54 protein-coding genes (2 of these 54 only partly in view) are annotated in these 55,822 nt (G+C 58.3%); 32 read left to right on the top strand and 22 right to left on the bottom strand.

All coding sequences use genetic code 11. The features are described from left to right. The 7 genes from aceK to PMI36_RS15520 all read left to right on the top strand — a co-directional run. Window positions 1–1,446, top strand: the 3' portion of a protein-coding gene (aceK, locus tag PMI36_RS15490; protein WP_008071935.1) for a bifunctional isocitrate dehydrogenase kinase/phosphatase. The gene continues 276 nt to the left of window position 1, outside the view; only the last 1,446 of its 1,722 coding nucleotides appear in the window; the start codon falls outside the window, past its left edge; its stop codon occupies window positions 1,444–1,446. Between the two features lie 203 nt (window positions 1,447–1,649). Next, complete coding sequence (hrpA, locus tag PMI36_RS15495) at window positions 1,650–5,561, top strand: ATP-dependent RNA helicase HrpA (protein ID WP_008071933.1); 3,912 nt, start codon at window positions 1,650–1,652, stop codon at window positions 5,559–5,561. A 306-nt stretch (window positions 5,562–5,867) separates the two neighbouring features. Next, on the top strand, window positions 5,868–6,989 hold the full coding sequence (locus PMI36_RS15500; protein ID WP_008071931.1) for a beta-ketoacyl-ACP synthase III: 1,122 nt from the start codon (window positions 5,868–5,870) through the stop codon (window positions 6,987–6,989). Window positions 6,990–7,179: 190 nt separating this feature from the next. After that, the gene (locus PMI36_RS15505; RefSeq protein ID WP_007898730.1) at window positions 7,180–7,794 is read left to right on the top strand and encodes an RNA polymerase sigma factor; all 615 of its coding nucleotides are present in this window, start codon (window positions 7,180–7,182) and stop codon (window positions 7,792–7,794) included. Beyond that, the gene (locus PMI36_RS15510; RefSeq protein ID WP_008071928.1) at window positions 7,788–8,024 is read left to right on the top strand and encodes an anti-sigma factor family protein; all 237 of its coding nucleotides are present in this window, start codon (window positions 7,788–7,790) and stop codon (window positions 8,022–8,024) included. The genes PMI36_RS15505 and PMI36_RS15510 overlap by 7 nt, the downstream gene beginning before the upstream one ends. 231 nt (window positions 8,025–8,255) lie before the next feature. Beyond that, on the top strand, window positions 8,256–9,599 hold the full coding sequence (locus PMI36_RS15515; protein WP_008071926.1) for an OprO/OprP family phosphate-selective porin: 1,344 nt from the start codon (window positions 8,256–8,258) through the stop codon (window positions 9,597–9,599). A 149-nt stretch (window positions 9,600–9,748) separates the two neighbouring features. Continuing rightward, window positions 9,749–10,873 (top strand): GNAT family N-acetyltransferase, encoded by a 1,125-nt coding sequence (locus PMI36_RS15520; protein WP_008071924.1) that lies wholly within the window; start codon window positions 9,749–9,751, stop codon window positions 10,871–10,873. A 20-nt stretch (window positions 10,874–10,893) separates the two neighbouring features. Here PMI36_RS15520 and aqpZ read toward each other — a convergent pair whose 3' ends face one another. From aqpZ to PMI36_RS15535, 3 genes are all read right to left on the bottom strand, one after another. Further along, on the bottom strand, window positions 10,894–11,592 hold the full coding sequence (aqpZ, locus tag PMI36_RS15525; protein ID WP_008071923.1) for an aquaporin Z: 699 nt from the start codon (window positions 11,590–11,592) through the stop codon (window positions 10,894–10,896). A gap of 270 nt (window positions 11,593–11,862) precedes the next feature. After that, window positions 11,863–12,468, bottom strand: a complete 606-nt coding sequence (locus tag PMI36_RS15530; protein ID WP_008071921.1) for a pyridoxamine 5'-phosphate oxidase family protein — start codon at window positions 12,466–12,468, stop codon at window positions 11,863–11,865. Window positions 12,469–12,486: 18 nt separating this feature from the next. Further along, a complete protein-coding gene (locus PMI36_RS15535; RefSeq protein WP_008071919.1) occupies window positions 12,487–12,972 on the bottom strand; it encodes a GNAT family N-acetyltransferase in 486 nt (161 codons plus the stop codon). 140 nt (window positions 12,973–13,112) lie between these two features. On the opposite strand from PMI36_RS15535, the gene PMI36_RS15540 reads away from it, so the two are divergent. From PMI36_RS15540 to PMI36_RS15550, 3 genes are all read left to right on the top strand, one after another. Next, window positions 13,113–13,538 carry a YybH family protein gene (locus tag PMI36_RS15540; protein ID WP_008071917.1) on the top strand — a complete coding sequence of 142 codons (426 nt, stop codon included), beginning with the start codon at window positions 13,113–13,115 and terminating at the stop codon, window positions 13,536–13,538. Between the two features lie 100 nt (window positions 13,539–13,638). After that, the gene (locus PMI36_RS15545) at window positions 13,639–13,983 is read left to right on the top strand and encodes a YciI family protein (RefSeq protein ID WP_008071916.1); all 345 of its coding nucleotides are present in this window, start codon (window positions 13,639–13,641) and stop codon (window positions 13,981–13,983) included. Between the two features lie 76 nt (window positions 13,984–14,059). Continuing rightward, window positions 14,060–15,295 carry an RNA polymerase sigma factor gene (locus PMI36_RS15550; RefSeq protein ID WP_008071913.1) on the top strand — a complete coding sequence of 412 codons (1,236 nt, stop codon included), beginning with the start codon at window positions 14,060–14,062 and terminating at the stop codon, window positions 15,293–15,295. A 133-nt stretch (window positions 15,296–15,428) separates the two neighbouring features. On the opposite strand, the gene PMI36_RS15555 is transcribed toward PMI36_RS15550, so the two are convergent. Continuing rightward, window positions 15,429–16,283 carry a LysR family transcriptional regulator gene (locus PMI36_RS15555; RefSeq protein WP_008071910.1) on the bottom strand — a complete coding sequence of 285 codons (855 nt, stop codon included), beginning with the start codon at window positions 16,281–16,283 and terminating at the stop codon, window positions 15,429–15,431. 89 nt (window positions 16,284–16,372) lie between these two features. Here PMI36_RS15555 and PMI36_RS15560 point away from each other — a divergent pair, with 89 nt between their 5' ends. Beyond that, entirely contained in the window at window positions 16,373–16,810 is a 438-nt protein-coding gene (locus tag PMI36_RS15560) for a multidrug/biocide efflux PACE transporter (protein WP_008071909.1), read from the top strand. An 11-nt stretch (window positions 16,811–16,821) separates the two neighbouring features. Here the strand turns inward: PMI36_RS15560 and PMI36_RS15565 are convergent, their stop codons facing one another. Continuing rightward, the gene (locus PMI36_RS15565) at window positions 16,822–17,844 is read right to left on the bottom strand and encodes a transporter (protein WP_008071907.1); all 1,023 of its coding nucleotides are present in this window, start codon (window positions 17,842–17,844) and stop codon (window positions 16,822–16,824) included. Window positions 17,845–17,891: 47 nt separating this feature from the next. Here PMI36_RS15565 and PMI36_RS31980 point away from each other — a divergent pair, with 47 nt between their 5' ends. The 3 genes from PMI36_RS31980 to PMI36_RS15575 all read left to right on the top strand — a co-directional run bounded on the left by PMI36_RS31980 (window position 17,892) and on the right by PMI36_RS15575 (window position 20,291). Next, entirely contained in the window at window positions 17,892–18,053 is a 162-nt protein-coding gene (locus PMI36_RS31980) for a hypothetical protein (RefSeq protein WP_157214947.1), read from the top strand. A gap of 66 nt (window positions 18,054–18,119) precedes the next feature. Beyond that, on the top strand, window positions 18,120–19,745 hold the full coding sequence (locus PMI36_RS15570) for a methyl-accepting chemotaxis protein (RefSeq protein WP_008071904.1): 1,626 nt from the start codon (window positions 18,120–18,122) through the stop codon (window positions 19,743–19,745). 111 nt (window positions 19,746–19,856) lie between these two features. Next, window positions 19,857–20,291 carry a hypothetical protein gene (locus PMI36_RS15575; protein ID WP_008071902.1) on the top strand — a complete coding sequence of 145 codons (435 nt, stop codon included), beginning with the start codon at window positions 19,857–19,859 and terminating at the stop codon, window positions 20,289–20,291. Here the strand turns inward: PMI36_RS15575 and PMI36_RS15580 are convergent. Further along, on the bottom strand, window positions 20,288–21,466 hold the full coding sequence (locus tag PMI36_RS15580) for a GAF domain-containing sensor histidine kinase (RefSeq protein ID WP_008071900.1): 1,179 nt from the start codon (window positions 21,464–21,466) through the stop codon (window positions 20,288–20,290). The genes PMI36_RS15575 and PMI36_RS15580 overlap by 4 nt on opposite strands. Window positions 21,467–21,624: 158 nt before the next feature. Beyond that, the gene (locus PMI36_RS15585) at window positions 21,625–21,930 is read right to left on the bottom strand and encodes a PepSY domain-containing protein (RefSeq protein WP_008071898.1); all 306 of its coding nucleotides are present in this window, start codon (window positions 21,928–21,930) and stop codon (window positions 21,625–21,627) included. 157 nt (window positions 21,931–22,087) lie between these two features. On the opposite strand from PMI36_RS15585, the gene PMI36_RS15590 reads away from it, so the two are divergent. After that, window positions 22,088–22,975 carry a sterol desaturase family protein gene (locus PMI36_RS15590; RefSeq protein WP_008071897.1) on the top strand — a complete coding sequence of 296 codons (888 nt, stop codon included), beginning with the start codon at window positions 22,088–22,090 and terminating at the stop codon, window positions 22,973–22,975. A 1-nt stretch (window position 22,976) separates the two neighbouring features. On the opposite strand, the gene PMI36_RS15595 is transcribed toward PMI36_RS15590, so the two are convergent. Continuing rightward, window positions 22,977–23,660 carry a helix-turn-helix transcriptional regulator gene (locus tag PMI36_RS15595; RefSeq protein ID WP_008071895.1) on the bottom strand — a complete coding sequence of 228 codons (684 nt, stop codon included), beginning with the start codon at window positions 23,658–23,660 and terminating at the stop codon, window positions 22,977–22,979. Next, window positions 23,661–24,788, bottom strand: coding sequence for a glycerophosphodiester phosphodiesterase (locus tag PMI36_RS15600; RefSeq protein ID WP_008071893.1), 1,128 nt, complete (start codon window positions 24,786–24,788; stop codon window positions 23,661–23,663). It abuts the gene before it with no gap. A gap of 235 nt (window positions 24,789–25,023) precedes the next feature. On the opposite strand from PMI36_RS15600, the gene PMI36_RS15605 reads away from it, so the two are divergent. Continuing rightward, window positions 25,024–25,350, top strand: coding sequence for a DUF2025 family protein (locus tag PMI36_RS15605; protein WP_008071892.1), 327 nt, complete (start codon window positions 25,024–25,026; stop codon window positions 25,348–25,350). Between the two features lie 145 nt (window positions 25,351–25,495). Here PMI36_RS15605 and PMI36_RS15610 read toward each other — a convergent pair whose 3' ends face one another. Further along, window positions 25,496–26,212 (bottom strand): CTP synthase C-terminal region-related (seleno)protein, encoded by a 717-nt coding sequence (locus tag PMI36_RS15610; RefSeq protein WP_008071890.1) that lies wholly within the window; start codon window positions 26,210–26,212, stop codon window positions 25,496–25,498. 15 nt (window positions 26,213–26,227) lie between these two features. On the opposite strand from PMI36_RS15610, the gene PMI36_RS15615 reads away from it, so the two are divergent. Further along, the gene (locus tag PMI36_RS15615) at window positions 26,228–27,169 is read left to right on the top strand and encodes a LysR family transcriptional regulator (RefSeq protein ID WP_008071888.1); all 942 of its coding nucleotides are present in this window, start codon (window positions 26,228–26,230) and stop codon (window positions 27,167–27,169) included. A 6-nt stretch (window positions 27,170–27,175) separates the two neighbouring features. On the opposite strand, the gene PMI36_RS15620 is transcribed toward PMI36_RS15615, so the two are convergent. Next, window positions 27,176–27,721 carry a DUF1003 domain-containing protein gene (locus PMI36_RS15620; RefSeq protein ID WP_008071886.1) on the bottom strand — a complete coding sequence of 182 codons (546 nt, stop codon included), beginning with the start codon at window positions 27,719–27,721 and terminating at the stop codon, window positions 27,176–27,178. A gap of 141 nt (window positions 27,722–27,862) precedes the next feature. Beyond that, entirely contained in the window at window positions 27,863–28,471 is a 609-nt protein-coding gene (locus PMI36_RS15625; RefSeq protein ID WP_008071884.1) for a TetR/AcrR family transcriptional regulator, read from the bottom strand. Window positions 28,472–28,686: 215 nt separating this feature from the next. On the opposite strand from PMI36_RS15625, the gene PMI36_RS15630 reads away from it, so the two are divergent. Then, window positions 28,687–29,745 carry an MBL fold metallo-hydrolase gene (locus PMI36_RS15630; protein WP_008071881.1) on the top strand — a complete coding sequence of 353 codons (1,059 nt, stop codon included), beginning with the start codon at window positions 28,687–28,689 and terminating at the stop codon, window positions 29,743–29,745. A 48-nt stretch (window positions 29,746–29,793) separates the two neighbouring features. On the opposite strand, the gene PMI36_RS0129560 is transcribed toward PMI36_RS15630, so the two are convergent. Both PMI36_RS0129560 and PMI36_RS15635 read right to left on the bottom strand, forming a co-directional pair. Continuing rightward, window positions 29,794–30,054 (bottom strand): XRE family transcriptional regulator, encoded by a 261-nt coding sequence (locus tag PMI36_RS0129560; protein WP_008071879.1) that lies wholly within the window; start codon window positions 30,052–30,054, stop codon window positions 29,794–29,796. An 11-nt stretch (window positions 30,055–30,065) separates the two neighbouring features. Continuing rightward, window positions 30,066–30,383, bottom strand: a complete 318-nt coding sequence (locus PMI36_RS15635; RefSeq protein ID WP_008071877.1) for a helix-turn-helix domain-containing protein — start codon at window positions 30,381–30,383, stop codon at window positions 30,066–30,068. Between the two features lie 338 nt (window positions 30,384–30,721). Between PMI36_RS15635 and bglX the strand changes: the two genes are divergently transcribed. Next, on the top strand, window positions 30,722–32,950 hold the full coding sequence (gene bglX, locus PMI36_RS15640) for a beta-glucosidase BglX (protein WP_443216702.1): 2,229 nt from the start codon (window positions 30,722–30,724) through the stop codon (window positions 32,948–32,950). Window positions 32,951–33,104: 154 nt separating this feature from the next. Here bglX and PMI36_RS15645 read toward each other — a convergent pair whose 3' ends face one another. Next, the gene (locus PMI36_RS15645) at window positions 33,105–33,872 is read right to left on the bottom strand and encodes an AraC family transcriptional regulator (RefSeq protein ID WP_008071874.1); all 768 of its coding nucleotides are present in this window, start codon (window positions 33,870–33,872) and stop codon (window positions 33,105–33,107) included. A 270-nt stretch (window positions 33,873–34,142) separates the two neighbouring features. On the opposite strand from PMI36_RS15645, the gene PMI36_RS15650 reads away from it, so the two are divergent. The 4 genes from PMI36_RS15650 to PMI36_RS15660 all read left to right on the top strand — a co-directional run bounded on the left by PMI36_RS15650 (window position 34,143) and on the right by PMI36_RS15660 (window position 36,760). Next, window positions 34,143–34,961 (top strand): sulfite exporter TauE/SafE family protein, encoded by an 819-nt coding sequence (locus PMI36_RS15650; protein WP_008071872.1) that lies wholly within the window; start codon window positions 34,143–34,145, stop codon window positions 34,959–34,961. Window positions 34,962–35,075: 114 nt separating this feature from the next. Then, a complete protein-coding gene (locus tag PMI36_RS15655; RefSeq protein WP_008071870.1) occupies window positions 35,076–36,266 on the top strand; it encodes a hypothetical protein in 1,191 nt (396 codons plus the stop codon). 21 nt (window positions 36,267–36,287) lie between these two features. Then, a complete protein-coding gene (locus PMI36_RS30580) occupies window positions 36,288–36,530 on the top strand; it encodes a T6SS effector amidase Tae4 family protein (protein ID WP_081235361.1) in 243 nt (80 codons plus the stop codon). Then, window positions 36,527–36,760 (top strand): hypothetical protein, encoded by a 234-nt coding sequence (locus PMI36_RS15660; RefSeq protein WP_032830393.1) that lies wholly within the window; start codon window positions 36,527–36,529, stop codon window positions 36,758–36,760. Before PMI36_RS30580 ends, PMI36_RS15660 begins: the two co-directional genes overlap by 4 nt. A 48-nt stretch (window positions 36,761–36,808) precedes the next feature. Here PMI36_RS15660 and PMI36_RS15665 read toward each other — a convergent pair whose 3' ends face one another. The 3 genes from PMI36_RS15665 to PMI36_RS15675 all read right to left on the bottom strand — a co-directional run bounded on the left by PMI36_RS15665 (window position 36,809) and on the right by PMI36_RS15675 (window position 39,531). Beyond that, on the bottom strand, window positions 36,809–37,795 hold the full coding sequence (locus tag PMI36_RS15665) for a hypothetical protein (protein WP_008071864.1): 987 nt from the start codon (window positions 37,793–37,795) through the stop codon (window positions 36,809–36,811). A 317-nt stretch (window positions 37,796–38,112) separates the two neighbouring features. Further along, complete coding sequence (locus PMI36_RS15670) at window positions 38,113–38,829, bottom strand: HNH endonuclease (RefSeq protein ID WP_008071863.1); 717 nt, start codon at window positions 38,827–38,829, stop codon at window positions 38,113–38,115. Window positions 38,830–38,949: 120 nt separating this feature from the next. Next, the gene (locus PMI36_RS15675; RefSeq protein WP_008071861.1) at window positions 38,950–39,531 is read right to left on the bottom strand and encodes a BRO-N domain-containing protein; all 582 of its coding nucleotides are present in this window, start codon (window positions 39,529–39,531) and stop codon (window positions 38,950–38,952) included. A gap of 434 nt (window positions 39,532–39,965) precedes the next feature. On the opposite strand from PMI36_RS15675, the gene PMI36_RS0129555 reads away from it, so the two are divergent. Together PMI36_RS0129555 and PMI36_RS0129550 are read left to right on the top strand one after the other, a co-directional pair. Then, window positions 39,966–40,454: a hypothetical protein gene (locus PMI36_RS0129555; protein WP_032830388.1), complete on the top strand. Its 489-nt coding sequence runs from the start codon at window positions 39,966–39,968 to the stop codon at window positions 40,452–40,454. Window positions 40,455–40,462: 8 nt separating this feature from the next. After that, window positions 40,463–40,702, top strand: coding sequence for a hypothetical protein (locus PMI36_RS0129550; RefSeq protein WP_032830387.1), 240 nt, complete (start codon window positions 40,463–40,465; stop codon window positions 40,700–40,702). Between the two features lie 72 nt (window positions 40,703–40,774). Here PMI36_RS0129550 and PMI36_RS15680 read toward each other — a convergent pair whose 3' ends face one another. The 3 genes from PMI36_RS15680 to PMI36_RS15690 form a co-directional block, all read right to left on the bottom strand. Then, window positions 40,775–42,025: a ribonucleotide-diphosphate reductase subunit beta gene (locus tag PMI36_RS15680; RefSeq protein ID WP_007905373.1), complete on the bottom strand. Its 1,251-nt coding sequence runs from the start codon at window positions 42,023–42,025 to the stop codon at window positions 40,775–40,777. Window positions 42,026–42,671: 646 nt separating this feature from the next. Next, window positions 42,672–42,944 (bottom strand): hypothetical protein, encoded by a 273-nt coding sequence (locus tag PMI36_RS15685; protein ID WP_008071858.1) that lies wholly within the window; start codon window positions 42,942–42,944, stop codon window positions 42,672–42,674. Window positions 42,945–43,129: 185 nt separating this feature from the next. Continuing rightward, window positions 43,130–43,393, bottom strand: a complete 264-nt coding sequence (locus PMI36_RS15690) for a DUF2790 domain-containing protein (protein ID WP_008071855.1) — start codon at window positions 43,391–43,393, stop codon at window positions 43,130–43,132. A 471-nt stretch (window positions 43,394–43,864) separates the two neighbouring features. On the opposite strand from PMI36_RS15690, the gene acs reads away from it, so the two are divergent. The 7 genes from acs (at window position 43,865) to argR (ending at window position 51,969) form a co-directional block, all read left to right on the top strand. Further along, on the top strand, window positions 43,865–45,820 hold the full coding sequence (gene acs, locus PMI36_RS15695; protein WP_008071854.1) for an acetate--CoA ligase: 1,956 nt from the start codon (window positions 43,865–43,867) through the stop codon (window positions 45,818–45,820). Window positions 45,821–46,526: 706 nt separating this feature from the next. Then, window positions 46,527–47,300, top strand: a complete 774-nt coding sequence (locus PMI36_RS15700; protein WP_008009943.1) for an ABC transporter substrate-binding protein — start codon at window positions 46,527–46,529, stop codon at window positions 47,298–47,300. Window positions 47,301–47,390: 90 nt separating this feature from the next. Then, window positions 47,391–48,080 carry an ABC transporter permease gene (locus PMI36_RS15705; RefSeq protein ID WP_008071852.1) on the top strand — a complete coding sequence of 230 codons (690 nt, stop codon included), beginning with the start codon at window positions 47,391–47,393 and terminating at the stop codon, window positions 48,078–48,080. Further along, window positions 48,077–48,775: an ABC transporter permease gene (locus tag PMI36_RS15710; protein WP_008071850.1), complete on the top strand. Its 699-nt coding sequence runs from the start codon at window positions 48,077–48,079 to the stop codon at window positions 48,773–48,775. Before PMI36_RS15705 ends, PMI36_RS15710 begins: the two co-directional genes overlap by 4 nt. Window position 48,776: 1 nt before the next feature. Continuing rightward, window positions 48,777–49,889, top strand: a complete 1,113-nt coding sequence (locus PMI36_RS15715) for a M14 family metallopeptidase (protein ID WP_008071848.1) — start codon at window positions 48,777–48,779, stop codon at window positions 49,887–49,889. A 27-nt stretch (window positions 49,890–49,916) separates the two neighbouring features. After that, window positions 49,917–50,681, top strand: a complete 765-nt coding sequence (locus PMI36_RS15720) for an ABC transporter ATP-binding protein (protein WP_007904680.1) — start codon at window positions 49,917–49,919, stop codon at window positions 50,679–50,681. A 307-nt stretch (window positions 50,682–50,988) separates the two neighbouring features. Continuing rightward, complete coding sequence (gene argR, locus PMI36_RS15725; protein WP_008071845.1) at window positions 50,989–51,969, top strand: transcriptional regulator ArgR; 981 nt, start codon at window positions 50,989–50,991, stop codon at window positions 51,967–51,969. A 34-nt stretch (window positions 51,970–52,003) separates the two neighbouring features. Here the strand turns inward: argR and PMI36_RS15730 are convergent, their stop codons facing one another. Continuing rightward, window positions 52,004–55,822, bottom strand: partial view of a dermonecrotic toxin domain-containing protein gene (locus PMI36_RS15730; RefSeq protein WP_008071842.1) — the 3' portion only. It continues 1,215 nt past the right edge of the window; 3,819 of the gene's 5,034 nt are visible here — the last part of the coding sequence; its start codon lies off the right edge, out of view; its stop codon occupies window positions 52,004–52,006.

Below are 55,822 nucleotides of genomic sequence, written 5' to 3'. Positions count from 1 at the left end.
GACCTGCGTTTCGACGATGAACTGTCCGAGACCTGGTACAACTCGATTTTCTGCGGCCTGTTCAGCCATGACCTGATCAGCGATGGCTGTATGTTCATTCACACCACGCGGCCGAGCCTGCGCCGCGCCCGGGCCGCGCAAACCCGCACCTACAAGCCGCAGGGGCAGTTGTCCGGCATGCTCACGAGCATCTTTGCCGACTACCGCTTCAGCGAAGATTACGCCGATCTGGCCGGCGACCTGCGTCGCCTCGAAGCGCAATTGCGCGAGAACCTGCCGGACTGGGTCTGCAAGGACCCGGAGCTGAGCGTCGAACTGTTTTCCTCGGTGCTTTACCGCAACAAGGGCGCCTATCTGGTGGGGCGCATTTACACCCCCGACGAGCAATGGCCACTGGTGATTCCGCTGCTGCACCGCGAAGGCCGGGGCATCCAGATCGATGCGCTGATCACTGACGAGGCGGAGGTGTCGATCATCTTCTCCTTCACCCGTTCGTACTTCATGGTCGATGTGCCGGTGCCGGCGGAATTCATCGGCTTTCTCAAACGCATCCTGCCGGGCAAGCACATTGCCGAGCTGTACACCTCGATCGGCTTCTACAAGCATGGCAAGTCCGAGTTTTATCGGGCGCTGATCAATCACCTGGCCAACACTGACGACCAGTTCATCATGGCCCCCGGCGTGCGCGGCATGGTCATGAGCGTGTTTACCCTGCCGGGCTTCAATACCGTCTTCAAGATCATCAAGGACCGCTTCTCGCCGTCGAAAAACGTCGATCGCGCCACGGTGATCGAAAAGTATCGCCTGGTGAAAAGCGTCGACCGGGTCGGGCGCATGGCCGACACCCAGGAGTTCGCCGACTTCCGTTTCCCGTTGAGCAAGTTCGAGCCGGCATGCCTGGAAGAGTTGCTCGAAGTGGCCGCGTCCACGGTCTCGGTGGAGGACGATACGGTGCTGATTCGTCACTGCTGGACCGAACGCCGGATGACGCCGTTGAACCTTTATCTGGAACACGCCAACGAGGCGCAGGTTCGCGAGGCGCTCGAGGATTACGGTCTGGCGATCAAGCAACTGGCGGCGGCGAACATTTTTCCCGGCGACATGTTGCTGAAGAATTTTGGCGTCACCCGTCACGGTCGTGTGGTGTTTTATGACTACGACGAGATCTGTTTCCTGACCGAAGCCAACTTCCGCCACATCCCGCAACCGCGTACACCGGAAGACGAAATGGCTTCCGAGCCGTGGTATTCGATCGGGCCACTGGATGTGTTTCCTGAAGAGTTTCCACCGTTTCTGTTTGCCGATTCGGGGCAACGGCGGTTGTTTGATCAGTTGCATGGCGAGTTGTACAACGCCGATTACTGGAAGAGTTTGCAGGAGGCTATTCGGGCGGGGAAGGTGATTGATGTGTTCCCCTACCGCCGCAAAGGCCTCGATAACGAATAACACCCCCCTGTAGGAGCTGTCTCGTGAAACGAGGCTGCGATCTTTTGATCTTGTCTTTAAAAATCAAAATCAAAATCAAAAGATCGCAGCCTCGTTGCACTCGACAGCTCCTACACAGCTCCTACAGTAGAACCACACCCGCAATCGCTGCCAAATCTGCGACAATCCGCCCCCTGCGCCACTAGACGACTTTTGCGTACCTGATGACTGACGAATCGCCTTCAATCGACAAACTGCTGAAAAACCTCGATCACGCCATGCTCGCCGACCGCCACCGGCTGCGGCGGCAGTTGCTTGAGCTGCGCAAGAAACCTGACGAGGCCAAACTGGCCCAGTGGGTGACGCGCACGCAGGCGTCTTGCGATCAGGTGTTGGCGCGGCGCGCCAGCCTGCCGGTGATTCGTTACGACGACAGTCTGCCAATCGCCGCCAAGCGCGACGAAATCAAAGAGGCGTTGCTCAAGCACCAGGTGCTGATCATTGCCGGCGAAACCGGGTCGGGTAAAACCACCCAGTTGCCGAAAATCTGCCTGGAAATCGGTCGCGGCCAGCACGGCCTGATCGGCCACACCCAGCCCCGTCGAATCGCCGCGCGCAGTGTGGCGAGCCGGGTCGCTGAAGAATTGGCGACGCCGTTGGGCGCGTTGGTCGGCTATCAGGTGCGGTTCGAGGATCAGAGCGATTCCAACACCCTGATCAAACTGATGACCGACGGCATCCTGCTGGCGGAAACCCAGAACGACCGCTACCTCGAACGCTACGACACGATCATCGTCGACGAAGCCCACGAACGCAGCCTGAACATCGACTTCCTGCTCGGTTACCTGAAAACCCTGTTGCCGCGCCGGCCGGACCTGAAAGTCATCATCACCTCGGCCACCATCGACCTGGAGCGTTTCTCCAAGCATTTCGATGATGCGCCGATCGTCGAGGTCTCCGGTCGTACCTTCCCGGTAGAAACCTGGTACCGCCCGCTGACCCTGGAGCAGGACGAGGAGGGCAACCGCGTCGAGGATGACCTGACCGTGGATCAGGCGATTCTCGCCACCCTCGACGAGATTGCCGCGTTCGAACGTAGCGAGCGCAAGAGCCCCGGCGACGTGCTGGTGTTCCTGCCCGGCGAGCGCGAGATTCGCGATGCGGCCGACATGCTGCGCAAGGCCCAGCTCAAACACACCGAGATTCTGCCGTTGTACGCGCGGCTGTCGCCGGCCGAGCAGCAGCGGATTTTCCAGTCCCACCCTGGACGTCGCGTGGTACTGGCGACCAACGTCGCCGAAACCTCGCTGACGGTGCCGGGCATCCGTTACGTGATCGACAGCGGTACCGCGCGCATCAGTCGTTACAGCTACCGCGCCAAGGTGCAGCGCCTGCCCATCGAAGCGATTTCCCAGGCCAGTGCCAACCAGCGTAAAGGCCGTTGCGGGCGGGTCGAACCGGGCATTTGCATCCGCCTCTATAGCGAAGAAGATTTCATCGGCCGCCCGGAATTTACCGACCCGGAAATCCTGCGGACCAACCTCGCGGCGGTGATTTTGCAGATGCTCCATCTGCGCCTCGGCGAGATCACCGATTTCCCGTTTATCGAACCGCCGGATGGCAAGGCCATCAGCGATGGTTTCAACCTGCTGCAAGAACTCTCGGCGGTGGACCGCAACAGTCAGTTGACGCCGCTTGGTCGCCAGCTGGCACGGCTGCCTGTGGACCCGCGCATGGGTCGCATGCTGCTGGAAGCAGCGAAACTGGGCAGCTTGCAGGAAGTGCTGATCGTCGCCAGTGCCATGTCGATTCAGGACCCGCGCGAACGTCCGCCGGAGCGTCAGCAGGCCGCCGATCAAGCCCACGCGCAGTGGAAAGACGTGGACTCGGACTTCGCCGGGCTGGTTAATCTGTGGCGTGGTTTTGAAGAACAACGCCAGGCCTTGACCGCCAGCCCGCTGCGTAATTGGTGCCGCAAGAATTTTCTGAATTACCTGCGCCTGCGCGAGTGGCGCGACTCCCATCGTCAGTTGAGCCTGATCTGCCGCGACATGCAGCTGAGCCTCAACAAAGAACCGGCGGATTACCCGAAACTGCACAAAGCCGTGCTGTCCGGATTGCTCAGCCAGATCGGCCAGAAAACCGATGAAGGCGATTACCTCGGTGCCCGTCAGCGGCGCTTCTGGATTCACCCGTCGTCGGGCCTTGGCAAGAAGCGTCCGCAATGGCTGATGACCGCCGAACTGGTGGAAACCACCAAACTCTACGCGCGGATGGTCGCCAAGATCGACGCCGACTGGATCGAGCCGCTGGCCGGGCACCTGATCAAGAAAAACCACTTCGAACCCCATTGGGAGAAGAAGCGCGGTCAGGTCGTGGCCTTCGAGCAAATCACCCTGTTCGGGCTGATCGTAGTGGGTCGCCGGCCGGTGCATTACGGGCCGATCGACCCGGTGGTGTCTCGTGAGTTTTTTATTCGCGAAGGTCTGGTGCGCGGCGAGATTCAATCCAAGGCCAAGTGTTTGTCTGCCAATGCACAGTTGTTGGAACAGCTCGACGAACTGGAAGCCAAGGCGCGCCGCCGCGACATCCTCGCCGACGAAGAAACCTTGTTCGCTTTCTACGATGCGCGACTGCCAGCAGAGATTCACCAGACCGCGACCTTCGACAGTTGGTACCGGGTCAACAGTCAGAAAGACCCGCAGCTGCTGATCATGCGCGAAGAAGACGTGCTGGCTCGCGAAGCCAGCGAAGTCACCGCCGCGCATTACCCGGACACCCTGCACATCGGTGATCTGGAACTGGCGCTGAGTTATCACTTTGAACCCAACCATCCTCGCGACGGCGTGACCTTGCGCGTGCCGGCGCCGTTGTTGCCGATGCTGCCGCCGGAACGACTGGAATGGCTGGTGCCGGGCGTGATCGAGGCCAAGTGCATAGCGCTGGTGCGCAACCTGCCTAAAGCGTTGCGCAAGAATTTCGTGCCGGTGCCAGACTTCGTCAAAGCTGCATTGCAGCGCATCACGTTTGCCGAGGGCTCGTTGCCTCTGGCGCTGGGCCGCGAGTTATTGCGCATGACTGGTGCGCGGGTCAGCGATGAGGCGTGGGCCGAAGCCTCGCAGCAGGTCGACAGTCATTTGCGGATGAACCTGGAAATCGTCGACGGTCAGGGCAAGTTCCTCGGCGAAGGCCGTGACCTGGCCGAGCTGACCGCACGCTTTGCCGAGGCGAGCCAGGCTGCGTTGGCGGTGCCGCAAACGGCGAAGAGCCAACAGCCGGTGGAGCCGAAAGTCTTTGCCGCCGTGGCCGAGAAAACCCAGCAGAAAATCGCCGGGCTATCGATGACGGTGTATCCGGCGCTGGTGGAAGAGGGCGGCACAGTCAAGGAAGGTCGATTCTCGACCCCGGCCGAAGCCGAGTTCCAGCATCGCCGGGCCTTGCAGCGCTTGCTGATGCAGCAATTGGCGGAACCGGCGAAGTTCCTGCGCGGCAAGTTGCCGGGGCTGACCGAGTTGGGCCTGATGTATCGCGACATGGGGCGAGTCGACAGCCTGGTGGAAGACATTCTGCTGGCCAGTCTCGACAGCTGCATTCTCGAGGGCGAAGACCCATTGCCACGCGATGGCGCCGGGCTGGCGTCGCTGGCCGAGCGCAAACGTGGCGGCTGGACCGAGCACGCCGAACGGCTGGCGAAGCTGACGCTGGAGATTCTCAAGCTCTGGCACGGCCTGCAAAAACGCTTCAAGGGCAAGATCGACCTGGCGCAAGCCGTGGCCTTGAACGACATCAAGCAGCAGCTCAGCCATCTGGTGTATCCGGGGTTCGTGCGTGAAACGCCGATGCTGTGGCTCAAGGAGCTGCCGCGTTATCTGAAAGCGGTCGAGCAGCGCTTCGAGAAAATCGGTGCGCAGGTACAGCGGGACCGGGTCTGGAGCGGCGAATTGTCCGGCCTCTGGGCCCAATACCAGACCCGCGCCAACAAACACGCCCAGGAAGGCAAACGCGATCCGCAGCTGGAACTTTATCGCTGGTGGCTGGAGGAATACCGGGTCTCGCTGTTCGCGCAGCAATTGGGGACCAAGGTGCCGATCTCCGACAAGCGCCTGAACAAGCAATGGAGCCAGGTCGAGCCTTGATCCTGTGGGAGCGGGCTTGCCCGCGATGGCGGTCTGCCATTCAACATGGATGTTGAATGTGATGGCCTCATCGCGGGCAAGTCCGCTCCCACACGTATGCTGTGCTCTTGCAAAAGGCGCCAAAAGCCAACGTTTATGGCAAACTTCGCGCCTATAAACGCCAGCCCCGCGGTTTTGAGCCTTCACGGACCCGGGCGGATCGGAATAAAGCGATGCCAGGTTTGCGTCCGGAGCCTGGAATAGACCCTTTGTGTGTTGGTACGTCGGTGCCAGCGCTTTCTGCCTGAACGGATTAGAGAAACGACCATGCATAACGTCGTCATCAGCGGCACCGGCCTGTACACCCCGGCCAACAGCATTTCCAATGAAGAGCTGGTGCAGTCTTTCAACGCTTACGTCGCGCAGTTCAACGCCGACAACGCCGAAGCCATCGCGCGCGGCGAAATCCAGGCATTGACCGAATCCAGCGCAGCGTTTATCGAAAAAGCGTCCGGCATCAAAAGCCGCTTTGTCATGGACAAGGACGGCATTCTCGATCCGCAGCGCATGGCACCACGCCTGCCTGAACGTTCCAACGACGAGTGGTCGGTGCTTTGCCAGATGGCCATCGGCGCGGCCGAGCAAGCCTTGCAGCGCGCCGGCAAGACCGCCGCTGACATCGACGGTGTAATCGTCGCCTGCTCCAACCTGCAACGCGCCTACCCGGCCATCGCCATCGAAGTCCAGGAAGCGCTGGGCATCCAGGGTTTCGGTTTCGACATGAACGTCGCCTGTTCCTCGGCGACTTTCGGCATCCAGGCTGCGGCCAACAGCGTGCAACTGGGCCAGGCTCGGGCGATCCTGATGGTCAACCCAGAAGTCTGCACCGGTCACCTGAATTTCCGCGACCGCGACAGCCACTTCATCTTCGGCGACGCCGCCACGGCGGTGATCATCGAGCGTGCGGATCTGGCGACGTCCAAGTACCAGTTCGACGTGGTCAGCACCAAACTGCTGACCAAGTTCTCCAACAACATCCGCAACAACTTCGGGTTCCTCAACCGCGCTGCGGAAGAGGGCATCGGTGCCCCCGACAAGCTGTTCGTCCAGGAAGGCCGCAAGGTGTTCCGCGATGTCTGCCCGATGGTCGCCGAGCTGATCGCCACGCACCTGGAAGAAAACCAGCTCAACGTCAGCGACGTGAAGCGCTTCTGGCTGCACCAGGCCAACCTCAGCATGAACCACCTGATCGTCAAGAAGCTGCTGGGCCGCGAAGCCACCGAAGAAGAAGCCCCGGTGATTCTCGACACCTATGCCAACACCAGTTCTGCCGGTTCGGTCATTTCGTTTCACAAGAATCAGGACGATCTGGTCAGCGGTTCGCTGGCCGTACTCAGCTCGTTCGGCGCCGGTTACTCGATTGGCAGCGTGATTCTGCGCAAGCGCTGAAGCTGTCGCGAGGTGGCATTGTCCCAATGCCATTCTCGGTTAAGGCGCGGAACCTGTGGGAGCGGGCTTGCTCGCGAAGGCGGTGTATCAGGCAATATTCATGTCGACCGACACTCCCTCTTCGCGAGCAAGCCCGCTCCCACAATGGTGTCCGACACTGGAATACCGGTGGTTCTGAAACGAGGTTTGCATGGCCGCAGCTGACGACACCCTATTGCTCGAACGCCTGCTGGCGGGCGAGCAGAGGGCTTTCAAGGAACTGGTCAGCACTTACCAGAGCGCCATGCGCGCGGTGGCCTATGCCATCGTCGGCAACCGACACGTCGACGAAGTGGTACAGGATGCCTGGCTGTCGGTGGTGCGCAATCTCGGCGGGTTCGAGGGGCGTTCGAGCCTCAAGACCTGGCTGCTGACCATCACCGCCAACTCGGCCAAGAGCCGCTACAAGCAAAACCGCCGGGAAGTGCTGCTCGATGACCTGCCGTCGCCTCACGGCACACTCGATGACGATCGTTTTTCATCGACTGATGGACATTGGCTGGTGGCGCCGTACGCCTGGCATCAGGACACGCCAGAGGCCCTGTTGACCGAAAACGAGCTGCGCGAATGTCTGGAGCACACGCTGCTCAGCCTGTCGGAACTGCAAAGCAGTGTTTTGCTGTTGCGTGAGCGACAGGGGCTGGAGCTGGAGGAGATCTGTAATCTTCTGGAGATCTCGCTCTCCAATGTTCGTGTGCTGCTGCATAGGGCACGGTTGAAGGTCTTTGCGACCGTGGAGCATTTTGAGGAAACCGGCGAATGTTGACCTGCAAGGAACAAGTGGCGCGCTCCAGTGATTATCTCGATGGCCAGTTGAGTTTTCGAGAGCGACTGATGGTGCGGCATCATTTGATGTTTTGCCCCAATTGCCGACGGTTCATTCGGCAGATGCGGTTGATGCAGGCCACCTTGAAGGTGATGCCCGAGCCACCTGTAGCTGATCTGGATGCGCTGGCTGAACGGCTTGCCAACGAACATCTGAAGAACAAACCGTAGTTTCCCCGCGCGTAATACCCCCTTCAGCCGCTCTAACTTGCGGCTTGCAGCTCATCCCTTGACGCTGCTTTTCTGTTATTTCGATTCGAAGTAAAAAAGTTCCCCTGTCATAAAATCTTTATCTATCAGCAACCCGGCTGAAATACCCCGCCTCCAAGATTCCCTCCCAACACAAGCGGGCCAGACCCGCGTGTTTCCAAGCTACAGACCACCAATTAGGGGAACTCTTCGATGATCCGTAAGCACTTCGCCGGTTTTGCCGCCAGCGCATTGGCCATGGCAGTAACCGCCCAGGCTTTCGCTGGCACCGTCACCACTGACGGCGCCGATATCGTAGTCAAAACCAAGGGCGGCCTCGAAGTCGCCACCACCGATAAAGAATTCAGCTTCAAACTCGGCGGTCGCTTGCAGGCTGACTACAGCCAGTTCGATGGTGTCTACACCCGAAACGGCGATACCGCCGACGCTGCCTACATCCGTCGTGGCTTCCTGGAGCTGTCTGGTGTGCTGTACACGGATTGGGCTTACACCATCAACTACGACTTCTCCCACAACAGCGGTGATTCCGACAACGGTTACTTCGACGAAGCGTCGTTGGCCTACAACGGCTTCAAACCGGTCTCGATCAAAGTCGGTCGTTTCGACCCGGACTTCGGCCTGGAAAAAGCCACCAGCTCCAAGTGGGTCACTGCGCCAGAACGCAACATGGCGTACGACATGGTCGATTGGGCGAACAGCCACCAGAATGGCCTGGGCCTGCAAGCCTCCAGTACCTTCGCTGATTCGTTCTACGCTTCCGCCGGCGTGTTCAGCAAAGACACCGACGATACCGATGGCAACAGCGTTAAACAGGCCAACGGGCGTTTCGTCTTCGCGCCGATGCATGACGCCGGCAACGTGCTGCACTTCGGTGTGAACGTGGCTTCCCGTGATGTCTCCGACACGGCCTTCGATTCGCGTTATCGCACCCGCATGGGCATGCGTGGCGTTGAAACCCTCGGTGGCAACGATGCTGGCACCAACGGCAACCGTCCGGTGCTGGGCGGCAGTTCCTCGTCGCCGGCCGGCTCCTATGACCGTGACGACGCTTACGGCCTGGAAGCCGCATTCGCCATGGGCCCGGCCTCGATCCAGGGTGAATACATCGCCCGCAAGACCAAGGCCGATGCCAGCAACCTTGAAGACATCAAAGGTCACGGTTTCTACGTTCAGGGTGCCTACACCCTCACCGGCGAAGCCCGTGGCTATAAAGTCGGCAAGTTCGACGCGATCAAGCCAGCCAACAAATCCATCGGCGCCTGGGAGCTGTTCTATCGTTACGACAGCCTGACCGTCGAAGACGACAACATCACCACCGCCAGCCTGACCCGCGATGTCGGCGATGCCGAAGCCCAAGTGCATACCCTGGGCGTCAACTGGTACGCCAACGAAGCGGTGAAAATCACTGGCGCCTACCTCAAGGCCAAGACGGACAACGTGACCAATGCCACTGCGGCCAGCGGCACGACGCCTGCCCGTCGCACCGGTGATGACAGCGGTGACGGCTTCGTGGTCCGCGCTCAATACGTGTTCTAAATTGCAGTAAACGCTGTAAGAGCTCTTTCTTCATCCGTTAAAGCTCCTCTCGTTTAACCCCGCTTCGGCGGGGTTTTTTTTGTTTCGGGTTAGGCAATCAGATAAGCGATACTCCTCCCATCTGTAGAAAATGATGGTCGGGGATACTGATGCCGCTGCAACGTCTGGAAAGTCTGTCCGAAATCGCGCCGCACACCTGGGACGCGCTGGTGCCGGAAACTCAGCCGTTTCTGCGTCATGCCTTTCTGAGTGCGTTGGAAGACAGCGCCAGCCTCGGCCCGCATTCCGGCTGGCAGCCCGAGCATCTGTTGCATGTTGAAGGCGATCGTCTGATCGCCGCACTGCCCAGTTACCGCAAATGGCATTCCTACGGCGAGTACGTGTTCGACCATGCCTGGGCCGAAGCCTGTGAGCGTGCCGGCATCGACTACTACCCCAAACTGTTGACGGCGGTACCGTTCAGCCCGGTCAGCGGGCCGCGATTGCTGGCGGCGACGATCGAGGACGGTTTCGAACTCCTGCAGAGCCTGCCGGGTTACCTTGAGATCGAAGGACTCTCCAGCGCCCATATCAACTTCACCGATCCATTCACCGACGCGGCATTGGCCCAACAGCCTGGCTGGTTGCAGCGCATTGGCTGTCAGTACCACTGGCAGAACCGCGGTTATCGGGATTTTCAGGACTTCCTCGACGCCCTCAGTTCGCGCAAGCGCAAGCAAATGCGCAAGGAACGTGAGCAAGTGGCCGGGCAGGGCATCGACTTCGAATGGCTGGAAGGACGGCAACTGGATCAGGCGCAGTGGGACTTTGTGTATGCCTGCTACGCCAATACCTACGCGGTGCGTCGTCAGGCGCCGTACCTGACCCGGGAATTTTTCAGTCTATTGGCCGAGCGCATGCCGGAATCGATTCGTGTGGTGCTGGCTAAACAAGGCTCACGACCGGTGGCCATGGCCTTCAGTCTGGTCGGGGGCGACAGCTTTTACGGTCGTTACTGGGGTTGCCTCGCGGAGTTCGATCGCCTGCATTTCGAGACTTGTTTCTATCAAGGCATGGATTACGCGATTGCCAACGGCTTCCAGCGTTTCGACGCCGGCGCTCAGGGCGAGCACAAGTTGATTCGTGGCTTTGAACCGGTGATCACCCATTCCTGGCATTACCTGCGCCATCCGGGCTTGAAGTCGGCGGTGAAAGACTTCCTTGAGCGCGAACGTGTCGGGGTCATGGGGTATGCGGAAGAAGCGAAAACCGCCTTGCCTTACCGGCAAGGCTGATCTTCGCGTTATGTCCCTTGTCAGCTGTCTTCTTTACCCAGCCAGCGATACATCACACCGCCGATGACCGCACCCAGAATCGGCGCCAGCCAGAACAGCCACAGTTGTTGAATCGCCCAACCGCCGACAATCAGTGCCGGGCCCGTACTGCGGGCCGGGTTGACTGAGGTGTTGGTGACCGGAATCGAGATCAAGTGGATCAGGGTCAGCGCCAGGCCGATGGCGATGGGCGCCAGCCCGGCCGGCGCGCGTTTATCGGTGGAGCCGAGAATGATCAGGATGAACATGGCGGTCATCACCAGTTCACTGACAAACCCCGCCGCCATCGAGTAGCCGCCGGGCGAGTGTTCGCCGTAGCCATTGGACGCAAGGCCGCTGGCCAGTTCGAAGCCGGGTTTGCCGCTGGCGATGAAGTACAGTAGAGCCGCTGCGATGATCCCGCCGATCACTTGGGCGATGATATAGGCGGGCAGTTCTTTGGCAGGGAATCGTCCGCCGACGACCAGCCCGACCGAAACCGCAGGGTTGAGATGGCAGCCCGAAATGTGGCCGATAGCGAAGGCCATCGTCAGCACCGTCAAACCGAATGCCAGGGACACCCCCAGCAAACCGATCCCTACGTCTGGAAACGCCGCCGCCAGGACCGCACTGCCGCACCCCCCCAACACCAGCCAGAACGTACCTACCAATTCTGTAGCCGAACGTTTGAACAAAGACATAGCGAGTTTCCCTGTCGAGATAACACTGTCGTTGTGCATCCAGCAGATGGACTACTCCAGAACCTTTGCTGAGTACAGCAGGGTTTGAATGAAATTCCAGTGACCATAAAAACCGCCGGAGCCCGTGTCTAAAGGGTTGTGGCGGTTATCGCAGGTCTAATGTGGGAGCGGGCTTGCTCGCGAAGGCGGTCTGTCACCAACATTGATGTTGAATGTGATGGCCCTTTCGCGAGCAAGCCCGCTCCCACATTGAATGGTGGTGTCAGGTGATCAGTAGAGGCTATCTCGCACTCTCGCCGGTGCTTCCCGGTCATACGTCTCGGCATCGAACTGCCCATCGTTCAGGCGCTTGTGAAACGCCCCGGCGGTCGGCAGGGCAGAGCGTTCGAGGTGTTTGTGCGGGTTCCACAGATCCGAACGCACAATCGCTTTCGAGCAGTGAAAATACGCCGCTTGCACCGTCACCAGCATCACCGTGCGCGCCGGTTTGCCATTGACTGCAAAACTCTCCAGCAACTCGGGCTCGGCGCTGATCTGCGCCGTGCCGTTGACCCGCAGTGTCTCGCCGATCCCCGGGATGATGAACAGCAGCGATACTCGCGAATCGAGCACGACATTGCGCAGCGTGTCGATGCGGTTGTTGCCCGGTCGATCCGGAATCGCCAGCGTGCGTTCATCGACGATCCGCACGAAACCCGGCGTATCGCCACGCGGCGAACCGTCCATGCCGTCGGGGCCGACCGAGCTGATTATCACCAGTGGCGAGGCGCGGACCATCGCCTGATAGTCCTCGTTCAGAAACGGGATCTGCTTGTGCACCGCGCGGTCATGGGGCAGGCCGTAGATCGCTTCCAGCGCTTCGATTGAATTCAACATCGTTCATCCCTCTACGAATCAGAAAACCAGCCCCATCCGCCGTTCATAACCGATCCGGCCTTTGTACGCTTCGCCGCTGTCGACAAAGCCATATTTGGCATACAGCGCGATGGCCGACTCATTGTCCGCATCCACCGACAACTCCAGCCCTTTGATTTGCGGCCAGGCCTGGCGCGCAACCTCGGGCAGGGCTTGCAGGCAGGCTTTGCCATAGCCTTTGCCCTGGGCGCGGCGATCGACTTGCAGGGCGTGCAGGGTGGCGCTGTGTTCATCGGCCCAGGCCGGCAACACAGGCGGGCGCTTGAGCAGCAGGAAGGCCACCGGAACATCCTCCACCAGTAGCGCAAAGCCTTTGACGCCGGGGCCAGGCTTGGACAACAACGTGTGCAACGCACCATGAATGTCGCCGGAGAATTTGATTTGTTCGGCGTGGATTTCGATGGCCTCGACCTGTTGGCGCTGCAGGGCGTTCAGGCTTTCGTAAGGCACGAGTCGGGCAGTCACTGGAGTGTCCTTTTTCCAACGGAAATGAGCCTCGGATTCTAGCGAATTTGCTCCCGTGGATTATTTTTATTTCGGTTGTCGATTTGGCTGTTCGTCAGACGACTAAGGGTGTCTTCAACAAAAAAACACGGAGAACCATCATGAATGCTCAGACCCAAATCCATAACCTGATCGAGAACTACCGCCAGGCAGTCATGGCCAAGGACGTGGAAAAGGTCATGGCCCTGTACGCCGACGACATCGTCTCCTTCGATGCCGTCAAAGCCCTGCAATTCAAGGGCAAGGCGGCCTACCGTGCGCATTGGCAGGAATGCATGGAGATGTGCCCTGGCCCGCACATTTTCGAGTTCCACGAGATCGACATCGTGCCGTCGCAGGAGATCGCGTTCGCGCACTGGCTGGCGCATTGCGGCGGCACCAATGAGAAGGGTGAAACCCAGGCCTGCTGGATGCGCGTCACCGCGTGCTACCGCCAGGAAGCGGGGCTATGGCAGATCGTCCACGAACACTGGTCGGCACCGTTCGACATGACGAGCTGCGCGGTGCTGTTCAACCTGGAACCCTGATCGTCGGGCTGATCGTCTGGAAAGGGCGCCAAAATGCCAATCCGCAGCCATAGTTGATCCGTTCGATCAGGGTACAGTCCCCAAGAAATGGAGAGCCCCCATGAAGTATTTATGCCTGGTCTATAGCAATGAGCAGGAATTGCACTCGCTGCCCGAAAGCCCCCAGGACGCCGAGTGCATGGCCTACGCCGAGTCGATCCAGGGCAGTGGGCGGATGCTCGCCGCCGAAGCGCTGGAGTCGGTGCAAACCGCGACCACCGTGCGCATGCGCAACGGCAAGATGTCGATCACCGATGGCCCGTTCGCTGAAACCAAGGAGCAGTTGGCCGGCTTCTACCTGATTGATGCCAAGGACCTCAATGAAGCCCTCCAGGTCGCCGGCAACATCCCGGCGGCCCGGGTCGGCTGTGTCGAGGTGCGGCCCGTTCGCCAGCTCAATCCCTGAATAACCAGCACAACAGGAGTTCTTTCATGAGTCCGCAACCCGTGCAACGAAAGCCCGCTGAAGGCATGCCGCACTGATGCCCGGCGAGTCGGTACGGGCGCGAGTCGAGCAGGTCTACCGCGAAGATTCGCGGCGGATTCTGGCGACCCTGATCCGTCTGCTCGGCGATTTCGACCTCGCCGAAGAAGCGCTGCACGAGGCGTTCTTCGTCGCGGTCGAACGCTGGCAGCGTGACGGTGTGCCGGACAATCCACGCACCTGGCTAGTATCCACCGGGCGTTTCAAGGCCATCGATGTATTGCGTCGGCGTGCGCGTTTTAATGCGTCCCGGCCGATGTTGATCGCTCAACTGGAAGAGCTGGAGCAGGCTGACTGGAGTGATGAAGATGTGGAAGACGATCGCCTGCGGCTGATCTTCACCTGTTGTCACCCGGCATTGGCGGCGGACGCTCAAGTGCCGTTGACCCTGCGCGAAGTCTGCGACCTGACCACCGAAGAAATCGCCCGGGCCTTTCTCTCGGCGCCGGCCACCATCGCCCAACGCATCGTGCGGGCCAAGGCGAAGATTCGTGACGCGAAAATCCCTTATCAGGTGCCCACCCTGACGGAACTGCCCGAACGTCTCGACAGCGTGCTGCGGGTGATTTACCTGGTGTTCAACGAAGGCTACTCGGCGTCTATCGGTAACGAATTGACCCGCGAAGACCTGACGAGAGAAGCGATTCGTCTCGGTCGGTTGTTGATGGAATTGCTACCCGAACCGGAGGTGATGGGGCTGCTGGCGCTGATGCTGTTGCATGAGTCCCGGCGCCCGGCCAGGAGCTCATCGAGCGGTGAACTGATTGTGCTGGATGAACAGGATCGCTCGTTGTGGGACGCCGAGCTGATTGCCGAAGGCTGTGCATTGGTGGAACGGGCGCTGACGACGCGGCGTTTCGGGCCTTATTGCCTGCAAGCGGCAATTGCGGCGGTGCATGCTGAAGCACCGACGGCCGCGGAGACGGACTGGCCGCAGATTGTCGGTTTGTATGACGTATTGCTGCGTGCCGTGCCGTCGCCGGTGATCGAACTCAACCGCGCGGCGGCGCTGGCCAAGCGCGATGGCCCGCTGGCCGGGTTGATGTTGATCGAAGGAATTCTGGCGCGGGGCGAACTGCTGGATTACCACCTGGCGCATTCGGCGCGGGCAGAGTTTTACCGGCAGTTGGGGAGGATGGAGGAGGCGCGAGCGGCGTATGAGCGGGCGCTGGAATTGACGCAGCAGGTGCCGGAGCGGCGGTTTATCGAGGGGCGAATACGGGAGTTGGGATGATCATGGATGTGTGGTGCGGCGGCTGGCCTCTTCGCGAGCAAGCCCGCTCCCACAGTGGATTGATGATGTGCACAAAATCTGTGTCCGGCGCAGAACCCTGTGGGAGCGGGCTTGCTCGCGAATGGCTGCACCGCTATTCCAGCATCTTGCTCAATAACCAACTCCCCGCCGGCCCCGGCGGGTGCAGCCGTGACCACAGCGCATCGACGTACACCGCTTTCGGCCAGCCGCGCACATTCAGTTCCATCAATGACCCGGCCCCGAACCGCCCCACCAACCAGCGGGGCAACGGTGCCCAGCCGAACCCGCCTTGGGCCATTTCCAGCAGCATCAGGTAACTCGGTGCCGACCAGACGCGCCCCTTCGCCCGGCTTTCGTACGGATTGACGATTGTCGCCAGACGCAGCTCGCGGTGCTGTTGCAGCACGTCTTGATCGATTGCGTTCAGCTTCGCCAACGGGTGAGCGTGGGACACGAACAGGGCGATTTCCGTGCGCTCGTCCACCGTTGAACTGACCAGGTCTGGTGGGTAGCTGTCCTGCATCTCGGCGAAGGCGACATGCGCTCGACCGCGTTGCACCAGTGCCACCAGGTCATCGCATTCGGCGATCAGGCATTCCAATTCCAGGTCCGGATAACGCTGCTCGAAAGCACTGAGCGCCGCTTCAAAACGGTCGGACTGGTAAGTGTCGGAAATCGCCACGGTCAGCTTCGGCTCGACGCCTTGGGACAGCTGGCTGGCGGTCATTTCCAGGCGGCTGGTGGCGGCCAGAATCTCCTCGGCCCGCTGCAACATGACGTGCCCGGCCGGGGTGAGGCTCGGCTTGCGGCTGCTGCGGTCGAAGAGGGCAAGGTTCAGGTCGATTTCCAGGCTGGCCACGGCGGCGCTGATGGTTGACTGGCTGCGACCGAGCTTGCGCGCCGCGGCGGAAAACGAACCTTGAGTCGCCGCCTGGACAAACGCCAGCAGCACTTCGTGGGAAGCCATGAACTATCGCCTTGATCGATGGTTATTGGTTATGAAGTATCGGTGTGATCACGGATCATGGCAACCACAGTCACTCAGGGAGTCTGGCCATGAACGCCAACAAATCCATCACTGAACGAATTTTCCAGGCCATCGGTTTCGAACTGCTGGCGATATTGATCTGTACCCCGCTGCTGGCCTGGATCATGGACAAACCCATGCTGGAAATGGGTGCGGTCACCATGGCCATTGCAGCCCTTGCGCTGGCCTGGAACGTGGTCTTCAACGGCCTGTTCGACCGGTTGCTCAAGCGCTTTGCGATTGTGCGTAACGCTTGGGTGCGTGTGGTGCATGCGCTGTTGTTCGAAGGCGGCCTGGTCGCGTTCGGCGTGCCGTTGATTGCCTGGTGGCTGAAGGTCAGCCTGTGGCAGGCGTTCCTGCTGGACATCGGCGTGTTGCTGTTTTTCCTGCCGTACACCTACGTCTATCACTGGGGTTACGACGTGGTGCGTGAGCGGTTTTTGGTGCGCAGGGCTTGCGAGGTTTAAAAGCAAAGATCTTAATAATCCTGCCGCTTGCGAAACGCCCAGCGCCCGGCAATCAGGGTAAACGTCGCGACCAGCGCCACCAGAATCCAGAACCCCTCCGGATCACCGGAAAGCGGCACGCCGCCGACGTTCATGCCGAAGAAGCCGGCAATGATGTTGATCGGCAGCGCCAGCACCGTGACCACGGTCAGGGTGAACAGCGTGCGGTTGCTCTGTTCGTTGAGGTTGGCGGCGATCTCTTCTTGCAACAGCTTGATCCGTTCACCGAGGGCCGTGAGGTCGTTGATGATCAGCGCAAACTCCTCGGTGGACTTGCGCAGCTCCTTGACGTCCTCCTTCTGCAACCATTGCGGTGGGCGATTGAGCAGGCGCAGCAACGACCCTGGCTCCAGCGCCAGCAAGCGTTGCAGGCGCACCAGCACCCGGCGGTTGGCGCCCAGTTCAGCGCGGTTGGTCGACAGGCGCGAAGACAACAACTCATCTTCGATCTGATCGACACTGAGGCTGGTTTTGCGCACGATCTGCGTCAGCACTTCGCCCTGATCGCGCAGCAAATGCACCAGCAGTTCCAGCGGTGAGCGAAAGCATTCACCGGCCTTCACCGAAGAACGCAGCTTGTCCACCGAGTGCAGCGGTTGCAGGCGTGCGCTGACGATCAGCCGACTGCGAGCGCAGACCCACAGCGTCGAGACATCCGAGGAGACCATGCTGCTGAGGTTGAACACCACGTCGTTGACCACCGCCAGCAACGCCGAATCGACATGCTCGATGCGCGTCGAGCGAGAACCTTCGTGCAGTGCTTCGAAAAATTCATCGGGCAATGCCAGATGACTTTTCATCCAGCGCTCGCACGCGGCATGGGCCAGGTTCAGGTGCAGCCAGAGGAATTCATCACTGTCGTCCGGTTGTTGCAGGCAGTGCAGCGCCTTGGCCGAGTCGATCTCCCGGCCGCGCTCACCAGGGCGAAAACTGAAACCGTAAAGCAGGCCGAACAGGTCGGAATCGCGATGGCGCTGGTCAATGCTGTGGTTCATGAGGTCTCGCTGCGAGGAAGCGCCTGTCGCGGGTTTCACAGGTTCACTTGAGCCTCATCATCGCAACGCAACTTGAAGGTTTTGTTACGGTTGGACAGCGCCGCAAATCTACCTTTTACCGGTCGTCGGAGAGCGCTCAAGAAAGGCTCTGGCGCGCCGATGAGGCTGATGTCGATCTTCCGATTCTGGTGGTGAACCAGCGTCGCTGACAGGGATGTCCAGACATCTTGCATGCCCCTTGGGCGTGCCTTATCCCTGCCATGAGATACTACTCGATGTTTTTGCAAAAATCCCTGAGAGCGCAAATCCTCGCGCTGTTGAGCGGCAGCCTGTTGGCGATGTTGCTGATCGCTTTGGCTTGCTTTCACTTCCTGTCCAATGGCGTTCAGAACTACGCGAACCTGATCGAAGGTCCGTTGCACACATCGCAATTGATCGATGAAGCCAACCTGCAATTCAAGGTGCAGGTTCAGGAGTGGAAGAACGTTCTGCTGCGTGGCAAGGAACCTGCGAACCTGGACAAATACTGGAAGCAGTTCGAGGACCGCCAGCGCGACGTGCAGGGCATCCTCGGTGAACTGGCCGGGCAGAAAGGCATCGAGCCGCAACTCAAGACCCGCATCGAACGCTTGCGTGAAGAGCATCGTGTATTAGGTACGGCCTATCAGAAAGGCCGTGATGCCTACGTCGCTGCCGGCGCTGATCCAACGGCTGGCGACAACGCGGTCAAAGGCGTGGACCGTGCAGCCAGTGAGCAGATGAACGAGTTGGTCAGCGAGTTGCGCAAGCAGGGTACCGAGCAATCGAAGCTGATCAGCGCCAGCGCCGATCAGACGGTGTGGTTGGGGATCATCGTGATGCTGGTGTCGGGTCTGCTGATTGGCCTGTTGAGTCTGTGGCTGGTCAACCGCAACCTGGTGGAACCGATCCGTAAACTGATCGACTACGTGGCACAACTCAGTCAAGGGCGCCTCGCCGAGCGCGTGGCCAGCACCCGTCAGGACGAGTTGGGCAACCTGGCCAAGGCCGCCAACACCTTGCGCGATTTCCTCGCCGAAACCTTTAGCCGTTTGCAGCGCAGTGCGACGGATCTGGACAGCGCCAGCGGCGAGTTGAACTCGATTGCCGGCCTCATGGCCAGCGGCACCAACGAGCAATTCAACCGCACTGATCAGGTGGCCACGGCGATGAACGAAATGTCCGCCACCGCGCAAGAAGTCGCGCGTCACGCAGCCGACGCGGCACGTGCGGCCGATGACGCCGACCAGTCCGCCCAGCAGGGCGAAAAAGTCATGCAGGGCACCATTCATACCATCACCCAAATGCGCGGCGAAATCGCCAACACCGCCACGGTCATCCGTCGTCTGGAAGCCGACAGCGGGCGCATCGGTAAAGTGCTGGAAGTGATTCGTGGCATCGCCGAACAGACCAACCTGCTGGCGCTCAACGCCGCAATCGAAGCGGCCCGTGCCGGTGAAGCCGGGCGTGGTTTTGCGGTGGTCGCCGATGAAGTGCGCAGCCTGGCCCAGCGCACGGCAGCGTCGATCATCGAGATCAACCAAATCATTCAAACCGTGCAAACCGGCGCAGTGGACGCGGCCCAGGCGATCGAAAGCGGTCAGTCGCGCAGCGAAGAAAGCGTCGAGCAAGTGACCCAGGCCGGCGCCATGCTCGAGCGCATCACCCATGCCGTGGAAGCCATTCGCGACATGAACCGCCAGATCGCCACCGCCGCCGAAGAACAGACGTCAGTGGCCGAAGACATTTCGCGCAACCTCACCGAAATCACCAGCATCGCCAGTACCAACCTGGACAACGTGCAGCGCACCGAAGCGGCCAGCCACAATCTGCATGGCTTGTCGGGGCAATTGAATGAAGTGACGGCGCGGTTGAGCGCCTAGTGAAATGGGCTGTGTATTGGTTCGGTTACCGAGTCGGTACACAGTCACTCTCAAGTTCGTGCCGCGCCCGTCGATCACGGATTTACCCAAACGCCACATTGGATAAATCCCATGGTCAGCATCAGTTCCGTTTCGATCAACCAGACCCTGTCGACCTCTTCAAGCAAAGTCGCGATCAACGACAGCACCGAAGACACTTCAGTCGCAGCGACGGCTGAGGCGTCCAGCGATACCACCAAGGTTGCCGCTGGCGGTGCACCCGCATCGAGCGACAGCAGTTCCACCAGCAGCGAATCCGATACGGTGAAACAACTGCGCAAGCAGATCGCCGAGCTGCAAAAGCAATTGCAGGAACAACAGCAACAACTGCAAGCGGCCCAGGCCAAGCAGGACAGCGCCGAAGCCAAAGCTGCGAACGTTGCAGCGGCTCAATCGCAAGTTGCGGCCACGTCAGCTTCGTTGCAGACGGTGACAGCGGCGTTGTTGCAGGCATTGCAGGATGAGGGTGGCAGTACGTCGGGTTCGGTGGTCAGCACCACCGCTTAAGCCCGTGAGGGCAAGCTGAAGGTGAACGTCGTGCCCTGTTGCTCGGTCGATAGCACCTCCAGTTTCCCGCCATGGGACTGCGCAATCTGACTGGCAATGTACAACCCCAACCCGAGGCCGACCTGCGGTGTGCCGCCGGCTGGTTTCGAGTAGGGCAGGAACAGATGCGGCAGCGCATCTTCGGCAATCAGCCCCTGGTTCTTCACGCTCAACACAAAGTGTCCATCTTCGACCTGCGCACTGACCTCGACCGGGTCATCGGGAGTTCCGTGGACAACGGCGTTCGCCACCAGATTGGATAGCAATTGCGCGACCCGTTCGCGATCGCAATGGATGTTGCTCAGGTCGCCAATCGACGACTGAATGATGCGTTTTGGGTGAATGCTCTGGATCTCGGAAATCACATGCCGCAATGCGTCCGCCAAGTCCGGGCACGGCTCAATGTTCACCGGGATGCCTCGGCCCAGTGAGCCCCGCGCGAAGTCCAGCACATCGTCCACCAGTTTGGTCGCCCGTCGAGCGCTGGTGAGGATGTGCCGGGCCCGTTGCTCATTCGCCGGGTCGCAGACTTTGCGCAGGAGCATTTCGGCGCCGGCGCTGATGGAAAACAAGGGGTTGCGCAGGTCATGGCCGAGCACGGCGATGAATTGTTCACGCATTTCGGCGGTTTGGCGTTCCTTGATCAGCGCCGTTTCGGTTCGTTGCAGGTTTTCTTCGGCCTCGATCTGTAGCGCGAGCATCCGTGCGAACGACTCCATGGTGCTCTGGATCGTGCTGGACTTGAGCGGCGCAGGATTGGGATCAAGGGCACAAATGGTGCCGAAAAAACGTCCGTCGGTGCGCAAAATCGGCACGGCAATGTAGCTTTCGAATTGATAGGTCTGAGGCGTGTGGTGATCGCGGTAGAGCGGATCCTCACTGGCTTTGTCGATGATCACCGAGCGGTGGCACTGGCGCACTTCGTTACACAGGGTGGACACCAGGTCCAGTTTGTCGCCCACCTTCAAACCTAAATCCAGTCGATCAAGCACCGCGCAGGCAGTCCAGGAGTCTTCGGTAACACGGGCCACCGCGGCGAACCGCAAACCGGTCAACTCACTGATCACCTGGAGAATCGCCGGCACCGCGCTGATCCGGCCGATTGTGGCGATGTCTGCTGCCGCTGTTTGCCCCATATCCTTGGTTCTCTGCTTCAACATGCCAAATGGTTTTGAGGGATTCTAGCGGGCTTGTGCGAATTGTCGCGGCTTCGTTCGTCGCTTCAGCGAACGGCCTGGCGCCGAACGCAAAAAAGCCGCACGACCCGAGGATCGTGCGGCTTTTTGCAGATAAATCACTTGTCTTGTTTGTTGCTCAGAACCTTGCCGGTAGTGGCATCGAAGTCCACATCCCACTCGGTGCCGTCAGCCAAGCGCAGTTCAACTTCGTATTCGTAACCGTTGAAGTGGTTATCCAGGTCGGTGTCGGTAATCGTGGCACCCGGGTGCAACTTCAAGGCAGCCTGGTTCAGTTCTTCCAGGGGTTTGATCTTGCCACTCTTGACCAACTCGGGGATCTGGTCGACACGAACGTCAGCCTGGGCCAGGCCAGCGGTGAGGGTCAGGGCAGCAGCGGTGAACAGGGCAGTTAAAGTTTTCATGAAGTTCTTTCCTTGGGTGAACTGTTTAAGTGGGATCAGGTTAGCTCGCGCAACTTAATTCACCCTTAAAAACGTTTCGGGCTTCGATTGCGCCGTTTGTTCAATTCCGTCATCCCGACAATCTTTCATGCTGCGACCTCGATCAATGGAGGTGGTGATGAAATACATCTTTGCGCGGATCTATGCCCCAGCGTTCTGGGGCGGATTTATTGGGGCCAGCCTTTGGCTAACGGGAGTTGCCGGGTTAAGAGAGGGGTGGTTGTTGCCGCTGTTTCTCGCAGCCCTGGCCCTGTCGTTTCTGGCCGAATGGGCTTTACCCTATGAGGTGTGCTGGAATCGCTCGGTCGGTGATCGCGCTCGTGACATCGTTCACGGGTTGGTCAACGAGGCGTTGAATGCTCTCGGTTTGCTGGCGTTACCGGGCCTGGTGGCGCTGCTGTCGTTCGACGGGGCATGGCCAAGGGGGTGGCCGCTGTGGTTGCAACTGGCGCTGGCGATTTTCATCGCCGACGCCGGTCTCAGCCTGATGCACTACGCCAGCCACCGCGTGCAGTGGTTGTGGCGTCTGCATGCGGTGCATCACAGCGTTCAACGGCTATACGGTTTCAATGGCTTGATGAAACATCCGTTGCATCAACTGCTGGAAGCCTCTGCGGGGCTGTTGCCATTGTTGCTGCTGGGCATCCCGCTGGACGTGGCGGCACTGCTGGCATTTGCCATCGCCATCCAGTTGCTGCTGCAACATTCCAATGTCGATATGCAGCTGGGGTATTTGCGCTGGATATTCGCCTGGGCGCCGGTGCATCGCTTTCATCACATGAAATATGGACGGGCCGGCGACGTGAATTTCGCCTTGTTCTTCAACCTGTGGGACTGGCTTCTGGGGACCGGGTTCTACACGACGTATTATGAAATCCGTCAGGGCGACCTGGGCATCGGCAGCCGACCAGACTTCCCTCGGGACTACGTAGCGCAACTGCTGGACCCGTTCGGGCCGGTGTCATTGAGCAAAGAACCCGCGGTACCTGAGCCGTTGCGGCGCTGAATCAAGCCAGTAGACGCAGATCGATGTGTTGCAACGCTTGGCGAGCGGTCACGCCGAAGAGCTTTTTCAGGCTCCGGGAGAAGTGCGCAGAATCGGCAAACCCGGCCTCGTGCGCGGCGTCAGTCACGGCGCTGCCGGCCAGGATCAGCACCATCGACAGCCGCAGTCGCCGCCATAGCACCAGCCTGCGCACAGGCAGGCCGAGGTGGCTGGCGAACAGCCGTTGCAATTGACTTAAGGACAGGTGTGCCTCGGCAGCCAATGCGCTTGCCGGCACCTTGGTCGTCAGCAACCCGTCGAGGGTGGACAAGGCGCGCTCGATCCGAGGATCGCCAAGGGATCGGCGTGGACAATGGCGAACGGCGTGGTCGAGGCTTTCAAGGGACAATGCGGCCTTGAAGACGACGTTGTTCAGCACCTGGTTGTCGAACATGAGTGGTTCTGCATAGACCGTGAACACCACATCCGGCGCCTCGACAATGGAGTGGCAGATTTGAGAGGGGATGAATAGGCGATGGGCCGTTTGGTTCACGCCGTCGAGATTGACGGTGACCGGTCGATCAGGGGCCAGGATCAGTTGATGGGCGTAATGGGCATGGGGCGCAGTGCGCCCCAGCTTTCCGTGGATCAGACCATAATCACGCCCTAACCACAGGTGGCCTGTCCACTCGGTATTTTGCGTCACTCAGTAACCGTTGTTCTGCAACAACTGCGCAACACTCGCCGCCGCCGGACGCTTATAGAACTTCAGCAGCTCGCTGGCGCGGTTGGTGAAGATGCCATCGACCCCCGCATCCGCCACTTTCTGATAATCCACCGCATCGTCGATAGTGTAGACATGCACCAGCAGGCCCTGATCGTGGGTGTACTGGTTCATCCACGGTTGTACCAGGTCGGAATAGCTCTGATCGCCACCCTTGGTCAGTGCGGCCGAAGGGCCGGTACCGATGGCGCCCTGGGCCTTGGCGTACTCGACCCATTGCTGGAATTCGGCTTTGTCTTTCGGTTCCTGCCTGGCGTAGTAGGTCGCTTTATCCTTGTCACCGGATTCGGCGAACGTCACTTTGGATTTCGGCTCGATGCTGCCTTCGCCCACCCACAGCAGCAGGATTTTCGGCACTTGCGGCATTTCCTTCTCAAGCAGTTCGAGGCTGCTCTTCTCGAAGGTTTGCAACACCACCTTGCCTTTACCCTGGCCGACGGCCAGTTCGCTCTTCGCCAGTTTCGAACCGACCGGGCTCAGCCAGCCGCGGTCCTGGAGTTTCTCCTTGAGGTCGCGCTCGATGCCGGGAAACTGCTTCGGCTCTTTGGTTTCGATGTACAGGCCCGGCTTGTGCAGCGGGTTGCCTTGGGCGATGTCGATGATTTCGTCCAGGGTCAGGATCTTCAGACCCGCGTAGCCCGGACGCGCGCGATCCGGGTAAGCGCGGTTGAACCAGCTGCCGGCATCCAGGGTTTTGAGTTCGGCGATAGTGAATTCGTTGGCCAGGCTGTCCTTGCGCTCAGGGAACTTGGTGGCGACATCCGTGGTGCGTTGCAGGTTGTTGTCGTGCAGGGCGAACAGCACACCATCCTTGCTGCGTTGCAGGTCCAATTCCAGGTAATCGGCACCCAGATCACGGGCCAGTTTGTAGGCCGCAGCGGTGGATTCCGGTGCATCGAAAGACGCGCCGCGATGGGCGATCACCGCCGGGTGCGGAATGCCCAGACGGGTCGCCAGTGCGGTGGGGCCTGGTTCGTTGGTGGCCTGTGCCTGGCCGAGGCCGAGCATCAGGCTCAGCAGCAAGGCGCTCTTGGTGAAGTTAACAGGCATGCTCGAAGTCCTTTTGCGATGGGTTTTCAAAGACGTATCTTTTAACAACTGAGCGCCGCTTGCGCTATCGCCAGACCGACATAAACGTGTTTAAAGGAGTTTTTTCAGCGCATTTGTGCGGTTCTTTGCAGTACTCTTGGCCCCGGCTATTTCCCCGGCAGAGGGAAACCCGTTCGCTTGCCCTGCGTGTAAACCATCGATCACCGGTCCTTTGCGACCTTTTGTGAGGTTTATCATGCGCATCACTTCCCAGCTCATTTGCCAGGCCGCCGACCAACTCAAAGGCTTCGTCGGCCTCAATCGCAAGACCGGCCAGTACATCGTGCGCTTCAGCGAAGACTCGTTCGGCATGGACGTGGCTGATGACGGCATCATCCCCACCAGTGAATTCGTCTGGGCTCCCGGCCCCAAGCAGACCATGACGCTCAAGCGAGAACTGATCCAGTTGCTGCTGGACCAGAACATCGACGACCGGATCAACATCACCGAGCCGCTGCGGGTGTACATGAACCGGCGGGAAGTGCCGCAGATTTCGGCGGTGAGGAGTTTGGTGCGGGGTTGAGGGTTTTGTACTGGCTGTCAGGGCCTCTTCGCGAGCAAGCCCGCTCCCACAGTGGATCTTATGCGTACACAAAATCCGTGAACGCCCGAGATCAAATGTGGGAGCGGGCTTGCTCGCGAAGACGGCCTCCACAACACCGCGTCATTTATTGCTTGAACGCATACGCCCGCGCACAGACCTCGATCAACGCCTGGACCAACGGCGGCCGAACACCCTTAAGCGCGGCGCGTTCCGGTTGGAACAGCGTTGCGACAAAGAACGGATGATCTTTTAGCTCCACCGCCCGCAGCCCTCCCGTTGAATCGTGGCCCACCGCGTGCAACTGTTGTTTCAGTAGCTCCTGTTCAAACTCAGGATTCACCCCATAACGGCAGCGATATCCCTCGCGAATTTCAGCGTCTTCGTACGCCTTGGCGATCAACGAGCCTTCAACCAAATGAATGCTGTCGACGGCTTCCACCAGCGAACAGGTCAGCGGCGTGAGCAACGCCCGCGTCGCGTCGGGCGAGGTCTCGCCGTGTTCGGCATCGCTCCAGCCCAGAACGTTACGGGCGAATTCAAGCACCGCGTGCTGAAAACCGCCGCAGGTGCCGAGGAAAGGTCGCTGCTGCTCGCGGGCAAAACGGATCGCCCGTAACGCGCCGTCCATGTCGCGATAAGGGCTGGCGGGCACGCACCAGAAACCATCGAAATCATCCAGTGGCGTCTCGGCATTGATGCTGTTGGTGGCCAACCATTGAAACTGTATGTCTTGGCCTGAGTGTTCGGCGGCCATGCCGAGGGCGACGGGAATGGCTTGGTGGGCGGTGACCTGTGGGTCGTAATCGCCGATCAGGGCGATGCGGATGGCGCGGGTTTCCATGAGTGATCTCGACGCTTGTTGATTCCTGGCACCCACTATAGATTGGCGTTCACGCAATCTATATTGGCGTTATCCCAAGTGATCAATGCACCGACGCACTATCGACTGGACTACCCGGATCTGTCCCTGATCCTCGCCCTGGTGCGCGGCGGCTCTCTGGCCCGGGCGTCGGCGTTGTTGAAAGTCGACGTGTCGACGGTGTTTCGCGCCGTCCGCCGACTGGAAGCCGCGTTGGGTCAGCAACTGTTCGAGAAGAGCCGCGCCGGTTACCTGCCGACCACGCTGGCGCAGACCCTGGCCGAGCAGGCTGAGCGCGCCGAACAAGCGCTGGAGGCGGCGCGCATTGGCGTGGAAAAGGGCGGTGAAATCATCAGCGGCACTGTGCGCCTGACGTGCACCGATTCAGTCCTGCAAAGTTTGTTGTTGCCGGCGCTGGCGCGGTTCATGCCGTCCTATCCGGCGCTGACCATTGAACTCTGCACCTCCAACGACTTCGCCAATCTCAGCCGTCGCGACGCCGACATCGCCTTGCGCTTGACCCGCACACCGCCCGAACATTTGGTGGGTCGGCGGTTGGCGGATATTTCCTACCGGGTCTGTGCCAGCGAGGCCTATCTGCAATCAGTCGATTCCCACGACCTGGTTGCATTGACCTGGATCGCCCCGGACGACTTCTTGCCCGATCACCCCACCGTCGCATGGCGGCGTCAGCAGTTGCCTGGCGTGACGCCTGGTTATCGCTGTAACAGCATGTTGTCAGTGACCGAGTTAGTGCGGGCCGGGCTGGGTGTCGCGGCGTTGCCAGACTTCCTCATCGGTGACGGACTGCAACCGTTGACCGAGCCCTTGCACGGTTACGACACGGCCCTGTGGCTGCTGACTCGCCCAGACTGCCGCGCATTGCGCTCGGTGGTGACGTTGTTCGATGAATTGGGGCGCGCGCTGAAGTTGCCTTGAGTCGGATCACGCCTTCGGTGGCTCTTTGCCTACGAAGTGTTGATGCATTTCCGACGTCAGACTTTCGATACGCTCGGTCAGGGTTTTGGTGATTTCGGTAAGCCGGGTGTTTTGCTCCAGCAGTTCCAACAGTTGCGCGGTGTGTCGCGCGGCCTGGGCCTGACGATCGCTGTTGGCCACGGCCAAGGCTTCACGATGTCGCGCATCGGCGTCTGACTGGGCCTTGTCCCGCGCCGCCTGGCGCGTCTGGGCCAGCAGAATCAGCGGCGCGGCATAGGCCGCTTGCAGGCTGAACGCCAGGTTAAGCAGGATGAACGGGTACACATCGAAATCGGTCACGCCGGACAGGTTCAGACAAATCCAGACCACCACAATCAGGGTTTGGGCGCCGAGAAAAGTCGGCGTGCCGAAGAATCGCGCAAAGGCCTCGGCGCGCAGGGCAAAACGGTCGGTACCGAAAGTAGGTGCCAGATGAGCGTGAGGGCGATGGAAGCGCAGGTGATCGACGGGGCCAGTGGGTTCGGTTTCGATTTCGCGGGTCGGGGTGCTCATGGTGCTCTCTGCATGGCCGCTGGGACTGAAGCTCACTATAGCCCCGGCGCCAGTTTCATTCTGAAACACATTTCGGTGTTTCTACTTACAGCGATCGGTCAGCGATAACGCGGCGGACATTGTCATTTTTTGCAACCCGATTCAGAGCTCATAACAGGCCAGAAACATGTCTAGGGCCGACTCCACAACGGTGTGCTGCATCTCGGGCGACAAGCCTGGCTGGCCCATGGAGATCTGCGGCCAGAACGCAAAGGACTTGAGCAATCCCTGGACCTGTTGTGCGACGAATTCGGGTGCGACCGGTTTCAATCGGCCATCGGCCTGAGCGGCGCGAATCCATACAGTCACTCCTTCTTCGCGTTCACCCATTCGGGCAACCATGTTCTGTGCGCGCTCGGGAGAATGGATGGTGGCGGCGATCGCCACTCGCGCCAGGTCGAGAAAATTGTCATCGGCCAGCATCTGCAATTTCGCCTGCAACATCCGACGCAGCTGGTCGCGCAGGGGCAGGTCAGGGCGGTAGGCGGTTTCCTGTTCGGCCGTTACCCGCGCCCACAGTTGATTGAGGATTTCGGCGAACAACTCTTCCTTGCTCGGGAAGTGGTTGTACACGGTGCGCTTAGACACGCCTGCGGTGGCGGCGATCTTGTCCATGCTGGTGATGTCGAAACCATTGGCACGGAATTCAGCAATCGCCGCCTGGATGATGGCTTCGCGTTTACGGTCGGTGAGGCGTTGTGGAGCTGTCATAAATACGCTTAGGCAGGAAGAAGTGGAGAACTACACTTGGCAGTTTACTTGTGAACGGCTTTGATGCAACCTTGAAACTACACTGTGCAGTGTAATGTTTTGTTAATCCTGCCCAGTAAAAAATAGAATCTGCGGCTGATGCGTGCGTGCTTTGGCCATCTATCGTCCCCAAGGGGGAAAATCGCGAACTGCGGTTTTCCTGGAGTCATTCAGTCATGGCCACTTTAACTTCTCCAGCGGATAACGCCTCAACGCCTGAAGCTTCACGACAGGCGCAAGGGCAGTATCGAAATCATGTACCGGTAAAGCGCGAAGGCTTTCGCAAAACCTTGCGCATCCTGTGGAACATCATCTTCCACAAACCGCGCGACACCCGTCCGTCCGCTCCCGTCCCGGTGCAAACCCTGACCCAGGCAGCGTTGATCGCTGCGCCCAACCACAGCGTCTATCGCCTTGGTCATTCCACTGTACTGCTGAAACTGCGAGACAAATTCTGGATCACCGACCCGGTCTTCGCCGAGCGCGCCTCGCCAGTGCAATGGGCCGGCCCGAAGCGTTTCCATCAGCCACCGATCAGCCTCGAAGACCTGCCACCGATTGAAGCGGTGATCCTGTCCCACGATCACTATGACCACCTTGATTATCAGGCCGTGCTCAAACTGGCGGACAAAACGCAATACTTCCTCACCCCGCTGGGTGTGGGCGACACCCTGATCAAATGGGGAATCGATGCCAGCAAAGTGCGCCAACTGGATTGGTGGCAGAGCACCGAGGTCGATGGCCTTCAATTCGTCGCCACCCCTTCGCAGCACTTTTCCGGTCGTGGCCTGTTCGACGGTAACAGCACCCTTTGGGCGTCGTGGGTAATGATCGACGGCGACACGCGGATTTTCTTCAGTGGCGACAGCGGCTACTTCGACGGCTTCAAACGCATTGGCGAACAGTACGGCCCGTTCGACCTCACACTCATGGAAACCGGCGCCTACAACGTCGAGTGGCCGCATGTTCACATGCAGCCCGAGCAAACCTTGCAGGCGCACATCGACCTTAAAGGGCGCTGGCTGCTGCCGATCCACAACGGCACCTTCGACCTGTCGATGCACGCCTGGTACGAACCCTTCGACCGTATTTTGGCATTGGCCTGGGAGCGGAACGTGTCGATCACCACGCCGCAGATGGGCGAAGCGTTCAACGTGATGTATCCGCAACGGGGTAGTGCGTGGTGGTTTGGGTTGGAAGGTGAAAGCAATCAGGCGGCGCCTCAGAACGCTTGATGTTGTGCTGCCGGGCCGCTTGCCGTGGGAGCGGCCCGAGTTCTGGATTTATCTACGTTCATCCAGTAGCAGGTTTGGATATTCCGAGATTTTTGCCACGGTCAAATCGCGGAATTTTCCACTCAGTAATTCGTCCAGTTCTTCCTGAGACAATCCGAGCCTTTGCGCGGCCTCAGTCTTGCTCAGCCGACCGTTTTGGAGGAGCAGGCCAATCTTCATAACGTGTCCGGCTTTGGCTCGCATCTCACCCGCCTCGGGATAGCCCGGCGCCTCATGAACGCAGCGGTTGTTTCCATCGATTTCATTCATTCGCTGACACCTCACTCAACCATTGCATAATCCGCCCGCCCCACCGGATCCGGTGTCGACCCTCTCACATTCATCCCTCTGCCCGGTGCAAATCCCGGGAAGAACACCAGGCCTTGCGACTCAAACCGATACGCCAACGCCAGCCGGGTGACATCGAGCACATCGCGTTCTGCCTCGAAGCGCTGAATGGCGTCAATGGAAACCCCGGATTCCTCGGACAACTCTTCAACACTCCAGCCCAGCATCGCTCGGGCCTGGGCACAGTGGGCGGGGGTGAACTGGAAGAGGGCGATACGTTCCAGGGTGATTTTCATCGCAAGAGTGGCCATGGTGTTCTCCGGGCTCGAGAGTGCCGATTCAAAATATACTGTGTTTTTGTACAGTTGTTTTGGTCCCGGATCAAACTCATTTTTTTGATCGATTCTATTTTTTGCTCCGGCAGGCGCTGGGGAGCGACTACGCTGTTTCTATGCGGGAACCTGAAAGCTCAAGGCTTTCAACGCCCGTGAGCAGCAATGATTGAACGTCAGCTTTCTGATTTTCAATTCAGGGAAGGTGGCGTTTATGACGCAGTGCGCCACAGCGTTATGCAGGGAAGGGAATCATGAAAAGACTACGTCTGTTATGTGCCCTGATCGGTTTTACAAGCTTGCCCGTCGCGGCTGATATGGCATCGTTGAGCAAAGAGGCCTTTGTCAGCGACCTGATAAATCAAATGACCCTGGAGGAAAAAATCGGCCAACTGCGGCTGATCGCTATTGATGAAAAGATGACGCCCGAAAAAATACGCGAAGAGATCGCCGCCGGGCGAATCGGTGGTACCTACGGCTCTGTAAGCCGTTTCGTAAACCGCCCCATGCAGGACGCGTCTCAACAAAGCCGCCTGAAAATCCCGATGTTTTTCGGCTGGGACGTGATACACGGCCATCGAACCATTTTCCCCATTGGTCTGGCGTTGGCCTCCAGTTGGGACATTGGCGCTATTGAGCTAAGCGGTCGGATAGCGGCAAAAGAAGCCAGTGCGGACGGTATCGACCTGACCTTCGCCCCGATGATAGATATCGCCCGGGATCCTCGCTGGGGACGCACTTCCGAAGGCTTTGGCGAAGACACCTACCTCGTTTCGCGCATTGCCAAAGCGATGGTTCAGGCCTACCAGGGCGCAAGCCCGAATGCACCCGACAGCATCATGGCCAGCGCCAAACATTTTGCGTTGTATGGGGCTGTCGAGGGTGGGCGCGACTACAACAGCGTCGACATGGGCCTGGCCAGAATGCATCAGGATTACCTGCCACCTTATCGTTCGGCAATTGAGGGGGGCGCGGGGGCGATGATGGTCGCGCTTAACTCGATAAATGGCGTGCCAGCCGCTTCCAACGCCTGGTTGATGCAAGACCTGCTGCGCAAAGCATGGGGCTTCAAGGGACTGGTCATCAGCGACCACAACGGGATAAACGATCTGGTTCAGCATGGCGTGGCGAAGAATCACCGCGAAGCCGCCAGGCTCGCGATCAAGGCCGGCGTCGATATGAGCATGAACGACTTCTCCTATGGTCCGGAGCTACAGGGGCTGCTTGAGTCGGGCGCTATTTCCCAGAGCAATATCGATAACGCAGTGCGGGAAGTGCTGGGGGCCAAGTACGACATGGGGCTGTTCGAAGACCCTTACCGGCGCATCGGCATTGCCAGTGAAGACCCCGCTGATAACAACGCCGAACACCGTCTGCACAGAGCCCAGGCCCGTGAAGTAGCACGCAAGACATTGGTGCTGCTCAAGAATGAAAACGGCCTCTTGCCGCTGAAAAAAGAGGGCGTGATCGCACTCATAGGCCCATTGGCAAAAAGTGCCGTCGACATCATGGGGAGTTGGTCTGCAAGCGGCGTGGCCGAGCAATCGGTGACGATTTATGACGGGCTGAAAAACGCAATGACCCAGGGCTCGCTGATCTATGCCCGAGGCGCCAATCTCGAAGAGGATCAGGAGGTCGTTAAATACCTGGAATACCAGGGCGTGTCCAAAATCGAGAATGACGCGCGTCCGGCAGCAGAAATGATTGATGAAGCGGTGAAGGCTGCACAGCAAGCCGATGTCGTGATCGCAGTGGTAGGCGAGCCCCGCAGCATGTCTCATGAAGCGGCCAGTCGAACCAGCCTCGACCTGCCTGGGCGCCAGAGTGAATTGATCACCGCCCTGAAAGCCACCGGCAAACCGCTGGTACTGGTGTTGATGAACGGTCGGCCACTGTCCATCGGCAAGGAGCAGAAACAGGCCGATGCAATTCTGGAAACCTGGTACAGCGGCTCCGAGGGAGGCAACGCCGTTGCCGATGTGTTGTTCGGCGACTACAACCCGTCCGGCAAATTACCCATCACCTTTCCACGCTCCGTGGGGCAGATCCCCAATTACTACAGCCACTTGAACACCGGTCGCCCCTACATAGCGGGTGCGCTTCGCAACTACACGTCGCAATATTTCGATCAATCCCACGGTCCGCTTTACCCCTTCGGCTTTGGGCTGAGCTATACCGACTTCAGCCTGACCGACATGGCCCTGTCCTCGACCACACTGAGCAAGACCGACAACCTCGTCGCCAGCGTCATGGTCAAGAACACTGGTCAGCGCGACGGCGAAACGGTGGTTCAGCTGTATATCCGCGATGTCGTTGGCTCTGTCAGCCGTCCGGTCAAAGAACTGAAGAACTTTCAAAAAATCATGCTCAAGGCCGGAGAAGAGAAAGCGGTCCACTTCAGCATTAATGAGAACGACTTGAAGTTCTTCAACACCCAATTGGAATACGCCGCCGAGCCGGGCGAATTCCGGGTGCAAATCGGTCTGGATTCCCAGGATGTGAAGGAACAGAGTTTTGAGTTGCTGTCAGAACAAGGCAGTGGCTAAGGCCGATCAGTAAAGAAAATGAAGTGCCAAGCGCAGCACCTGTAGGAGCGTGGCTTGCCCGCGAAGAATGCACCGCGGTTTTTCAGGTATTACGCGTCATCGTTCTTCGCGGGCAAGCCACGCTCCCACAGGTTCTGCGGTTGCCGCGAGCTCTCTATTTCGCCCCCTCCAACCAAACGGACGGTGCCTGCCCCAACACACGACGAAACATCGTCGAGAACGCCGCCGGGCTGTCGTAGCCAAAATCCAGGGCAATCCGCGTCACCGGCGTGCCCACCGCCAGCCGCGCCAAAGCCAGCACCACACAGGCCCGCTGTCGCCATTGACTGAAACTCAGCCCGGTCTGTTGGCGGAACAGACGATTAAACGTACGCAAACTGATATGCAACTGATCAGCCCAGTGTTGCGGCGATTGATGAGCGTTCGGTTGCTGGAGAAACATCTGACACAACCCAAGCAGCCGCGAATCCATAGGCAGCGGAATGTGCAACGGCAAGTGAGCACTACGGGCCAACTCGTGCAGCAGCAAGTCGATCAGCGCACCATCGCGCCCGGCCTCGTCGTACTCCAACGCAACCTCCACCGCCTCCATCAGCAAATGCCGCATCAACGGCGAAACACTGATCACCTGACAACGATTGCCCAAATCAACCGCCCCCGGTTCGATGTACAAGCTGCGAGTGCTCACCCCCAGCATCAACACCTCATGCGCCACCCCCGGCGGAATCCACACCGCCCGCTGCGGCGGCACCACCCAATTGCCGTCGTGCGTGCTCACCTGCATCACCCCCGTGGCGCCGTACAACAACTGCGCCCGCCGGTGGGTATGGCGCGGCAACCGATGACCGTCGGGGTAATCCGTGCCGAGGGCCACCACCCGCCGTGGCGTGTCGTCCAGCAGATCAATCGAAACATTGCGCATCGAGCGGTATCCAGCGGTTGGCGTAAACGCAAACATTATTGGCTGACTTGCTGAAGCAGGCCAAGCCCTAATACCCGTAAGTTAAGAGCAATCCATGTGGGAGCGGGCTTGCTCGCGAAGACGGCGGCACAGCCAACATTAATGTCGCCTGACACACCGCTTTCGCGAGCAAGCCCGCTCCCACATGGATTGCTCTTACTTAACTTACCGGCGATAGGCCAAGCCCCATCGCTCTATCGTCGACCACTCTCAACCAACGGACGATGCGCGATGTTCTTCTACCTCTTGCTGGCACTCTTCGGCTGCATGACCGGCGTCACCGCCGTGCTGTTCGGCTTCGGTGGCGGCTTCGTCGTCGTGCCCTTGCTGTACCGCATGCTCACGGCCAGTCACGGCGCCGACGACCCCATCAGTCAATCGGCGATGCACATCGCCGTGGCCACCTCGACCTGCGTGATGATCGTCAACGCCCTGATCGCCAGCGCAAAGCATCACCGCGCCGGAAACCTCATTCGCCATTACCTGTGGCCATTGGGCGGGTTCATCGGTTTGGGCGCGATCATCGGCGCCGTTGCAGCGATGTGGGCAAGTGGCGAGTTGATTCGTTTTGCCTTCATCGCCTACCTCGGCGTGACGATTCTGGACTGCCTGTTCCGACGCGGATTTCTCACACAGTCCGACGCTGTAATCCCACGGCGATTGGGCAGGGCAGAAATGTCTGGCGGCGGTGTAGGCATCGGCACCATCGCCACGTTTCTCGGCGTGGGCGGCAGCGTCATGACCGTGCCGTTGCTGCGGCGTTGTGGGCTGAGCATGTCTAAGGCTACGTCGATGGCCAATCCGTTGAGTCTGCCGGTTGCAGTGGTCGGGACGCTGACTTACATGGCGATGGCGGGGTTTACCGAGTTTGATCTTGGGATGTGGTTTGTCGGTTATGTAGATGTGCTGGCGTTTGCGGTGTTGACGGTTGGATCGGTGCTAGGCATTCGGCTGGCGACGCCGTGGATCGGGCGGATACCGGATCGGGTGCATGCGCGGGTTTATATTGGTTTGCTGGTGGTAGTGATGCTCAGCATGGCGATGAAGTGAGGCGTGCAATGAGGCTCGATTCCCCCCTGCAACCTCGCCATAATCCGTCCTCGTTCAACCTGCGCCGCCTTCAATCTGCCCGGCGCTGCTTCCGACTTATTCAGGGATCGATCAATGCTCAAAGGATTGTTACGCCTCGCGCCAGTCGCCGCGTTGTTACTCATGTTGTGTTCCACTGCTCATGCCGAGGGTGGGAGACGAGTGTTCACCGGCACGCTGGGCAAGATGCCGATTGTGCTGGAACTCAATACCAGCGAGGAGAACGGAGTCACCGGCCGCTACTTCTATGAGAAATACCATCGCGACCTTGAGCTGAGCGGCTCGCTGCAAGAAAAAAACCTGACGCTAACCGAAGGCAACAACCGCTACGGTGACGACAAACCCCTGCCAATCCTGAAGCTGCAAGAAACGGCCAACGGCTGGCAGGGCGAATGGAAAAGCCCCAAGGGCAAAATTCTGCAAATGCAGTTGACCGAGGCCAAGCTCCCGACACCGGCGGCAGACACATTGCCCTTCATCGCCGCGCTGCCGAAAAGCGACCCCTACGAATATCTGCGCCTGCAAGGCTTGAAGCTCAAACCGGGCAAGAAAGAGTCCTTCATGGGTTACGACCTGCAATGGTGGACGCAGCCCGAGTCCAGTCTCTCCATGTTCAGCGTCGAGTCCGGCTACCCGAAAGCCGACCAGCAGCGAATCAATCAGCAATTGTTGGGGCGGCTCTGGAGCGAAGTCATCAGCTACCACGGTTGTGTGCTGCAGGGGTCAGATAATGCCGAGTTCGATCAAGGTGTCAGTCCCCAATTCCTGTCGCCCGATGTGGTCAGCCTGAACATCTCCACCAGCTATTACTGCGGCGGCGCTCACCCGGATTTTGGCAATTCGCCGATCAACCTCGACGTTCATACCGGTCATAACCTGTCGCTGGAAGATGTGTTGTGGGTTGGCAAAGGCAAGCCGCTGCTGCACGCCGATCGCGACGGCACGGGCGACACAGCCCTGACCGAGGAAGAGAGCAAAGCACGATTCACCTATCAGCGCGAAGTGTTCGTACCGTGGCTGATCAAGCAATTCACCGCGCTGTACCCCAACGACATGCAGAAGCCGGTGGATGAGGACAGCTGCGACTACACCCACGAAAGCGTTTGGGGTTATTCCAACTGGTACTTCACCGCAAAAGGCCTGTACCTGGGACCGTACTTCGCCCGCGTGCAACGCAGTTGCGATGACCCGGGCTGGTCAGTGCTGCCGTATGCCGTGGTCAAACAACATCCCGGCGCGGTCAAACTTGAACTGCCTCAGGACTAATCCCTAGCCCGACGCCAAACGATAAAGCCGAAGGACTTCGAGGATGATCTTGAAGGGCAGCAAGGCATCATTTTCTTCAAAGACTTCTGGCGCCGAGGAAGCGAGACCATCGGCAATCGCAGTGGCGATCATATCGACCTATGGAACGGGCGAAGACTAACGGACTGGCTGAGCTACCCTCGTATTCAGTTGGGGTTTTCCATTGAGGGCAGTTTCTCCGACTACCACGAGTCGAAGGAAATATGGTTTTGGAAGGTCATATGAAAATTGTTAAAGGGGCCTTGTTCGTCATCCTTATGGTTGCCTTGGCCGTTGGGGCATTTAATTTGTTATTCGTGGCAGTGTCTGACTACTTTGGGCCGTTCTACGAAAGTGAAGCGGACCAACATCGGAACTTTGCAATTTGGCTTTTGGGTAATGCGGGGGTTGGGATGCTTTCGATTGTTATGGGGGTTGTTTTGTATCGGCGTTATCTGCGCAGAGCACGTGTTTGAACGACACGATGGCCCCCGTCCCGACGCAATATCAGCCACAGCGATTACTTACCCGCCAACCCCCGGCGCTTCACGAATAATGAAGTGATCCAGGTTCTCAATATTGGCACTGAACACCCCGAACGTCTGTTCGGGGTTTTTCTTGCTCGGTACCTGCTTCAACTCCGGCGTCACCCCATAAAAGAAGCAATACAACTCGGCGTCACTGTCGACCGCGTGCTTGATCTCCTCCAGAAACGCTTTGCGCTTGCGGTAGTTGTCGATCAGCTTCTTGCTCAAATAGACGTTCACCGAATAAGGCTTCTTCTTCGCCTCATCCGGTTGCTTGAACCAGACCTTCTGCTCGAAATCGATGCGAAAGCTCTGGGTGTAATCCTTGATCTCCTTGATCTTGCCCCAGTAAATCAGCCCCTTATTGTCCTGCAGATATTCGATCTTCTTGAAAAACGACCCATAAGGCGCCGAGTGTTCGCCAATCTTCAGCGGCATGCGCTTGAGCAGATCCTTGTCCTCGAAGTTCGACACAAAACACTCCACCGGGTGGGCGAAGACACTGGTCTTGTCCGGCGCCGACTCCCGGATCGGCTGCTCGACGTTACTGGCCGCTGAAGCTGATTTTGGGTCATCCCGCATGACATCCGCTGCCACCGCCGGGCTCGCAGGCTTACGTACATACTCACGCCGAGTCAGCAGCAACTCCGACGGAAAATGCTCCTCCCTACCGTCATCCGATTCCGCACCGTCCGCCTCCAGGCCCGACGCCGGCGTCTTCAGACTGACATAAGGACAACCCTCAACATGCCGCGTGCTGGGGATGTTCTTGAAGTGCGGCGTGCGCACGTAATTCACATTCTTGGCGTTGAACGTCCCCAACACGTTGGCCGCATCAAACGCCGAACGGCAAGTATCGTTGGGGCACTGGAAATGCTCCTTGGCGGAATCGAACTCCATCGTCTCGTCAAAATTCAAATCGCGCACGTCATAGATCGACAGCTTGTCGTCGAGGCTGAGGCAGTAGGCGAGGTCGAATTTCATGGCGGGCTCGGGTCCTTGAGTGGGGAAGGGTATTAATAGCGGGAGGCGGGGCGGGTTGCACTGACTGTTTTCAACACACCACAAATCGATGGCAACACGCCAAACCTGTGGGAGCGGGCTTGCCCGCGATTCTCAAATTCACCACAGTCACCAAGTCGACCACCAACTTGTGGCGAGGGAGCTTGCTCCCGCTGGGCTGCGCAGCAGCCCCAAACCCGGCAAACGCGGTATATCAGACAGATCAAGTTGTTTGCTTGGCGACTGCTTCGCAGCCGAACGGGAGCAAGCTCCCTCGCCACGGTTAGTGTTTAGCTCAGCTACTCATCCTCTAGCCGATCCACCCTCTTATAAAGTGAAGCGGTGAACTCATTCCTATCACTGGAATAGTGACAGCGACGATGACAGTTGGGGCACAGCGCGACAGCGTTGGTCACCCGATCCGGGCCGTCGTTGACCAAGTGCTTAACGTGGTGGACTTCGAGAAAGTGCAATCCATTTGGCAGCTTGAATGGTGCGTCCTGACCGCAACCTTCACAAATCCCGTTGGCATTCTTAAGTACCCAGGCCTTGATTAATGGATCACGTAAAAATGAAGAGGTCGTGCCGCTCACCCGTTGTGGCCTCTCTATACCGCGAGGGATGCCTACCATCTCGCGCTGTTCAAGCTTGAGAACCTTGGCGTTTAACTCCTGATCATCCGCGGTAGGTGCATAGTCGTCAGGGTCGAAAGCACCTTTTGCAATCATTGCTGCGCGTACGCGCTGGGCTACGCCAGCGCCAAGATGTTTAGCAGGCAGGTATCCAACAATGTACGGCAGGCACAAATCATGGAGTACGGTGGAAATATTACGCATCCGATACTCGATGGAGACTCTGCTGCGATTAATCAGCACCCCCTCGCGCAAAAGGCGATTTTCATGTGCCTTGTTGAGCTTTTGGTCACTTTTCTCAATAGCTAACATCTTCAAGTAGCCTTCGACTGCCGCCTCAAGCTCTTCGTCGCTCCAGTCGTTCTTCTCTTTTTCAATGTCCATACAATCGCCGAGGGTTGAAAACCCTCGGACGATACTGAGTGGCCATTACACCTGTCTACGAAAATTCCTACAGAAAAGACCGACGTATCGCTCAAGCGATCCTACAAATACACCGTCGCTCTAACCCACCGAATGCTTCGACGACTGAAATACCTCCACAACCTTCCGCCACCAAGGCTTAACCATCGGCACCCGCCGTCGTGTGCGATTGAGCAACAGATAAGGCATGTCCCGCAGCCGAATCCAGCCTTCATCCTGCCAATGCAACAGACTCAACGACATCTCCGGCCAATCCAACAAACTCAACATCGGCCGATCTGTATTCTTCGACTGCCTAGCATCACGTAGCGCTGGCACCACTTGATGGGTTAACCACTTACGCAACAACCGATGGCCCGGCGAGTAGTGATACACCAACAGCGCATAGACACCGGACTCGCTGAGCATTAGCCGCGTCTCCGGTTGCCCGTGGTAGTTAATCAGCAAAGTGTGTCGCTGATCCTCGTCCAATTTGCTGACTACACGATCGTTCAAATGGAAACCCATTAAGCGACCCAGGTCGCGGGCGCAGAACCATGGCTGATTTTCCAGGAGGAGGGCGTGGAGGTGGAGGTTTTGACGGGTGAATAGGGTGGAAGCGAGAGGCTCCCACTCGATGTTCGTTGGCGTGGATAAATTTCTGGAAGCGAGTTGAATAGACATAGTCTGTGACCTCTACGTATAAAAGGGGTAGGGCCAGACCCAACGTAGAGTGGAGTTAAAAAATCCCAACGAGCAAAGCCGTCACGTTTGAGCGACAAACCACCAAAGGGTGAATTGCGTATCTGTGTGATTGACCAAGCTTTCTACGTTGGGCGTTTCTTAGGCACCTGCAATGGAGCTTAGAGGTGCTTTGAATAGGCATCAATGCGGAAGCAGCCGTAAATACTGTAGGAGATTTAGCGGCGTTGCGTAGGGAGGAAAAGCTATTCGTCCCTCGAATGCTCCAGGCTCTTACCTCCGAATTACGGATATAAGCAGTATGTAGGACATGTCCGAAAACTCCGTAAGCCCTTTTTGTTTCCCCGATAACATGATCTACAACAGCACAAAATAAAGGACTATCCATGCCCCTACTCAAATAAAAGGACTTATCCGTGAAGCAGGAGCGAAGTCAGCATTTTGGTCGCCATGGAGTTTCTTTCGTTGTCGTGCACTTTACGGTTGAGCCGAGTGATCGAGGCCGACTTAGAGAGCTATATCTGTACGAGACGACAATTGCACATTTTGAAGTCAGTAATTTGGTGGTCGATCTCTACGACAGAATGCTCGCAAAGAACCGGCCCTGCATCATGATGGTTGGGGTATCCAGCCCATTGACTCGGGTGCACGCTGATACGCTCAATGAACAGCGAATGAGTATTGCCAATATTACCGGCGGTGTCTTCGGTGCTGCTGCAGCTCGAGTTCTGCCTTACGGCTTTGTTTCTGGCCCACTGCTTGGTAAGGCGGGGCAAATGTTTGCGCTCGAGCGGTTGCCGACTTATCACGCAGGTGATGTGATTGTCAGTGTGGATGCAAGAACCAATGGCGGCATAGGGCCCCAGCATTCGACTTCATCGATGATTATCAAGACAAAAGGTTGAAATAAGCGATGAGTGAATATTTGGGCGACGGGCTATTGTTGAGTATTGCTCTCATTCTGGGGTTTTTCGTTAGACCGTACCGGTACAGGAAATGGTTGGGTATCAGCGCTTTTGCCTTGGGTGGGGTGGCTGCTTTTATTGTGGTACCGAAGGTCGATGGGCTTGATCTTGGCGCTCTACCGACCGTGCTTATTTCTTTTGGTGCAGGACTTTTTTTTGACAGGCATCGATATAGTAATGATGACTAATCGGCTGTCTTCGATAGATAAAAAAAGACCGCCTTTCGGCGGTCTTTTCAAGAGTGCTTGGTTCAGCGGGAATCAATCCCAGCTCAACGCCCCACCAGTCTGATACTCAATAACTCTCGTCTCAAAGAAATTCTTCTCTTTCTTCAAGTCCATAATCTCGCTCATCCAAGGGAACGGGTTAGTCGTCCCTGGATACTCTTCCTTCAAACCAATCTGGCTCAAACGACGGTTAGCAATAAACTTCAGGTAATCCTCCATCATCGCCGCATTCATGCCCAACACCCCACGAGGCATGGTGTCCCGCGCGTATTCGATCTCCAGCTGAGTCCCCTGCAGGATCATCTGGCTCGCTTCTTCCTTCATCTCAGCATCCCACAAGTGCGGGTTTTCGATTTTGATCTGGTTGATCACGTCGATGCCGAAGTTCAGGTGCATGGATTCGTCGCGCAGGATGTACTGGAACTGCTCGGCGACGCCGGTCATTTTGTTGCGGCGGCCCATGGAGAGGATCTGGGTGAAGCCGCAGTAGAAGAAGATGCCTTCCAGAACGCAGTAGTAGGCGATCAGGTTGCGCAGCAGCTCTTTGTCGGTTTCGACGGTGCCGGTTTCGAACTTTGGATCGGAGATCGAACGGGTGTATTTCAGGCCCCAGGTGGCTTTTTTCGCGACCGATGGGATCTCGTGGTACATGTTGAAGATTTCGCCTTCATCCATGGCCAACGATTCGATGCAGTACTGGTAGGCGTGGGTGTGGATCGCCTCTTCGAAGGCCTGGCGCAGGATGTACTGGCGGCATTCCGGGTTGGTGATCAGGCGGTACACGGCCAGGACCAGGTTGTTGGCAACCAGGGAGTCGGCGGTGGAGAAGAAGCCGAGGTTGCGCATCACGATGCGGCGCTCGTCGTCGGTCAGGCCTTCCGGGTCTTTCCAGAGGGCGATGTCGGCGGTCATGTTGACTTCTTGCGGCATCCAGTGGTTTGCGCAACCGTCCAGGTACTTCTGCCAGGCCCAGTCGTACTTGAACGGTACGAGTTGGTTGAGGTCGGCACGGCAGTTGATCATGCGCTTTTCGTCGACAGCAACGCGGGCAGAGGCGCCTTCGAGTTCGGCGAGGCCTTCGGCGACATCGAGGGTGTCCAGGGCAGCTTTGGCACGGGCGATTGCGGCAGAGTCGGTCGCGGTAACAGCGCGAGCTTCTTGAGCGGCGACACCACCAGCGGTGTCGAGTCGGTCCATGTTGGCTTCAGTCGCGTGGCCGGCGTTGGCGCCTTTTACCACGGTCTCGCCGCTGTCTTCTTTGTCGAATTCGTCCCAGCTCAGCATGACGTGTCGTCTCCTGCGTGAGGGCCAGATTGCCCGTGTGAAAACTGATAGGTTGGTTTTTCACACAGCCGTTTCTGGCCGCGTTGGATCTAAAGGAAATCGTTTGTTGCAGCGGTACAACGCAGGCAATAAACAGAATTTTGTACGGGTGTTCCGAAGCCGCCGATGGGCGCAGAAAACGTGAACCGCTCTGCGTGGGCTTCAGACTGGCTTTTCACCCCTGTAAGGGAATATTGCAGGCCCGTTTAAGTCCGCATTATAAGGAAATTTTCGGCCCCGTGGTGCGGCGAAATGGCACTCGCAGCGGTCGGCGAGGGGCGTTTTCAGGTTGGAGCGAGGGTTTACAGGGCTTTGGCGGAGGAAGTTTTTTTTTCGCCTGTTTTGGCTGGTTTTTGACGGTGAGGGCTGGGTGTTCGCGTGGTTATGGTCTGCTGTTGTGTTGCAAGCCAGGTGGGGCGGGGCTTTCGGGGGAGAGGAGCCGTTTTTGTGGGGGCAGTTTTTGGCTGAAAATGTTCTTGAAATGGATTGCTCAAAAAACAATCAGAAACGGCATTTTTTACTACATGTAGTGGTTTTGGTCGATTTTTGACCACTCCAGACACAACTAAGCCCGACCTAAGTCGGGCTGTGATGTCGCTTTCGGTTTTCAGCTGAAACGAGCGGCACCTACGTGATCAGAACCATCGGCAGCGACCTTGGCAGCGCCGGTGTGATCAAAGCCGTCAGCAGCGACTTTGGCAGCGCCAGTGTGATCAAAACCATCGGAAGCGAAAGAGGCCGAGCCAGTGTGGTCGTAACCGTCAGAAGCGACAGCCGCTTCAGTGAAAGTAGCCGAACCAGTGTGGTCGTAACCATCGGCGGCGAAGGTGTTGGCGGCCAGGACGGAAAGGGTCAGGGCGAGGATCAGTTTGGTTTTCATGGTGGTATCTCCAGGTTCGTTGGCGTGTGTGCCTTGTGTGGAATTCATCCTACGCCAACTATTTTGATTAAAAAGCGCAAATAAACGCTTAAAACAATCGTATTTGTAGATGTAATGCTCGGCGCTTCATCTGCCTTGAAGGCGGGGGGGATGGGTCGAGCCTTGATAAATTAGAGGGGGGCGGATCAGCCGTTAGAGCAGCCGTTGCCCATGACGCTGTAGCGCAGAATGTGTCGCTGACCTTTGGAGTCGTCGTATTCCATTTTGGCTGGAACCACTTCGCAGACATTCGGGATTTCGCTCATCGATATGACTTTGGCGATGTCCAGGTGGGTGGAGTAGGTGTATTCCTCGATAGCGGGTTGTTGCTGTGCGACATCAGTCGGGACCTCATCCGCCATGGCGGTTAAGCACAGACTGCTGAGGACCAGAACCCATAAAGCTTTCATTTCAAATTTACCTTTCTGAGGTCGAATGGGGTCACGCAATCTTTTTGGGATTGCGTGTGGAGCTTTAATAAAGAGTCTTGGATTAACTGCCTTCGTGGGGGCTGCAACTGGGTTAATCACGTTGCCTTGTTGGCGAGACCGATTTTAGGCCTGAGGGGGGCGTGCATATAGCCGTGCTTTTGATAAACACTTTTGGCAGATTTGGTAACAATCCCCGAGAGCCCGCCCTTATCTTCCGTGTAGGAGCTGCCGAAGGCTGCGATCTTTTGACTTTAAAAAGAGCGAAGATCAAAAGATCGCAGCCTTCGGCAGCTCCTACGTTGACCGTAGATAACCGGGTTTTGAGCGTCTCGTCGCGGTATAGCCACATTTTGTAGGGGCTTGTTACTACCATCGTCGAATGGTTCTATAGGCCCCGCCCGGCTACAACTGGGGGCATACAAAAACAACTATTCCACCGAGGTAAGAAAGATGAGTGCGGCTTCTTTGTATCCCGTTCGTCCCGAGGTTCTAGCCAACACGCTGACTGACGAGGCCACCTATAAGGCCATGTACCAGCAGTCGGTCGTCAACCCGGACGGCTTCTGGCGTGAACAAGCCAAGCGCCTCGACTGGATCAAGCCTTTCACTACGGTGAAGCAGACGTCCTTCGACGATCACCATGTCGACATCAAATGGTTCGCCGACGGCACGCTGAACGTTTCCTACAACTGCCTCGACCGTCATCTGGCCGAGCGCGGCGATCAAATCGCGATTATTTGGGAAGGGGATGACCCTGCCGAAAGCCGCAACATCACTTACCGCGAGCTGCACGAACAAGTCTGCAAGTTCGCCAACGCCTTGCGCGGCCAGGATGTGCACCGCGGCGACGTGGTGACGATCTATATGCCGATGATCCCCGAAGCCGTGGTCGCCATGCTGGCCTGCACCCGGATCGGCGCGATTCACTCGGTGGTGTTCGGCGGTTTCTCTCCGGAAGCCCTGGCCGGTCGCATTATCGACTGCCGCTCGAAAGTGGTGATCACCGCTGACGAAGGCGTACGGGCCGGCAAGAAGATTCCGCTGAAGGCCAACGTCGACGACGCGCTGACCAACCCGGAAACCAGCAGCATCCAGAAAGTCATCGTGTGCAAGCGCACGGGTGGCGACATCAAGTGGAACCAGCACCGCGACATCTGGTTTGAAGACCTGATGAAAGTGGCGGGCACCGTGTGTGCACCGAAAGAGATGGGCGCTGAAGAAGCGCTGTTCATCCTTTATACCTCCGGTTCCACCGGCAAGCCGAAGGGCGTGCAGCACACCACCGGCGGTTACCTGCTGTATGCGGCGATGACCCACGAGCGCGTGTTCGACTACCGTCCGGGCGAAATCTACTGGTGCACCGCCGACGTCGGCTGGGTTACTGGCCACTCGTATATCGTCTACGGCCCGCTGGCCAACGGCGCGACCACGTTGCTGTTCGAAGGCGTACCGAATTACCCGGACATCACCCGGGTGGCGAAGATCGTCGACAAACACAAGGTCAACATTCTCTACACCGCACCGACCGCGATCCGCGCGATGATGGCCTCGGGCACCGCCGCCGTTGAAGGCGCCGATGGCAGCAGCCTGCGTCTGTTGGGGTCGGTGGGCGAGCCGATCAACCCGGAAGCCTGGGACTGGTACTACAAGAATGTCGGCCAATCCCGTTGCCCTATCGTCGATACCTGGTGGCAGACCGAAACCGGCGGCAACATGATGAGCCCGCTGCCGGGCGCTCACGCCCTCAAGCCGGGTTCTGCGGCGCGTCCGTTCTTCGGCGTGGTGCCCGCCCTGGTGGATAACCTGGGCAACATCGTCGAAGGCGAGGCGGAGGGCAACCTGGTGATTCTCGATTCGTGGCCAGGCCAGGCGCGTACGCTGTTTGGCGACCATGACCGCTTCGTCGACACCTACTTCAAGACGTTCCGTGGCATGTACTTCACCGGTGACGGTGCGCGTCGTGACGCAGACGGTTACTACTGGATCACCGGTCGCGTGGATGACGTGCTTAACGTATCCGGTCACCGCATGGGTACCGCCGAGATCGAAAGCGCGATGGTCGCGCACCCGAAAGTCGCCGAAGCGGCAGTGGTTGGTGTGCCGCATGACATCAAGGGGCAGGGCATTTATGTCTACGTCACGTTGAATGCTGGCGAAGAGCCGAGCGAGCAATTGCGCCTGGAGCTGAAAAACTGGGTGCGCAAGGAAATTGGTCCGATTGCTTCGCCGGATGTCATCCAGTGGGCGCCGGGGCTGCCGAAAACCCGTTCGGGCAAGATCATGCGCCGGATTCTGCGCAAGATTGCGACGGCCGAATACGACGGGTTGGGGGATATTTCGACCCTGGCTGATCCGGGTGTGGTGCAGCACTTGATTGATACGCACAAGACCATGAACGTCGCGTAAGCGCCGACTCTTGAGTCATCGAAGCCCTGTCAGGTGTTGAGCCTGATGGGGCTTTTTTGTGGTGGTCGGATTGAGGTGGTGGCGGCTGTGCGGGCCTCTTCGCGAGCAAGCCCGCTCCCACATTGAGCCAGAGTCGGGCACAAGTTCTGTGTTCACTGGAGATCAACTGTGGGAGCGGGCTTGCTCGCGAAGAGGCCAGTCAGACACAACATAAACACCAGCCAATAATTATCGACTTGCGCCGTAGGCCCATTCCCACTGTTACCCATCACCCTTCAAGTAACTGAATGTGTAACCGCCCGCCCGATAACGAGGCATTGGGAAACGCAAAGCCCCGTCACAGGGCCTCTAAACCCGGCATGAAAAATAAGACACCACGCTGCGCTTGCCGGATTAGAAGGGTTTGCCAATAATAGGCCCGCAATTTGCAATATAGATCGGTTCACTGTCTTTTGCTCTTGCATGAAATTGCAAGGCTGTCAACGCGCTCAAGCGGCTTTCTCGGTGCATCTGTAATTTGTTGTCGCATTGAAGAAATATCGGCTTCGGGCCTGTCGTTAGAATGCCGATCACTCGCTCGTCGTTGCCTGTGTTGAAATTTCGCACACGTGATGTAGGACGCAGCAACGCTTTCCGGTTCCACTCATTCGCATATTGGGCTGTTGCTCACTCTGCCGTTTTTGCCCTTTACCGATGGAGTCCCAAGATGAAGAAACTTGTGCTGCTTGGCGCCCTGGCACTGTCCGTGCTGTCCCTGCCGACCTTCGCCGATGACAAGCCCGTAAAAATCGGTATCGAAGCAGCTTACCCTCCGTTCGCCTCCAAAGCGCCGGACGGAAGCATCGTGGGTTTTGACTACGACATCGGCAACGCCCTGTGCGAAGAGATGAAGGTCAAGTGCGTGTGGGTCGAGCAAGAGTTCGACGGCCTGATCCCGGCACTCAAAGTGCGCAAGATCGACGCGATCCTGTCGTCCATGTCGATCACCGAAGACCGCAAGAAGTCCGTGGATTTCACCAACAAGTACTACAACACCCCGGCTCGCCTGGTCATGAAGGCCGGCACTCAGGTCAGCGAAAATCTGGCTGAGTTGAAGGGCAAGAACATCGGCGTGCAACGTGGTTCGATCCACGAGCGTTTCGCCCGCGAAGTCCTGGCCCCGCTGGGTGCCGAGATCAAGCCTTACGGTTCGCAGAACGAAATCTACCTCGACGTGGCCGCCGGTCGCCTCGACGGCACCGTGGCAGACGCTACCCTGCTGGATGACGGTTTCCTGAAAACCGACGCCGGCAAAGGTTTCGCCTTCGTTGGCCCGGCCTTCACCGACGTCAAATACTTCGGCGACGGCGTGGGTATCGCAGTTCGCAAGGGCGACGCGCTGAAAGACAAGATCAACACCGCGATCGCGGCCATTCGCGAGAACGGCAAGTACAAGCAAATCCAGGACAAGTACTTCGCCTTCGATATCTACGGCAAGTAATCGTCCCCGCAACACGTGCGAAATGGCGCAAGCAACAGGATCTCTGAGGTTTGCGCCATTTTTTCATCCCAACTTTCGAGGACCTGAATCATGTTGAAAGGCTACGGGGCTGTCATCCTCGATGGCGCATGGCTGACGCTTCAGCTCGCCTTGTCGTCCATGGTCTTGGCCATTGTTCTGGGTCTGATCGGCGTTGCGCTGCGTCTGTCCCCAATACGCTGGCTGGCCTGGCTGGGCGATCTGTATTCCACGGTGATCCGCGGTGTTCCCGATCTGGTGCTGATCCTGCTGATTTTCTACGGCGGCCAGGACCTGCTCAACCGCGTGGCGCCGATGCTCGGCTATGACGACTACATCGACCTGAACCCGCTGGCCGCCGGTATCGGCACCCTGGGTTTCATCTTCGGTGCGTACCTGTCGGAAACTTTCCGTGGTGCCTTCATGGCAATCCCGAAGGGGCAGGCAGAAGCCGGCATGGCGTACGGCATGAGCAGTTTTCAGGTGTTCTTCCGGGTGTTGGTGCCGCAGATGATTCGTCTGGCGATTCCGGGTTTTACCAACAACTGGCTGGTACTGACCAAGGCGACCGCGCTGATTTCGGTGGTCGGTCTGCAAGACATGATGTTCAAGGCCAAGCAGGCGGCAGATGCTACCCGCGAGCCTTTCACCTTCTTCCTCGCAGTGGCGGCGATGTACCTGGTGATCACCAGCGTCTCGTTGCTGGCATTGCGTCACCTTGAGAAGCGCTACTCGGTAGGCGTAAGGGCGGCTGATCTATGATCTTCGACTACAACGTCATTTGGGAGGCCTTGCCGCTGTACTTCGGCGGCCTGGTGACCACCCTCAAACTGCTCGCGCTGTCGCTGTTCTTCGGTCTGCTGGCGGCACTGCCGCTGGGGCTGATGCGCGTCTCCAAGCAGCCGGTCGTCAACATGAGTGCCTGGCTGTTCACCTACGTGATTCGCGGCACGCCAATGCTGGTGCAGCTGTTTTTGATCTACTACGGCCTGGCGCAATTCGAAGCGGTGCGTGAAAGCTTCCTCTGGCCATGGCTGTCCAGCGCCACGTTCTGTGCGTGCCTGGCCTTCGCCATCAACACCAGCGCATACACCGCTGAAATCATCGCCGGCAGCCTGCGTGCCACGCCCAATGGCGAGATCGAAGCGGCCAAGGCCATGGGCATGTCGCGCATAAAAATGTACAAGCGAATCCTGTTGCCGTCGGCCCTGCGCCGGGCACTGCCGCAGTACAGCAACGAAGTGATCATGATGCTGCAGACCACCAGTCTGGCGTCCATCGTGACCCTGATCGACATCACCGGTGCCGCGCGCACGGTCAACGCTCAGTTCTACTTGCCGTTCGAAGCCTACATCACCGCCGGCGTGTTCTACCTGTGCCTGACCTTCATTCTGGTGCGCCTGTTCAAGATGGCCGAGCACCGCTGGCTGGGCTATCTGGCCCCGCGGAAGCACTGATATGGAACGCATCGATCATGCATTGCCGTGGAGCCACCTGGGCAGCGAACGCCGGATTTCGGTGTTCCGCTTCGGCGCTGGCGAGCGCAAGGCCTACATCCAGGCCAGTCTGCACGCCGATGAACTGCCGGGGATGCGCACGGCCTGGGAGCTGAAAAAGCGCCTGACCGAACTCGAAGCCCAAGGCTTGCTCAACGGTGTGATCGAACTGGTGCCGGTGGCCAACCCACTGGGCCTCGGTCAACTGCTTCAGGGTAACCATCAGGGGCGTTTCGAGGCCGGCAGCGGCAAGAACTTCAACCGGGATTTCGTTGAGCTGAGTGAGCCTGTGGCCGCTGAGCTGCAGGGGCATCTGGGTGACGATCCTCACGCCAATGTCCGTTTGATCCGTGAAACCATGAGCGATGTGCTGGCTGCCTTGCCGCCTGCCGCGAGTCAGTTGCAAGGCATGCAGCGCATCTTGCTCAGCCATGCCTGCACTGCCGATGTGGTGCTGGATTTGCACTGCGATTGCGAAGCGGCGCTGCACATGTACGCCTTGCCGCAGCACTGGCCGCATTGGCGCTCGCTGGCTGCACACTTGAACGTCAAGGTCGGGCTGTTGGCGGAAGATTCCGGCGGCAGCTCTTTTGATGAAGCGTGTTCGCTGCCATGGCTGCGTCTGTCGCGTCTGTTTCCGGATGCCCAGATTCCACTGGCCTGCCTGGCGACGACCATCGAGTTGGGCGGCCAATCCGATACCGGCCGCCCAGAGGCAGAGGCTTACGCCGAAGGCATTCTGGCGTTCCTCGCTGAACAAGGCTTGATCAGTGGCGAATGGCCAAAACCTGCGCAAGACGCTTGCGAAGGCCTGCCGTTCGAAGGCACCGAATTGCTGTTCGCGCCGCATCCGGGCGTGGTGAGTTTCCTGCGTAAACCCGGTGAGTGGGTTGAGGCGGGCGACGAGATTTTTGAAGTGATCGATCCGTTATCGGATCGGGTCAGCACGGTGTGTGCTGGTACGTCCGGGGTGCTGTTTGCCATTGAACGGCTGCGTTATGCCCAACCCGGTTTCTGGCTGGCCAAGGTGGCGGGGCGCGAAGCGCTGCGTCACGGGCGCTTGCTCAACGACTGACTGACTGTTTTTGTGAGAACCGACCGCATGTACAAACTTGAAGTCCAAGACCTGCATAAACGCTATGGCAGTCACGAAGTGCTCAAGGGCGTGTCCCTGAAAGCGGCGGCTGGCGATGTGATCAGCATCATCGGCTCCAGTGGCTCCGGCAAAAGTACTTTCCTGCGCTGCATCAACCTGCTCGAGCAACCGCACGCCGGCAAGATTCTGCTTAACAACGAAGAGCTGAAACTGGTTGCCAACAAGGACGGCGCGCTGAAAGCCGCCGACCCGAAACAGCTGCAACGCATGCGTTCGCGCCTGTCGATGGTGTTCCAGCATTTCAATCTGTGGTCGCACATGACCGCGATGGAAAACATCATGGAAGCGCCGGTCCACGTGCTCGGCATGTCCAAGACCGAAGCCCGCGAGAAGGCCGAGCACTACCTGAACAAGGTCGGCGTTGCTCATCGCAAAGACGCTTACCCGGGCCACATGTCCGGCGGTGAACAACAGCGAGTGGCGATTGCCCGTGCGCTGGCGATGGAGCCTGAGGTGATGCTGTTCGACGAACCGACTTCGGCCCTCGACCCTGAGTTGGTCGGTGATGTGCTGAAAGTCATGCAGGCCCTGGCGCAGGAAGGCCGGACCATGGTGGTGGTGACGCACGAAATGGGCTTTGCCCGCGAAGTGTCCAACCAGTTGGTGTTCCTGCACAAAGGCGTCGTCGAAGAAAGCGGCAACCCGCGCGAAGTGCTGGTCAATCCGCAGTCCGAGCGTTTGCAACAATTTTTGTCCGGCAGCTTGAAATAATCAGGACTGCCGTTGTGCACCGCGATAGTGCATGCTTCGCAGCCTAAAGGCTGGCCCGGATTCCTTGTGGGAGCTGGTTTGCCAACCCCTGTAGGAGCTGTCGAATGAAACGAGGCTGCGATCTTTTGATCTTTTAAAAAGCCAGGATCAAAAGATCGCAGCCTCGTTTCACTCGACAGCTCCTACATTAAGGGGGGCTGTAAGCTAGCACCCACATTTGATCTTTGCCGGTTTCAAGATTTGTGTTCATTTACGGGCTAGCCTTGGCCCATGCCTTCATTCTGTTCTTTGCTTCGGATTGCCCGCCATGACTGCCCATCGAATTGGTTTCCTGATTTGGCCCAGCACTAAAGCTCTGACGCTTGCGCTGGCTGAGGAGGCCTTGCGTGTTGCCCAGCGTGTGCATCCGGACGTTGTTTACGAACTGTCGTTTTTGCAGGCCGAACCGCCGACCGAAGGCGCCTGGCAATTGCCGGGTGAACCGTGGGCCGGCAAGCTCGAAAACTTCCAGAAACTGTTCCTGCTCGCCGATGAGCCGCCGACCTCGCTCGCGCCAGCGCTCAGCAGTGGGCTGAAACAACTGGTGCGCGCCGGGTGTGTAATCGGCGGGTTGTCGGCCGGTGTTTACCCGTTGGCGCAATTGGGTTTGCTCGACGGTTATCGCGCTGCCGTGCATTGGCGCTGGCAGGACGATTTCGCCGAGCGTTTCCCGAAGGTGATTGCCACCAGTCACCTGTTCGACTGGGATCGCGATCGCTTGACCGCGTGCGGCGGCATGTCGGTACTCGACCTGTTGTTGGCGGTGCTGGCCCGCGATCACGGCGCCGAACTGGCCGGTGCGGTGTCGGAAGAGCTGGTGGTCGAGCGCATCCGCGAGGGTGGCGAACGCCAACGCATTCCGCTGCAGAACCGCCTCGGTTCCAGTCATCCGAAGCTCACCCAGGCGGTGTTGCTGATGGAAGCCAATATCGAAGAGCCGCTGACCACCGACGAAATCGCCCAGCACGTGTGTGTATCGCGTCGGCAGCTGGAGCGGATCTTCAAGCAGTACCTCAACCGTGTGCCGAGCCAGTACTACCTGGAGCTGCGCCTGAACAAGGCCCGGCAGATGTTGATGCAAACCAGCAAGTCGATCATCCAGATCGGCCTGTCATGTGGCTTCTCTTCGGGGCCACACTTCTCCAGCGCCTACCGCAACTTCTTCGGCGCCACGCCGCGGGAAGATCGCAACCAGCGGCGCAGCAGCAGCCCGTTCGAGTTGTCATCGGTGCCGTCCGAGCGCGGTTGAATCTGCGCCTGGCTGCACTCGAATCAGGCGTTGATTATTCCTCAACCTCTGAGTTTCCAGAAGATGACATCTCCAGTTGCGCGTTATCGGCGATTTCATCAAGCCCGAAGTCAACGTTGTTCAGCCTGAAGTAATCAAAGAGTCGTCGAAGGCTGTCTTCGGACAACGGATTCCCTCTCAGGTTGAGGCTTTCGCCAATTTCCATCGGCAGCTCCAGAATGTCGCTGGGTATCTCAATGATCGCGTTTGCGCTCAGATCAGCCACGTCCAGAAACTTGAGTTGCAGCAGCCCTGGGGGAAACTCAGTGATGCCGGTGTTGTTTAACAGCAGTATGGCAAGCTCGGGCATCTGACTGACGTCGGGTGTCAGCCCCAATGGGTTGTTGCTCAGTTCCAGATAGTCAAGGCCCTCCATTTGCGCCAGTTCGAGCATGGTTTGCGTGGTCAAGGTGAGTTGACACCGGGTCAGGGCCAATGCTGTCAGATCGCTCATCCTGAAAACGGCGTCGGGGATATCGTTCAGTGTGTATTCGCGGATGGTCAGGCTTTTGAGGCGGGGGAAGCATTCCAGAAAACGCCCGGCCCCTGAGGTCATGCCAGCATCACTGTGCAAATAGAGCAGCGTGACGTGACTGAAGTCGGCGCTCAGCACCGGCAGGTTGCCAGTGATGTTGATGGTTAGCGTCAAATCATAGGTGGGTATCAGTGTCGCGTTGAAGCCGTCCACATTGGTTTCATGGCGCCAGCAACGCTCCAGAATCCGTTTGGTTTCAATTCGGTTCAACTCTTCGAGTACCCGCTCCACGTCCGTGAGGGCTTGGCCAGAAACCGGGTGGTGGGTGGGAATGTCCTGGGTCCAGATTTCCAGGGTGGTCCTCAACGTTTCGAACTCGCCTTCCAGGCGTGTCAGCTCTGTTTGACCTTCTTGCAGTGTGCCAGGCAGGCGATAAATGAAATCGCTGGCTCGCTCTTGATCCAGTCGCGGATAGAGTCGTTGTACTCGTTGGATATCCGCCTGTTCAGCAAAGACACCGAAGTCACGGCCGGTCTTGACGAAGTAGCGCTTGATGCGTTCGCGGTCTGCTGCGCAAATCGGGTTGCCGCTCAGGTCAAAGCCATTCTGTATGTCCGGTGGCAGTTCGAAGAGGGCGGCAGGCAGTTCCGGGATTCGATTGTCATTGAGCAGGGCGGTTCGAAGGCGGGGGCGCGTCAGCAAACCGGTGGGAATGCTGGAGATGCCGGTCCCTGCCGCATCGATGTAATCCAGATCGGGCATGTTTTCGACGTTGGGGAGTAACCCCAGCGGATTTTGATAAAGATCCAGTGTTGTCAGCTCGCCCAGCCCAGCGAGTCTCGCCTGGCTCTGCGGGGTGAGGGTGAGCGCACAGTCGCTGATAATCAGTTCGTTGAGGTGCGGCCATTGGGTGATGGCGTCCGGGAGAGTACCAAGGTTGAAATTGCGCAGGGCCAAACGATGCAGTCCGGAGAAGCGCCTCAAGAATCCATTCACGCCCTGAGTGGCTCGATGGCCGGCCAATGCCAGGTTGCTCACGTGAGCGAAATCGGCGCTCAGCACCGGGAGTTCACCCAAAATCGGCCGTGAAAAAATAAAATCGACGTGCCAGGTGTCGGTCAGAGGGTGGGAGGCCTGCCGACGCCAGCAGTCGATCAGCTGGTTCATGAACTGCCTGCGATTGCGTTGTTGTGTGGAGAACTGGTTGGCGACGATTCTGACATCGGTATCCGGGATATACAGCGGGATATCGCCGGTCCAGAGTTGCAGTTCATCGACGAGCCTTTCGTGTTCGCCGATCAGTCGCGTCAATTCTGCTCGCGGTCCGCTCGGATGCAGTTGTAGCCGTTCGACGTACGCCTGCAGTTCTTCGGCCGAAAGATGGGGGAACAGACTATGGGCTCTGTCTTGTAACGTCAGTGGCTGGCTCGGCATACGCCGATAGCCTTCGGAGCCACCCAGCAGGCGCATCACTGATGGGTCGTAAGTCGGCTTGAAGATGGGGTGATGCGATAGCAGTGCGCGCAACTCATCGCGGCTCAAGGCATGTTCGCGGATCGATTGTTTGAGTTTTTCACCTTCGCCGATGTGGATCTTCAGCGCGGTACGCTCCGGGTCGGGGAATGCCTGCAGCAGGCTGGCATACAGACCGCTGGCGGAATTGAGTGCCTGGCCTGTCTCGTCATAGGCCTGAAACGAGCCCTCTTCAGTCATGACCAGGACCTTGTGCAGCGGCGCATCCGTTTTGCCGACGCTGTCGATCAGTTGTCCCTCGTAGTGGTACTGCCTAAGTTCGATGCGCAGTTGCCCCGACCAGCCCGGTAAACGTTCTAGCGAGTGCAGGGCCAGTCTCTGTGTGTCGAGGTTATCGGCGGTCGACTTAAGCTCAAGGCCTTCGTAGGCGCGTGTCACCCGTGTTTGCAAAGCGGCCTCACGGCTCAGTTCCACCAGTCGTCCGGGCAATGTTCCCTGTTTGAGCTGTTGCCGTTCCTGATCGCTCGCCGTGTCGAGCACTGCTTCTGCGAGGCTCGTCGGCAGGCCGGGTTCGGCGTTGATGATGGTGTGCGCCAGGGCGCGAGCACCGCGTTCAAGTTTGCGATACCGATAGTCGAACAAGATGGCTCTTTTGCGTTCGACAATCTCAGCCAGCGTGCGACGCAGTGTGCGAGTGCGGGTGTCGAGACGGGCGACGGGGGCACCGAACTCCTCGCCCATCAGCGTTTTTATTTCGGCTTCATCCAGTGTCAGAAGAAACGTTTTGAGCAAGTCGCCGTCGTTCATTTGAGTGACATCGATTTGCAGGTCCGGCACCGCGGAGCCGGGGCTTTGCCAAAGGGTTTGAGCCTTTTTATCAATCAGGCGCAGGCCTTTTCGCTCGGGCCAGTAGCCGTTTTCGTGGAGTAATTCCAGCTGTGTCACGGGATCGGCCTTGAGGAAGTCTTCAGGACGGTCGCTGTTCATCTGTTCGATAAAGGTTTGAATGTCCTGTTCGATCCTGAACCGTTTGAGGGTGTCGGCAAGCATGGGGGGCAGCCGTTCGACATCCGTGTGCATCTTGCGCAGCGTGTTTTCATCGTCGCCGCTGATCTTGAGCATGCACTCACGCTCGATGACGGAAAAACGTTCCATGTCGGGACCGATACGGCGCAACAACTTGGCCTGATCCCATTCCAGCGGTTGCTCCAGCTCGGTTTGCCAAGCGCCCTCGCCATTGTGTTTAAGCGCTGGTTTATAGGCGTCGGGGCGAGTCGGGTGGTCGATGCGGTGCTGGCCGGTTTGCGGATCCTCGATCACGGCATAGAGTTTGTCTTCCAGCCTCAACAGGGATTTGCCCTGATGGTTGTGCAGCCCGCGTTCGTCGGTTGGCGAACCCTTGGACAGTTCTGCGCGTTGTTCGAACGGCGCCAGATCGGGCTTCCAGTAGCGGGTTTCGCCATTCGGTGTCTTGACCGGTTTGAAACGGTCAATGAACTCAACGACTTCTCGAGGCAGGACTGAGCGAAACTCCCCTACGACAAGGGCACCTCCTACTGCCAAAGTGCCCAGTTGGACCGCGGACTGAACCGTCTCCATGAAATGCTCGAGCGCTTGATCTGTCAGGCCTTCTGCCCAGTCGACGATGCCTTCGAAGGTCTCGTCGAGCAATTGATATGCCATGTAGCCCAGCATCAGTTCGCCGAGGAACGGCACGAACGGCAGGGCGACAAAGGCTGCGATGTTCAGCAGCGCCGAGGCAACGTCGGTGAAGGAGTCCCATAACGCCCATCGGGCTTTTTGGTCGACCAGGGCAGTGGATACTGCGATGACCCGTGCATCGTTGAGGATCTTGTCCAGTTTGCG

Source organism: Pseudomonas sp. GM79, assembly GCF_000282495.1.
Lineage (GTDB): Bacteria > Pseudomonadota > Gammaproteobacteria > Pseudomonadales > Pseudomonadaceae > Aquipseudomonas.
Note: the sequence above shows the minus strand (reverse complement) of the source record. Positions and strands in the feature narration are given on the sequence as shown.

What these genes read in the sequence shown, in the direction of transcription:
- hrpA (WP_008071933.1), top strand. Translation starts at nt 1,650, where the DNA reads ATGACTGACGAATCGCCTTCAATCGACAAACTGCTGAAAAACCTCGAT.
- PMI36_RS15500 (WP_008071931.1), top strand. Translation starts at nt 5,868, where the DNA reads ATGCATAACGTCGTCATCAGCGGCACCGGCCTGTACACCCCGGCCAAC.
- PMI36_RS15505 (WP_007898730.1), top strand. Translation starts at nt 7,180, where the DNA reads ATGGCCGCAGCTGACGACACCCTATTGCTCGAACGCCTGCTGGCGGGC.
- PMI36_RS15510 (WP_008071928.1), top strand. Translation starts at nt 7,788, where the DNA reads ATGTTGACCTGCAAGGAACAAGTGGCGCGCTCCAGTGATTATCTCGAT.
- PMI36_RS15515 (WP_008071926.1), top strand. Translation starts at nt 8,256, where the DNA reads ATGATCCGTAAGCACTTCGCCGGTTTTGCCGCCAGCGCATTGGCCATG.
- PMI36_RS15520 (WP_008071924.1), top strand. Translation starts at nt 9,749, where the DNA reads ATGCCGCTGCAACGTCTGGAAAGTCTGTCCGAAATCGCGCCGCACACC.
- aqpZ (WP_008071923.1), bottom strand. Translation starts at nt 11,592, where the DNA reads ATGTCTTTGTTCAAACGTTCGGCTACAGAATTGGTAGGTACGTTCTGG.
- PMI36_RS15530 (WP_008071921.1), bottom strand. Translation starts at nt 12,468, where the DNA reads ATGTTGAATTCAATCGAAGCGCTGGAAGCGATCTACGGCCTGCCCCAT.
- PMI36_RS15540 (WP_008071917.1), top strand. Translation starts at nt 13,113, where the DNA reads ATGAATGCTCAGACCCAAATCCATAACCTGATCGAGAACTACCGCCAG.
- PMI36_RS15545 (WP_008071916.1), top strand. Translation starts at nt 13,639, where the DNA reads ATGAAGTATTTATGCCTGGTCTATAGCAATGAGCAGGAATTGCACTCG.
- PMI36_RS15550 (WP_008071913.1), top strand. Translation starts at nt 14,060, where the DNA reads ATGCCCGGCGAGTCGGTACGGGCGCGAGTCGAGCAGGTCTACCGCGAA.
- PMI36_RS15555 (WP_008071910.1), bottom strand. Translation starts at nt 16,283, where the DNA reads ATGGCTTCCCACGAAGTGCTGCTGGCGTTTGTCCAGGCGGCGACTCAA.
- PMI36_RS15560 (WP_008071909.1), top strand. Translation starts at nt 16,373, where the DNA reads ATGAACGCCAACAAATCCATCACTGAACGAATTTTCCAGGCCATCGGT.
- PMI36_RS15565 (WP_008071907.1), bottom strand. Translation starts at nt 17,844, where the DNA reads ATGAACCACAGCATTGACCAGCGCCATCGCGATTCCGACCTGTTCGGC.
- PMI36_RS15570 (WP_008071904.1), top strand. Translation starts at nt 18,120, where the DNA reads ATGTTTTTGCAAAAATCCCTGAGAGCGCAAATCCTCGCGCTGTTGAGC.
- PMI36_RS15575 (WP_008071902.1), top strand. Translation starts at nt 19,857, where the DNA reads ATGGTCAGCATCAGTTCCGTTTCGATCAACCAGACCCTGTCGACCTCT.
- PMI36_RS15580 (WP_008071900.1), bottom strand. Translation starts at nt 21,466, where the DNA reads ATGGGGCAAACAGCGGCAGCAGACATCGCCACAATCGGCCGGATCAGC.
- PMI36_RS15585 (WP_008071898.1), bottom strand. Translation starts at nt 21,930, where the DNA reads ATGAAAACTTTAACTGCCCTGTTCACCGCTGCTGCCCTGACCCTCACC.
- PMI36_RS15590 (WP_008071897.1), top strand. Translation starts at nt 22,088, where the DNA reads ATGAAATACATCTTTGCGCGGATCTATGCCCCAGCGTTCTGGGGCGGA.
- PMI36_RS15600 (WP_008071893.1), bottom strand. Translation starts at nt 24,788, where the DNA reads ATGCCTGTTAACTTCACCAAGAGCGCCTTGCTGCTGAGCCTGATGCTC.
- PMI36_RS15605 (WP_008071892.1), top strand. Translation starts at nt 25,024, where the DNA reads ATGCGCATCACTTCCCAGCTCATTTGCCAGGCCGCCGACCAACTCAAA.
- PMI36_RS15610 (WP_008071890.1), bottom strand. Translation starts at nt 26,212, where the DNA reads ATGGAAACCCGCGCCATCCGCATCGCCCTGATCGGCGATTACGACCCA.
- PMI36_RS15620 (WP_008071886.1), bottom strand. Translation starts at nt 27,721, where the DNA reads ATGAGCACCCCGACCCGCGAAATCGAAACCGAACCCACTGGCCCCGTC.
- PMI36_RS15625 (WP_008071884.1), bottom strand. Translation starts at nt 28,471, where the DNA reads ATGACAGCTCCACAACGCCTCACCGACCGTAAACGCGAAGCCATCATC.
- PMI36_RS15630 (WP_008071881.1), top strand. Translation starts at nt 28,687, where the DNA reads ATGGCCACTTTAACTTCTCCAGCGGATAACGCCTCAACGCCTGAAGCT.
- PMI36_RS0129560 (WP_008071879.1), bottom strand. Translation starts at nt 30,054, where the DNA reads ATGAATGAAATCGATGGAAACAACCGCTGCGTTCATGAGGCGCCGGGC.
- PMI36_RS15635 (WP_008071877.1), bottom strand. Translation starts at nt 30,383, where the DNA reads ATGGCCACTCTTGCGATGAAAATCACCCTGGAACGTATCGCCCTCTTC.
- bglX (WP_443216702.1), top strand. Translation starts at nt 30,722, where the DNA reads ATGGCATCGTTGAGCAAAGAGGCCTTTGTCAGCGACCTGATAAATCAA.
- PMI36_RS15645 (WP_008071874.1), bottom strand. Translation starts at nt 33,872, where the DNA reads ATGCGCAATGTTTCGATTGATCTGCTGGACGACACGCCACGGCGGGTG.
- PMI36_RS15650 (WP_008071872.1), top strand. Translation starts at nt 34,143, where the DNA reads ATGTTCTTCTACCTCTTGCTGGCACTCTTCGGCTGCATGACCGGCGTC.
- PMI36_RS15655 (WP_008071870.1), top strand. Translation starts at nt 35,076, where the DNA reads ATGCTCAAAGGATTGTTACGCCTCGCGCCAGTCGCCGCGTTGTTACTC.
- PMI36_RS15660 (WP_032830393.1), top strand. Translation starts at nt 36,527, where the DNA reads ATGAAAATTGTTAAAGGGGCCTTGTTCGTCATCCTTATGGTTGCCTTG.
- PMI36_RS15665 (WP_008071864.1), bottom strand. Translation starts at nt 37,795, where the DNA reads ATGAAATTCGACCTCGCCTACTGCCTCAGCCTCGACGACAAGCTGTCG.
- PMI36_RS15670 (WP_008071863.1), bottom strand. Translation starts at nt 38,829, where the DNA reads ATGGACATTGAAAAAGAGAAGAACGACTGGAGCGACGAAGAGCTTGAG.
- PMI36_RS15675 (WP_008071861.1), bottom strand. Translation starts at nt 39,531, where the DNA reads ATGTCTATTCAACTCGCTTCCAGAAATTTATCCACGCCAACGAACATC.
- PMI36_RS0129550 (WP_032830387.1), top strand. Translation starts at nt 40,463, where the DNA reads ATGAGTGAATATTTGGGCGACGGGCTATTGTTGAGTATTGCTCTCATT.
- PMI36_RS15680 (WP_007905373.1), bottom strand. Translation starts at nt 42,025, where the DNA reads ATGCTGAGCTGGGACGAATTCGACAAAGAAGACAGCGGCGAGACCGTG.
- PMI36_RS15685 (WP_008071858.1), bottom strand. Translation starts at nt 42,944, where the DNA reads ATGAAAACCAAACTGATCCTCGCCCTGACCCTTTCCGTCCTGGCCGCC.
- PMI36_RS15690 (WP_008071855.1), bottom strand. Translation starts at nt 43,393, where the DNA reads ATGAAAGCTTTATGGGTTCTGGTCCTCAGCAGTCTGTGCTTAACCGCC.
- acs (WP_008071854.1), top strand. Translation starts at nt 43,865, where the DNA reads ATGAGTGCGGCTTCTTTGTATCCCGTTCGTCCCGAGGTTCTAGCCAAC.
- PMI36_RS15700 (WP_008009943.1), top strand. Translation starts at nt 46,527, where the DNA reads ATGAAGAAACTTGTGCTGCTTGGCGCCCTGGCACTGTCCGTGCTGTCC.
- PMI36_RS15705 (WP_008071852.1), top strand. Translation starts at nt 47,391, where the DNA reads ATGTTGAAAGGCTACGGGGCTGTCATCCTCGATGGCGCATGGCTGACG.
- PMI36_RS15710 (WP_008071850.1), top strand. Translation starts at nt 48,077, where the DNA reads ATGATCTTCGACTACAACGTCATTTGGGAGGCCTTGCCGCTGTACTTC.
- PMI36_RS15715 (WP_008071848.1), top strand. Translation starts at nt 48,777, where the DNA reads ATGGAACGCATCGATCATGCATTGCCGTGGAGCCACCTGGGCAGCGAA.
- PMI36_RS15720 (WP_007904680.1), top strand. Translation starts at nt 49,917, where the DNA reads ATGTACAAACTTGAAGTCCAAGACCTGCATAAACGCTATGGCAGTCAC.
- argR (WP_008071845.1), top strand. Translation starts at nt 50,989, where the DNA reads ATGACTGCCCATCGAATTGGTTTCCTGATTTGGCCCAGCACTAAAGCT.